43 protein-coding genes and 3 pseudogenes (1 of these 46 running past the window's edge) are annotated in these 57671 nt (G+C 61.7%); 25 read left to right on the top strand and 21 right to left on the bottom strand.

The window, feature by feature from the left end; translation table 11 throughout:
- The 3 genes from ACF8O8_RS18820 to ACF8O8_RS18810 all read left to right on the top strand — a co-directional run.
- Positions 1-1588 carry the 3' portion of an efflux RND transporter permease subunit gene (locus tag ACF8O8_RS18820; protein ID WP_350297943.1) on the top strand. It extends 1505 nt beyond the left edge of the window, so the window shows 1588 of its 3093 coding nt (coding positions 1506-3093); the start codon falls outside the window, past its left edge; it ends in the stop codon at positions 1586-1588.
- Positions 1589-1660: 72 nt separating this feature from the next.
- Positions 1661-2953, top strand: a complete 1293-nt coding sequence (gene fabF, locus ACF8O8_RS18815; protein ID WP_392510244.1) for a beta-ketoacyl-ACP synthase II — start codon at positions 1661-1663, stop codon at positions 2951-2953.
- The gene (locus tag ACF8O8_RS18810) at positions 2950-4188 is read left to right on the top strand and encodes a multidrug effflux MFS transporter (RefSeq protein ID WP_392510240.1); all 1239 of its coding nucleotides are present in this window, start codon (positions 2950-2952) and stop codon (positions 4186-4188) included. The genes fabF and ACF8O8_RS18810 overlap by 4 nt, the downstream gene beginning before the upstream one ends.
- A 152-nt stretch (positions 4189-4340) precedes the next feature.
- Here ACF8O8_RS18810 and ACF8O8_RS18805 read toward each other — a convergent pair whose 3' ends face one another.
- Positions 4341-5324 (bottom strand): TerC family protein, encoded by a 984-nt coding sequence (locus ACF8O8_RS18805; protein ID WP_392510239.1) that lies wholly within the window; start codon positions 5322-5324, stop codon positions 4341-4343.
- A gap of 768 nt (positions 5325-6092) precedes the next feature.
- Between ACF8O8_RS18805 and ACF8O8_RS18800 the strand changes: the two genes are divergently transcribed.
- The 4 genes from ACF8O8_RS18800 (at position 6093) to ACF8O8_RS18785 (ending at position 10323) form a co-directional block, all read left to right on the top strand.
- A complete protein-coding gene (locus ACF8O8_RS18800; RefSeq protein WP_392510238.1) occupies positions 6093-6473 on the top strand; it encodes a termination factor Rho in 381 nt (126 codons plus the stop codon).
- A 111-nt stretch (positions 6474-6584) separates the two neighbouring features.
- Entirely contained in the window at positions 6585-7112 is a 528-nt protein-coding gene (locus tag ACF8O8_RS18795; RefSeq protein ID WP_392510237.1) for a (2Fe-2S)-binding protein, read from the top strand.
- Positions 7109-8110: a xanthine dehydrogenase family protein subunit M gene (locus ACF8O8_RS18790; RefSeq protein ID WP_010954188.1), complete on the top strand. Its 1002-nt coding sequence runs from the start codon at positions 7109-7111 to the stop codon at positions 8108-8110. The genes ACF8O8_RS18795 and ACF8O8_RS18790 overlap by 4 nt, the downstream gene beginning before the upstream one ends.
- Positions 8107-10323 carry a xanthine dehydrogenase family protein molybdopterin-binding subunit gene (locus ACF8O8_RS18785; protein ID WP_392510236.1) on the top strand — a complete coding sequence of 739 codons (2217 nt, stop codon included), beginning with the start codon at positions 8107-8109 and terminating at the stop codon, positions 10321-10323. Before ACF8O8_RS18790 ends, ACF8O8_RS18785 begins: the two co-directional genes overlap by 4 nt.
- A 49-nt stretch (positions 10324-10372) precedes the next feature.
- On the opposite strand, the gene ACF8O8_RS18780 is transcribed toward ACF8O8_RS18785, so the two are convergent.
- The 6 genes from ACF8O8_RS18780 to clpK all read right to left on the bottom strand — a co-directional run bounded on the left by ACF8O8_RS18780 (position 10373) and on the right by clpK (position 17225).
- The gene (locus tag ACF8O8_RS18780) at positions 10373-12154 is read right to left on the bottom strand and encodes a monovalent cation:proton antiporter-2 (CPA2) family protein (protein WP_392510235.1); all 1782 of its coding nucleotides are present in this window, start codon (positions 12152-12154) and stop codon (positions 10373-10375) included.
- Positions 12155-12348: 194 nt separating this feature from the next.
- On the bottom strand, positions 12349-12852 hold the full coding sequence (locus tag ACF8O8_RS18775) for an Hsp20/alpha crystallin family protein (protein ID WP_392510234.1): 504 nt from the start codon (positions 12850-12852) through the stop codon (positions 12349-12351).
- Positions 12853-12878: 26 nt separating this feature from the next.
- A complete protein-coding gene (locus tag ACF8O8_RS18770) occupies positions 12879-13250 on the bottom strand; it encodes an Hsp20/alpha crystallin family protein (protein ID WP_020190681.1) in 372 nt (123 codons plus the stop codon).
- Positions 13251-13277: 27 nt separating this feature from the next.
- Entirely contained in the window at positions 13278-13733 is a 456-nt protein-coding gene (locus ACF8O8_RS18765; protein WP_010954193.1) for an Hsp20/alpha crystallin family protein, read from the bottom strand.
- Positions 13734-13922: 189 nt separating this feature from the next.
- Entirely contained in the window at positions 13923-14393 is a 471-nt protein-coding gene (locus ACF8O8_RS18760; protein ID WP_392510233.1) for a phosphate-starvation-inducible PsiE family protein, read from the bottom strand.
- A gap of 60 nt (positions 14394-14453) precedes the next feature.
- Positions 14454-17225, bottom strand: a complete 2772-nt coding sequence (gene clpK / locus ACF8O8_RS18755) for a heat shock survival AAA family ATPase ClpK (RefSeq protein ID WP_392510232.1) — start codon at positions 17223-17225, stop codon at positions 14454-14456.
- A gap of 728 nt (positions 17226-17953) precedes the next feature.
- Between clpK and ACF8O8_RS18750 the strand changes: the two are divergent.
- A pseudogene (locus ACF8O8_RS18750) lies at positions 17954-19604 on the top strand (diguanylate cyclase domain-containing protein).
- Between the two features lie 187 nt (positions 19605-19791).
- Here the strand turns inward: ACF8O8_RS18750 and ACF8O8_RS18745 are convergent.
- Positions 19792-20004 carry a hypothetical protein gene (locus ACF8O8_RS18745; protein WP_392510231.1) on the bottom strand — a complete coding sequence of 71 codons (213 nt, stop codon included), beginning with the start codon at positions 20002-20004 and terminating at the stop codon, positions 19792-19794.
- 97 nt (positions 20005-20101) lie between these two features.
- On the opposite strand from ACF8O8_RS18745, the gene ACF8O8_RS18740 reads away from it, so the two are divergent.
- The 6 genes and pseudogenes from ACF8O8_RS18740 to ACF8O8_RS18715 all read left to right on the top strand — a co-directional run bounded on the left by ACF8O8_RS18740 (position 20102) and on the right by ACF8O8_RS18715 (position 26325).
- Positions 20102-20536 carry a DUF4440 domain-containing protein gene (locus ACF8O8_RS18740; protein WP_049587855.1) on the top strand — a complete coding sequence of 145 codons (435 nt, stop codon included), beginning with the start codon at positions 20102-20104 and terminating at the stop codon, positions 20534-20536.
- Between the two features lie 5 nt (positions 20537-20541).
- The gene (gene hemB, locus ACF8O8_RS18735) at positions 20542-21534 is read left to right on the top strand and encodes a porphobilinogen synthase (RefSeq protein WP_232014143.1); all 993 of its coding nucleotides are present in this window, start codon (positions 20542-20544) and stop codon (positions 21532-21534) included.
- 46 nt (positions 21535-21580) lie between these two features.
- Positions 21581-22129 (top strand): annotated as a pseudogene (locus tag ACF8O8_RS18730) (GTP-binding protein); the annotation flags it as partial.
- Between the two features lie 113 nt (positions 22130-22242).
- Positions 22243-23187 carry a GTP cyclohydrolase FolE2 gene (gene folE2 / locus ACF8O8_RS18725; protein WP_049587854.1) on the top strand — a complete coding sequence of 315 codons (945 nt, stop codon included), beginning with the start codon at positions 22243-22245 and terminating at the stop codon, positions 23185-23187.
- Between the two features lie 310 nt (positions 23188-23497).
- Entirely contained in the window at positions 23498-25588 is a 2091-nt protein-coding gene (locus tag ACF8O8_RS18720; RefSeq protein ID WP_392510230.1) for a TonB-dependent siderophore receptor, read from the top strand.
- Between the two features lie 14 nt (positions 25589-25602).
- Entirely contained in the window at positions 25603-26325 is a 723-nt protein-coding gene (locus tag ACF8O8_RS18715; protein WP_392510229.1) for a DUF4198 domain-containing protein, read from the top strand.
- 42 nt (positions 26326-26367) lie between these two features.
- Here the strand turns inward: ACF8O8_RS18715 and ACF8O8_RS18710 are convergent, their stop codons facing one another.
- From ACF8O8_RS18710 to ACF8O8_RS18700, 3 genes are all read right to left on the bottom strand, one after another.
- Complete coding sequence (locus tag ACF8O8_RS18710) at positions 26368-26526, bottom strand: hypothetical protein (protein WP_162497224.1); 159 nt, start codon at positions 26524-26526, stop codon at positions 26368-26370.
- 1 nt (position 26527) lies between these two features.
- The gene (locus tag ACF8O8_RS18705) at positions 26528-27844 is read right to left on the bottom strand and encodes a cation:dicarboxylate symporter family transporter (protein ID WP_392510228.1); all 1317 of its coding nucleotides are present in this window, start codon (positions 27842-27844) and stop codon (positions 26528-26530) included.
- A gap of 158 nt (positions 27845-28002) precedes the next feature.
- Entirely contained in the window at positions 28003-28416 is a 414-nt protein-coding gene (locus ACF8O8_RS18700) for a VOC family protein (RefSeq protein ID WP_010954206.1), read from the bottom strand.
- A 101-nt stretch (positions 28417-28517) separates the two neighbouring features.
- Here ACF8O8_RS18700 and ACF8O8_RS18695 point away from each other — a divergent pair, with 101 nt between their 5' ends.
- The 5 genes and pseudogenes from ACF8O8_RS18695 (at position 28518) to ACF8O8_RS18675 (ending at position 35478) form a co-directional block, all read left to right on the top strand.
- Positions 28518-29390, top strand: a complete 873-nt coding sequence (locus ACF8O8_RS18695) for a LysR family transcriptional regulator (RefSeq protein ID WP_392510227.1) — start codon at positions 28518-28520, stop codon at positions 29388-29390.
- A 180-nt stretch (positions 29391-29570) separates the two neighbouring features.
- Positions 29571-31226: pseudogene (locus ACF8O8_RS18690) on the top strand (TonB-dependent receptor); the annotation flags it as partial.
- Positions 31227-31554: 328 nt separating this feature from the next.
- Complete coding sequence (locus ACF8O8_RS18685) at positions 31555-31962, top strand: DUF2946 family protein (protein WP_392510226.1); 408 nt, start codon at positions 31555-31557, stop codon at positions 31960-31962.
- 81 nt (positions 31963-32043) lie between these two features.
- Positions 32044-34095 (top strand): TonB-dependent receptor, encoded by a 2052-nt coding sequence (locus tag ACF8O8_RS18680; protein ID WP_392510225.1) that lies wholly within the window; start codon positions 32044-32046, stop codon positions 34093-34095.
- A gap of 324 nt (positions 34096-34419) precedes the next feature.
- A complete protein-coding gene (locus tag ACF8O8_RS18675; RefSeq protein ID WP_049587927.1) occupies positions 34420-35478 on the top strand; it encodes a diguanylate cyclase in 1059 nt (352 codons plus the stop codon).
- A gap of 15 nt (positions 35479-35493) precedes the next feature.
- Here the strand turns inward: ACF8O8_RS18675 and mhpT are convergent, their stop codons facing one another.
- On the bottom strand, positions 35494-36735 hold the full coding sequence (gene mhpT, locus ACF8O8_RS18670) for a 3-(3-hydroxy-phenyl)propionate transporter MhpT (RefSeq protein ID WP_392510224.1): 1242 nt from the start codon (positions 36733-36735) through the stop codon (positions 35494-35496).
- Positions 36736-36769: 34 nt separating this feature from the next.
- Entirely contained in the window at positions 36770-38161 is a 1392-nt protein-coding gene (locus ACF8O8_RS18665) for an alginate export family protein (protein ID WP_012052237.1), read from the bottom strand.
- Positions 38162-38422: 261 nt separating this feature from the next.
- On the opposite strand from ACF8O8_RS18665, the gene ACF8O8_RS18660 reads away from it, so the two are divergent.
- Both ACF8O8_RS18660 and ACF8O8_RS18655 read left to right on the top strand, forming a co-directional pair.
- On the top strand, positions 38423-40087 hold the full coding sequence (locus tag ACF8O8_RS18660; protein ID WP_392510223.1) for an arylsulfatase: 1665 nt from the start codon (positions 38423-38425) through the stop codon (positions 40085-40087).
- Positions 40084-41109, top strand: a complete 1026-nt coding sequence (locus ACF8O8_RS18655; protein ID WP_392510222.1) for a formylglycine-generating enzyme family protein — start codon at positions 40084-40086, stop codon at positions 41107-41109. The genes ACF8O8_RS18660 and ACF8O8_RS18655 overlap by 4 nt, the downstream gene beginning before the upstream one ends.
- On the opposite strand, the gene ACF8O8_RS18650 is transcribed toward ACF8O8_RS18655, so the two are convergent.
- From ACF8O8_RS18650 to ACF8O8_RS18630, 5 genes are all read right to left on the bottom strand, one after another.
- Positions 41090-42844 carry an acyl-CoA dehydrogenase family protein gene (locus ACF8O8_RS18650; RefSeq protein WP_392510221.1) on the bottom strand — a complete coding sequence of 585 codons (1755 nt, stop codon included), beginning with the start codon at positions 42842-42844 and terminating at the stop codon, positions 41090-41092. The two genes, ACF8O8_RS18655 and ACF8O8_RS18650, sit on opposite strands and share 20 nt — an antisense overlap.
- A 14-nt stretch (positions 42845-42858) precedes the next feature.
- Positions 42859-44100 carry a thiolase family protein gene (locus ACF8O8_RS18645; RefSeq protein WP_392491913.1) on the bottom strand — a complete coding sequence of 414 codons (1242 nt, stop codon included), beginning with the start codon at positions 44098-44100 and terminating at the stop codon, positions 42859-42861.
- Positions 44097-45980, bottom strand: coding sequence for a feruloyl-CoA synthase (locus tag ACF8O8_RS18640; protein WP_392510220.1), 1884 nt, complete (start codon positions 45978-45980; stop codon positions 44097-44099). The genes ACF8O8_RS18645 and ACF8O8_RS18640 overlap by 4 nt, the downstream gene beginning before the upstream one ends.
- A 91-nt stretch (positions 45981-46071) precedes the next feature.
- Positions 46072-47520, bottom strand: a complete 1449-nt coding sequence (locus ACF8O8_RS18635) for an aldehyde dehydrogenase (RefSeq protein ID WP_010954233.1) — start codon at positions 47518-47520, stop codon at positions 46072-46074.
- A gap of 75 nt (positions 47521-47595) precedes the next feature.
- Positions 47596-48426: a p-hydroxycinnamoyl CoA hydratase/lyase gene (locus ACF8O8_RS18630; protein ID WP_392510219.1), complete on the bottom strand. Its 831-nt coding sequence runs from the start codon at positions 48424-48426 to the stop codon at positions 47596-47598.
- Between the two features lie 197 nt (positions 48427-48623).
- Here ACF8O8_RS18630 and ACF8O8_RS18625 point away from each other — a divergent pair, with 197 nt between their 5' ends.
- Together ACF8O8_RS18625 and ACF8O8_RS18620 are read left to right on the top strand one after the other, a co-directional pair.
- Complete coding sequence (locus tag ACF8O8_RS18625; protein ID WP_392510218.1) at positions 48624-49094, top strand: MarR family winged helix-turn-helix transcriptional regulator; 471 nt, start codon at positions 48624-48626, stop codon at positions 49092-49094.
- Between the two features lie 98 nt (positions 49095-49192).
- Positions 49193-50317 carry a mechanosensitive ion channel family protein gene (locus tag ACF8O8_RS18620; RefSeq protein WP_392510217.1) on the top strand — a complete coding sequence of 375 codons (1125 nt, stop codon included), beginning with the start codon at positions 49193-49195 and terminating at the stop codon, positions 50315-50317.
- A gap of 78 nt (positions 50318-50395) precedes the next feature.
- On the opposite strand, the gene ACF8O8_RS18615 is transcribed toward ACF8O8_RS18620, so the two are convergent.
- Positions 50396-53443 carry an aminotransferase class III-fold pyridoxal phosphate-dependent enzyme gene (locus ACF8O8_RS18615; RefSeq protein WP_392510216.1) on the bottom strand — a complete coding sequence of 1016 codons (3048 nt, stop codon included), beginning with the start codon at positions 53441-53443 and terminating at the stop codon, positions 50396-50398.
- 143 nt (positions 53444-53586) lie between these two features.
- On the opposite strand from ACF8O8_RS18615, the gene ACF8O8_RS18610 reads away from it, so the two are divergent.
- Entirely contained in the window at positions 53587-54027 is a 441-nt protein-coding gene (locus ACF8O8_RS18610) for an Lrp/AsnC family transcriptional regulator (RefSeq protein ID WP_392510215.1), read from the top strand.
- A gap of 40 nt (positions 54028-54067) precedes the next feature.
- On the opposite strand, the gene ACF8O8_RS18605 is transcribed toward ACF8O8_RS18610, so the two are convergent.
- Positions 54068-54685: a dTMP kinase gene (locus ACF8O8_RS18605; RefSeq protein ID WP_004577562.1), complete on the bottom strand. Its 618-nt coding sequence runs from the start codon at positions 54683-54685 to the stop codon at positions 54068-54070.
- A 226-nt stretch (positions 54686-54911) separates the two neighbouring features.
- Between ACF8O8_RS18605 and ACF8O8_RS18600 the strand changes: the two genes are divergently transcribed.
- Positions 54912-57455: an HWE histidine kinase domain-containing protein gene (locus tag ACF8O8_RS18600; protein WP_392510214.1), complete on the top strand. Its 2544-nt coding sequence runs from the start codon at positions 54912-54914 to the stop codon at positions 57453-57455.
- Between the two features lie 126 nt (positions 57456-57581).
- Here ACF8O8_RS18600 and ACF8O8_RS18595 read toward each other — a convergent pair.
- Positions 57582-57671, bottom strand: a 90-nt coding sequence (locus tag ACF8O8_RS18595; protein ID WP_232856785.1) for a hypothetical protein, incomplete at its 5' end; no start/stop codon positions are given.

Below are 57671 nucleotides of genomic sequence, written 5' to 3'. Positions count from 1 at the left end.
TGGTCATGCCGCTATTTACAACACCCGTCATTACAACCGATTCCGCGCTTTGTTGGGCTGGGTGATCGCACATAAATGGCTCGTGGCAGGCACCGTGGTTTCGACATTTGTGGCCGCCGTGCTTGGCATGGGATTGGTAAAGAAGCAGTTCTTCCCGACCTCAGACCGGCCCGAAGTGCTTGTGGAGCTGCAGATGCCTTATGGCACCTCCATCGAACAGACAAATGCCACTGCGATCAAGGTAGAGTCCTGGCTACGTCAGCAAGAAGAGGCAAAGATTGTCACCACTTACATCGGCCAAGGCCCGCCCCGCTTCTTCCTGGCAATGGCCCCTGAGTTGCCCGACCCGTCCTTTGCCAAGATTGTCGTCCTGACCGAAAACCAGGGCGCTCGTGAGGCCCTCAAGCATCGTCTTCGGGAGGCAGCCTCCGAAGGTCTGGCGCCCGGCGCTCAAGTGCGGGTAACACAACTGGTATTCGGGCCCTACTCCCCCTACCCGGTCGCCTATCGGGTGATGGGCCCGGATGCCTCGCAACTGCGTCAGATTGCAGCACGCGTCCAAAGCGTGCTGCAGGCGAGCCCCATGATGAAGACCGTCAATACCGACTGGGGCCCGCTTGTTCCCACGCTTCACTTCTCCCTGAATCAAGATCGCCTGCAGTCGGTTGGCCTGACGTCCGCCTCGGTGTCGCAGCAGCTTCAGTTCCTGCTCACCGGTGTGCCGATCACGTCGGTCAGGGAAGATATCCGCTCTGTGCAGGTTGTAGGGCGTGCCGCTGGCCAGATCAGACTCGATCCTGCCCAGATCGAGAATTTCACCCTGGTAGGCTCGAACGGTCAGCGCGTTCCGGTTTCGCAGATCGGTGATGTGAGCATTCGCATGGAGGACCCCATCCTCCGTCGCCGCGACCGAACGCCCACCATGACAGTGCGGGGTGACATCGCGGAAGGGCTGCAGCCGCCTGATGTATCCACGGCGATCTGGAAAGACCTCCAGCCCATCGTCACGCAGCTGCCTGCGGGCTACAAAATCGAAATGGCAGGCTCTATCGAGGAGTCGGCCAAGGCCAGCCAGGCTATCGTCCCTCTCCTGCCTATCATGATCGCCCTGACTTTGTTGATCATCATCCTGCAGGTGCGCTCTATCTCGGCGATGGTCATGGTGTTTCTGACTTCACCGCTGGGGTTGATCGGCGTAGTACCCGTATTACTGCTGTTCGGCCAACCGTTCGGCATCAACGCGTTAGTCGGCTTGATCGCGCTCTCCGGGATTCTGATGCGCAACACCCTCATCCTGATCGGGCAGATTGACCACAACCAGCTTGAAGGACTTGCGCCCTTCGACGCCGTGGTCGAGGCCACAGTGCAACGCGCACGCCCAGTCTTGCTCACGGCATTGGCAGCCATCCTGGCCTTCATCCCCCTCACCCACTCGGTGTTCTGGGGCACCTTGGCCTACACCCTGATCGGAGGCACGTTCGTGGGCACGATCATGACCTTGGTGTTCCTGCCGGCAATGTATTCCATCTGGTTCAAGATCCGCCCCAATAGCCGCATTGCCAAGCCAGAAGCTGCACACCGCGCCTGAGTAGACATTGCCTTCAACCCTTGCGCGCCCGATGCAATTCGAGGCGCGCTCATGATCCAACGAGAGGTCGAAATGACTCACAACGTTAATCAAAAGCGCATCGTGGTGACCGGCACCGGCGTTGTCAGCCCGCTGGGCTGCGGCGTAAAGGAAGTCTGGCGGCGATTGCTGGCTGGGCAGTCCGGGATTCGCGCGCTTGCTGGCGATGTCGTCGAAGGCACTGGCGTGTCAGTGGGCGGCAGCGTGCCCACATTGGCCGAGGATGCAGTGGCAGGCTATCAACCCGAGCGGGTCATCCACGCCAAGGAACGCAAGAAGATGGATCGGTTCATCGAGTTTGCGCTGGTAGCAGCGGATGAAGCATTGCAGCAAGCCGGCTGGCGTCCCGAGCGTCAGGCTGAACGCGCGCGCACCGCCACCATCATCGCATCAGGCGTCGGTGGCTTCGGCGCCATCGCAGAGGCGGTGCGCACCACTGACGCACGTGGCCCTCGCAAGTTGTCGCCCTTCACGGCGCCATCGTTCCTGGCCAATATGGCAGCAGGTCATGTCTCCATACGCTACGGGTTCGAAGGCCCACTTGGGGCACCCGTCACAGCCTGCGCTGCGGGGGTGCAGGCCATTGGCGACGCCGCTCGGCTCATCAGAAGCGGCGAAGCGGATATCGCGATCTGCGGTGGCGCCGAGGCGGCCATCGATCGTGTGACGCTTGGCTGCTTTGCGGCTGCACGAGCGCTCAGCACGGGCTTTTCGGATAGCCCTGAGCAAGCCTCCCGTCCTTTCGATAGCCAACGGGACGGGTTTGTCATGGCTGAAGGGGCTGGCTTGCTGGTGATCGAGTCGCTGGAACATGCGCTGGCCCGTGGCGCCAAGCCGCTGGCCGAGCTGGTCGGCTACGGAACGAGCGCTGATGCCTATCATCTGACCGCTGGCCCCGAAGACGGAAGCGGTGCCAGGCGCGCCATGCAACTCGCGCTGCAACAGGCGTCGATAGCGCCTGGGGACGTGGACCATATCAATGCGCATGCGACTTCGACCCAGGTTGGCGACAAGGGTGAACTTGCAGCAATTCGCGCCGTATTCGGTAGCGGCAGCGGCGTGGCGATTACATCGACCAAATCGGCCACCGGCCACCTCCTGGGGGCGGCAGGCGGTGTCGAAGCCATTTTCACGGTGTTGGCGCTGCAAGATCAGATCGTTCCACCCACGCTCAACCTGACTCAGGTCGATGATGCTGCGCTTGGCCTTGACCTGGTTGCACGAATAGCCCGTGAAATGCCCATCGAATATGCCTTGTCCAATGGTTTCGGATTCGGTGGTGTGAACGCCAGCGTGCTGTTCCGCCGCTGGGAGGCCAACGTATGAACACCCAACTCGAAACACACGCCAACGAAGCTGATGACGATGCTCAGAGGGCCAACGTCCTGACGGCCAAGGTCATCCTGTTACTGGCAGCACTCGCTGCCATCAGCAACTTGTCCACCAATATCATTCTGCCCGCTTTTCCTGAAATGGCTCGACAGCTCAACGTCTCATCCCAGGAACTCGGGCTGACGCTCTCCAGCTTTTTCATTACGTTCGCCTTCGCCCAATTACTGGTAGGGCCGCTTGCCGATCGCTATGGCCGCAAGCGGCTGGTAGTAGGTGGGTTGATGATTTTCGTGGTGGGTACGTTTTGGGCGGCTAACGCCGCCACACTCGACATGCTGATCCTCGGACGGGTAATCCAGGCCATTGGCGTGTGTGCCGCCGCGGTGCTGGCCAGAGCCATCGCTCGCGATCTTTATGAGGGTGAGAACCTGGCACGCGCGTTATCGCTGACGATGATCGCTGCCGCCACAGCGCCAGGCTTCTCACCTTTGATCGGCAGTATGCTGAACACCACTTTGGGGTGGCGCGCACTTTTCATAGCCGTCGGCATGTCGGCAATCCTTATCGCGCTGTTCTACCTCAGAGGGATAGGTGAAACCCTTCCTGCCCATCGTCGGGTGACTCAATCAGTACCTGCGATCCTGATCGCATACGGCAAACTGGCGTCCAACCGCCTCTTCATTTTGCCCGCACTCGCGACCAGCCTGCTGATGAGCGGCTTATTCGCCTCGTTCGCCGCTGCGCCGTCAATCTTGATGGAAGGCATGGGGCTCAGCTCGCTCCAGGTGGGCCTGTATTTCGCGGCAACTGTCTTCGTGGTCTTTGCCGCTGGCTTGGCTGCTCCTCGCCTGGCTCACCGTTGGGGTAGCCGCGCCATCACCTTGTCAGGCCTCGCGACTGCGTGTACGGCAGGTGCATTGCTGCTGGTCGGCCCAAGCAATCCAAGCTTGGGCTGGTACTCATTGTCGATGGTGCTTTTCCTATGGGGTATGGGTATTGCCAATCCGCTGGGAACGGCCTTGACCATGACACCGTTCGGGAAAGAAGCAGGACTGGCGTCAGCCCTTTTGGGCTTCCTGACCATGGCGATCGGAGCAGTGTCGACCTGGATGGTTTCCACGCCGAAGTTCCCCACGATTGCCGTACTGGGTGCCACTCAAACCTCGGTGTGCTTTCTGGCAATGGTGCTTTTCGCTTGGTATGTCAAACGTAAGGCAATTGTCAGGTAGGAGTATCTCTGCATGAGGTTTGCTCCTGCTTCGCCTGGGATGTGCAAAATCAACTGCATGGCCCGAGCAGCAGCGGAGGCGACCGCTTTCACGCCTTGAATCCTAGGCGATCCGGTCATCGCGCTCACGCAGCAGCCAGCGGCCGTAATTATTCAAGAAGCATTAGCGGACGCTCGGGTTTTCCAAAGCGAAAGCAACACGCCGCCAATCAGCAGGCCGATTGTAATGCTCAACGATATTTCGGCTGGCACTTTACCCACAATGTCATGAAGGAAAATTTTCGAGCCGATAAAGACAAGCACCAGAGCCAGCGCATATTTAAGGTAAACAAAGCGACTGATCATGGCAGCCAATGCAAAATAGAGCGCTCGCAAACCGAGAATGGCAAAGATGTTCGACGTATAAACGATGAACGGATCCTGTGTGATAGCAAAAATCGCAGGCACGCTGTCAACAGCAAATACCAAGTCTGCACACTCAATCAAAATAAGTGCAAGGAAGAGCGGTGTCACCCATAGAATTCTTTTTCCTGACGCATCGGGCAAGCGAACCACAAAGCTTTGAGCGTGCAATTCTTTGGTGATGCGTAGGTGTGTGCGCAGGTAGTTGACGAAACGGTTGTTTTCCAAGTCAGGCGCATGATCGACGCGAGCGAATAGCATCTTGACCCCGGTGAAGACCAGGAACGCGCCGAAGCAGTAAAGTATCCAACTGAACTGGGCGATGAGCGCAGCCCCAAGGCCGATCATGATAGCCCTCAGGACGATAACCCCCATGATCCCCCAAAACAATACTCGGTGCTGGAACTCCCGAGGAATGGCCAGAAAACTGAATATCAGGGCAATAACGAAAACGTTATCCATCGACAGGGATTTTTCAATCAAGAAACCCGTCACATAGTCCATGCTGGCATCGCTGCCTTTCTGGAAGTACACCCAGACCGCGAACAGAAGGCCCATACTGATGTAGCCCGCGGACAGCAACAAGCTCTCTTTTACTCCAATCTCCCGATTCCCGCGGTGGAGCACACCTAAGTCAAGCGCCAACAGTGTTAGCACAACAGCGAAAAAGGAAAGCCAAAGCCAGAGGTCAGTACCAAGAACGTCTTGGTAGAGATACGTACTAAGGGCAGACATGAGCCCCTCCTGTATAGTCGTAGTTGAACAACTATGACTCCGACATGGCGGTATAACCGTCAGAGGGGCCCGGCGTCACGAATAAAGAATTTATCGAGCGCGAGTAGGCTGCAAGTAGAAAACATTTACAAATCTTGTCCATGACAAGCTAAAACGCTTGCAGTGAAAAACTAACTACGCACACCTGATTGCACCAGCCTCATGGGTGCCCCGCACGTTATCAACGCCTTCATTGGAGCAAAGCGCCGCTCGCTCGCGTTGATCTGATGCAGCGCCTTCCGTCGGTCAGAAGGCACCCTCCCCCGCACGCCATGCCGAACATAGGGTGAACAATCCAAAAAGGCGTTTCACCATGACACCAGCAAAACCTTTTACGTTACTGCTTGCACTTTGCCTGGGCTGCGCTTCAGCACTAGCTTCGGCCGCCACAGACCTGAACCATCAGCGCGCCCCAGGCATGCAATCGAACGACAATGGACAAATGAACGGCCAAGGCGCAGCGACTGGCTCTGGAACACCCGGCGATGGCATGGGTACGGGTGATGGCGGCACTGACGACAATGGGACGGACAATACCGGGGGTGACGGTACCGACAGCGGCTCGGGAACCGGCAGTCATGGCTCTGGTAGTAGCGGCACAGGCGCGGGCGGTGGTGGCAGTGGCTCAGCCGGAAGTGGATATGGCGCAGGTTCCGGCAGTTAGCTGAAAGGGCCTCAGTTCTGCCCTGGTTTTCAACCGTTCATGCAACCCATGCAGGAGGAAATACCATGCCACGCGGCGACAAAGACAAGTACACGGACAAGCAGAAACGTAAGGCCGAGCACATCGAGCAATCTTACGAGGACAAAGGCGTGGGCAAGGATGAAGCCGAAGCTCGCGCCTGGGCCACCGTCAACAAACAATCCGGTGGCGGTGAAAAACACGCAGGCTCGGGAAGCCGGAAACCGTCGCACGTGAAGAAGACCGCACGCTCGGATTCGGCCAAGCGCGCCGCTGAATCTCGCCAGGGGCATTCGCGGACGTCGCACGCGTCGCTGGAATCGCAAAGCAAGGAAAGCCTTATGAAAGAGGCACGCAGCAAAGACATCAAGGGGCGCTCGACCATGACCAAGGCCCAGTTGATTGAAGCCCTGCAAAAACACGGGTGACGGCCAGATGTGATCGGCAACTTGGCAAGCCGGCTGAACGTTTGCTCAACCGGCCCGGTCGCACAACAGAGACGCAGCCGGCTGCGCGAACCCTGACCGTGAGGACCTACCATGAGCGCGATCTCTCCCAATGGGGCTGAAGAACACCCCATCGGCCTGACCCTGAATGGTCAGCGCCTGACACTGCAGGTGAATCCCTGGACCACCCTCCTCGACCTTTTGCGCGAGCAGTTGAACCTGGTCGGCACCAAGAAGGGTTGCGACCATGGCCAGTGCGGGGCCTGCACAGTGCTGCGCGATGGCAAGCGCGTCAATGCCTGCCTGACCTTGGCCATCATGTGCGACGGGGCCGAACTGGTGACCATCGAAGGGCTGGCCAGCGGCGACGTTCTGCACCCCATGCAGCGTGCATTCATCACCCACGATGCTTTCCAGTGCGGTTACTGCACCCCGGGGCAGATCTGCTCCGCAGTCGGGCTTGCCCGCGAAGGGCGCGCCTACACCCGCGAGGCCATTCGCGAACAGATGAGCGGCAACCTTTGCAGGTGTGGTGCATATAGCAACATCGTCGCTGCGGTGGAAGAAGCCCTACCGTTGATGACGGACCTGGCCCCGCCACAACGAGGGCCGAATCCATGACGCCTTTCAGCTACCACAAGCCCGCATCAATCAGCGAAGCCGTGAGCCTGGCTGACGCCAGCTCACACTTCATTGCCGGCGGCACCAACCTCGTCGACCTGATGAAAGAAAACGTGGTTCGCCCCAAGCGCCTGATCGACATTTCCGGCCTTGGGCTGAACGGCATCCACCCCACGTTGAACGGTGGCTTGTTGATCGGCGCATTGGTGAGCAATGCCGACCTGGCCTGGCACCCGATGATCGAGCAGCACTATCCATTGCTGTCGGACGCCATCCTGGCTGGGGCATCACCGCAGTTGAGGAACATGGCCAGCACCGGTGGCAACTTGCTGCAACGTACCCGTTGCTACTACTTCTACGACACCGGCACCCCCTGCAACAAACGTGAACCCGGCAGCGGATGCCCGGCGCGTACAGGCTCGAACCGTATCCACGCGATTCTCGGCGCCAGTGATGCCTGTGTCGCGACCCATCCCTCGGATATGTGCGTGGCATTGGCTGCGCTCGAAGCCGTGGTGCATGTGCAGGGGCCGCGCGGAGAGCGCCAAATACCTTTTGCGGCATTCCATCGCCTCCCCGAGGACACCCCGGAGCGAGACAATCAGCTGGCAATCGATGAACTGGTGGTCGCCATCGAGCTGCCGCCCCCGGTGTTCGAAAAACATTACCGTTACCTGAAAATTCGCGACCGCGCCTCCTACGCGTTTGCGCTGGTATCGGTCGCCGCAGCCTTGAGCTTCGATGGCCAGGTGATCCGGCAAGCTCGCTTGGCGCTGGGCGGCGTTGCTCACAAGCCGTGGCGAGACCCGGTTGTGGAGCGCATGCTGGCCGGCCAGGCGCCTTGCGAAGCGCTGTTCACCCGGGCCGCAAAAACGTTGCTGCAAGGTGCAAAACCTCTGAGCCACAACGGCTTCAAGGTCACGCTCGCCCAACGTGCAATTGTGCGGGCATTGGATGACGCGGCGCGCGGCGCCGCTGACGGGGGGCCACGACCATGATCAAACCCACACCGGTAGCCGGTACGTCCCTGGACCGCGTAGACGGCGTGGCGAAGGTCACCGGGCAGGCGCGTTACGCGGGCGAATACCCCGAAGTGGGCCTGCTCCATGGCAGCGTCGTGTCCAGTACCATCGCCCGAGGTCGGGTACTCAACATCGACAGTACGCAAGCGATGCGCGTGCCCGGGGTGATCGCCGTGCTTGATCATGGCCATCGTCCACATATTTCCAGTTATGACGACGACTACAGCGACGCCGACGCCGCGCAGGGGGCGCCGTTTAGGCCCTTGTTCGATGATCGAGTGCTCTACAACGGTCAACCGTTGGCGCTGGTGGTTGCCCAAACCCTCGAACTGGCCCGGTATGCAGGTTCGCTGATCAGGATCGAGTATGCCGAGGAGGCCCACCAGACCGACCTTGGCGCATGCCAACAGTCGCATGCAGCACCCGCAGAGACACCGCCGCCGCGTGGTGACTTTGCTGCGCAGTTTGCCCGGGCCCCAGTGCAGGTGGATGCCACCTACCTGACAGCCAACGAGTACCACAACCCGATGGAGCCCCATGCGTCAACCGTACTCTACAAAGGCGACGGCACGCTGGAAATCCACGACAAGACCCAAGGCACACAGAACTGCCAGGACTACCTGCACAAGGTGTTTGGCCTGCCCAAGGCAAATATCCGCGTGCGCGCGGCATTCGTCGGCGGTGCCTTCGGCTCGGGCTTGCGCCCGCAGTACCAATTGCCACTGGCAGTGATGGGGGCGTTGCACCTGAAGCGCTCGGTGCGCGTCACGCTGACTCGCCAGCAGATGTTCACCTTTGGCTACCGGCCCCGCACCGAGCAGCGCCTGCGCCTGGGTGCTGACGCAAACGGGCAGTTGCTGGCGATCGCCCACGATGCGCTCGGCCAGACCTCCCGCTTCGAGGACTTCACCGAGCACGTGGTGGAATGGAGTGGCATGCTCTACCAGTGCGACAACGTTGCCCTCAGCTATCGCCTGGCCTCGCTCGATGTGTACACCCCGCTGGACATGCGTGCGCCTGGCGCCGCGTCGGGGATGATTGCCCTGGAATGCGCCATGGATGAGCTTGCCTGTGCAGCGCAGATTGACCCGCTCGAACTGCGCCGACGCAATTTCGCCGCCAGCAATGCCAACGAGGGCAAGCCCTACTCCAGCAAGGAACTGCTGGCGTGCTACCGGCAAGGTGCCGAACGTTTTGGCTGGCAAAACCGTAATCCGCTACCGCGCAGCATGCGCCATGGCAACCAGCTGGTCGGCTGGGGGATGGCCGGCGGCGTCTGGGAAGCCATGCAGATGAAGGCCAGCGCCAAAGCACGCTTCGATGCCCAAGGCCACCTCACCGTCAGCAGTGCCACCACCGATATCGGGACCGGCACCTATACCGTCATGACGCAGATCGCAGCCGACGCGGCTGGCGCCAGGGTGCAGGATGTCACCTTCGTCCTGGGAGACTCTTCACTGCCCACCGCACCGCTTCAGGGCGGATCGTTTACGGTGTCGTCGGTCGGTTCGGCCGTGCGCCAGGCCTGCCAGGTACTGCGTACCAAAGTGCTGGAACATGCGCGCAGGATGTACCCCCAAGTGGCCAGCACGGCCCGGGAGCAGATCATTTTCGCCGATGGCTACCTGCACGCGGGCAGCCATCGCCTGGCCTTGGCGGACATCATCGCCAGCGCCCCCGAAGGTGAGTTCGAAGTGCAAATCGACGCCGAGCCCGGCGCCAGACGCCAACCGTTCTCCACCGCTACCCATTCGGCAGTATTCGCGGAAGTCCACGTCGACGAGGACCTTGGCACAATCAAGGTAGTACGGGTAGTCAGCGCTGTTGCGGCGGGACGAGTAATCAACCCGAAAACCGCGCGCAGCCAGATTTTGGGAGGCGTGGTGTGGGGGGTGGGTATGGCCCTCCACGAAGCCGCGCTGACCGACCATCGGTTGGGCCGCATCGTCAACCACAACCTCGCGGAATACCACATCCCGGTGAACGCAGACAGCGGGGATATCGAAGTCATCTTCGTTGAAGAGCACGACGACATCGTCAACGAGCTGGGGTCCAAGGGCGTGGGCGAAATCGGCGTCGTCGGGGTGGCAGCCGCGGTGGCCAACGCGGTCTACCATGCCACGGGCAAGCGTGTGAGGGAGTTTCCGATCACGCTCGACAAACTGCTGAAAGACAACAGTCAGGTATGAGTAATATCTGTGCATGAGGTTTGCGCCTGCATCGCCGTCGGATTCCCGCTCACTGGGCGTCGGTGGCTTCAGGCGCAGGCGGATCAATGCGCTCGATATTTCCCAGAACCAACGCTCGCCCGGCAAATAGACCGCCGGATGTTTCCAGGGCAAAACGTGCGGCATCGCGTGTGCGCACCTCGTCGGTCACCGCGTCAGCTTCAACGCTCGAGGCTCCCAAGGTCAGCACGGCCTGGCGGCCAAGCAGCAAGGAGGATTCAAAGGTTTCCCGCACGATGTAGTCGGCATCGTGCTTGACCAGTTCCAGCGCGTGCTCGCGGTCAAAGGCGCGTACCAGCACCTTCACATGCGGGCAATACTGCCGCGTGCTTTCGACGATGCGTGTCGCGGCCTTCTTGTCATTCACGCACACAATGATGGTGCGGGCGTGACGGGCCCCGGCAGCATGCAACAGGTCATGCCGGGCACCATCACCGTAATAGACCTTGAAACCATAAGGCTCCACGGCGCGGATCACCTCGGGGTCCATGTCGATGATTGAAAGCTTGGCGCCATGAGCGAGCGGTGCCTGACAAGCGATCTGGCCGACACGGCCAAACCCTATGATGAGTACATGGCCTTGGAGATTCTGTGCCGGCTCCACACCGTCCATGGAAACCGCCCGGGGCCGCGCGAAACGCTTGAGCAACAGAAGGTTCACCGGCGTGAGGGCCATGGACAGCACCACGATAGCCGTCATGTTGGCGTTGATTTCGGCACTGACGACCTTGAGTTTCAGCGCTTCGGTAAACAGCACAAACGCAAATTCGCCCCCCTGCGCCATCAGCACGGCGCGGTCCAGCGCATCGCCATGCTGGCTTTTCGCTAGGCGCGCGACCCCATAGATGCACAGCGCCTTGACCACCATCAGCGCCAGCACGCCAGAGCTGATGAGCAGCCAGTTCCTGGCCACCACCTGCAGGTCCAGCGCCATGCCGACGCCGAGAAAGAACAGCCCCAGTAACAGTCCGCGAAACGGTTCTATGTCAACCTCCAGCTGGTGGCGGAAGGTGGACTCCGACAGCAGCACACCGGCAACAAAAGCTCCCATCGCCATCGACAGGCCGCCGATTTCCATCAGCAGCGCTGCTCCTAGCACCACCAGCAGCGCCGCAGCAGTCATCACCTCGCGCGCCCTGGCTTGGGCCAGTACCCGAAACAGGGGGTTGAGCAACCACAACCCGATGATTACCAGTGCGCTGAGGGACACGGCTGCGATAGCCATGCGCTGCCACAGGGGTGAGGTGGGTTCGGGCACCGCTGCAGTCGGCGCCAGAAATGCCACCACCGCCAGCAAGGGCACTATCAGCAGATCTTCAAACAGCAGAATGGACACGATGCGTTGGCCCCTCGGCTCGGTCAAGTCACCCCGCTCCGAGAGAACTTGCATGACGATGGCAGTGGATGTGAGTACAAAACCGGCCGCGCAGACGAATGACACCTGCCAAGGGAAACCAAAGGCCTTGCCGACGACGGTGAGCAGAACGGCACAGATCAACACCTGCAGGCTGCCCAGCCCAAAGATCTGCGCCCGCAGCGCCCACAGATGCGAGGGATTGAGCTCCAGGCCAATCACGAAGAGAAACATAACCACGCCCAATTCGCCCACATCGATGATGGTGTGAGGGTCATTGACCAGTTGCAGCCCGAAGGGCCCGATCATCATCCCCGCCAGCAGGTAACCCAGCACCGAGCCGAAACCGATGCGCTTGAGCAGTGGCACGGCCACCACGGCAGCGCTGAGCAACGTGATGACACCCAACAACAGTCCTGCGTTGCCTTCAGCGGCCATGGCTTCGACCCTCAGCCTCTGTCAGGACCGGTTATGGAGAAAGTACCGGACGAATTATCGCTGGGCGTCTCAGTTCGCCTGGGATGTGCAATATCCACTGCATGGGAAGCGGCAGCTTCCGGTGGAGCAACTGAAGAAACACCCGCCCGCAGGTAGGTCGCGGGCGGGTAATACTGGTGACGAGGGGCTGTCCCCTAGCCTTCGCGAACCTCGATGCGCCTGCCACTCGCACGCGCTTGCTTGGGCAATTCGATACGCAGCACACCGTTGTTGCATCTGGCGCTGGCCTGCTCGGCAATGACCTCGGCAGGAAGCCGGAAGGTGCGCCGGAAACTGCCAAAGGTGCATTGCCGGACGCGATAATGCCCATTGCCCTGCTCCTGCTCGATGCGCTTTTCACCGCGAATGATCAGCGTATCGCCCCGCACCTCCAGGTTCAGGTCCTCCTTGACCATTCCAGGTATCTCAAGGCGAACGACGATCCGCTCACCATCCTCGTAAAGATCGCCGGCCAGCAGCCCCCAGTTCGAGGCAAGCGCCGGTGATGAGGTCGCATCCTGCGACTCGCCCCTGCTCCGCTTCACTGGCGTGAAGCGCGTCAAGGCCTCGCTGGTGCGATCGCGAAGCTGACGCCAGCCCTCGCCCAGCGAATGCCAGGTTTCCTCCAGGCCATGTCTGAGTTCAGCTAGTTTGTCCATGGGTCGTCCTCCACACGCTCAAGGCCCTACGCGCTTTTCACGACGATCTTGCGCGGCTGGGCATGTGCATGTTTGGGAACACGCACGTTCAGCACGCCGTCCCGTAGCTCAGCGTCGATTCGGGTCGTATCCAGCTCGGAGCTCAAGGTGAAGGCTCGTCTGAATCGCGACAGCTGGACTTCAGCGTAGACGGCCTCCAGCTGTTCGGACAACTGCGGCATGATCTCCCCTTCCAGCACCAGCGTGTCACCCTCCACATTGACCACGAGATGATCCTTGGGCACCCCGGGAAAGTCGGCAAACAGCTGGATTCCGTTTTCGTCTTCGAAGACATCGACGCGCGGCAGCAGTGTTTGGGTTTCAGTTTCGCCGCGCACGACTGCTTGCTTGTCGTTCATGGTGATTCCTCCTTCAAACCTTTGCTGTTACTGGATGACTATACGCTTGGGCTGCAGCGCTTCCCGCCGCGGCAGGGAAATGCGCAGGACGCCGTCGCGGTAGTGGGCCTCGACCTTGTCGGTATCGACCTGATCATTGAGGCTCACGGTACGCTTGAAGGGACCTGCATAGCGCTCGTTGGCGTACACGGAGCAATTGCCCTCCTGCGTGCTGCGCGCGGGCCGGCGCTCGCCGGAAATCGATAGCAGGCCTCGGTGAATCTGCAGATCGATGTCGCTCGGGTCAACGCCGGGAACGAAGGCGTAGACCTCCATGCTCGATGGCGTGCTCGCGACATTGATGGCAGGAAAAGCACCACTGGCCAAGGCACGAATGCTGCCTGGGCGCCCGAGCCCCGTTCCCAGCACATGTTGCAGTTCGCGCTGGAGCTTCTCGAACTCGGCAATCGGATCGCTCGACAGATTAAGAAGGGACTCGTACATGACAATCCTCCTTCCAGCTGACTGAAATGATCTCGAACAGGAGGCGCGAAGCGCCGGGTTTCGGCCCCTGATGACGGAATTATGTGAGCAATCTGGAGGTTTTCAAGCCCCGGTTTGAACGGATATGGAATTACACATCCGCGCTCTTTTTCCCGTTCAATCTTTGCCTTGGCGCCATTCACACAGGGCCTAGGCAACTCGATCATCTCGCTCACGCAACAGCCAGTAGGTCAGCCCCAGGGCCAGGGTGGCGCCAGCGAGCGCCGCGACTTTGGCCGGGCCGACATCGGGATCAAGGATCACGATCTTGCGCGACAGCGCGATCAACCCGATCAAGAGGACCGTCTTGACCTGAATGATGCTGCCATGGCGCAAGACAACGCGCACGATGGAATGCTTGAATTCCATCGCGATCAGCAGCGTCATGACCATACCGAACACATTCTGGAAGATCCGGTGGTCCAGCGGATTGAACGCATCGATGATCAGCAGGCTGAAGACTATCTGGATCAGCTGTACCAGCGACACCACGATAACCACCGCGATCACCAGCGAAAGAATGTGAGCGACGATCTGCTCGAAACGCTCGTAAAACGTCAACACCGCCCACTCGCGACGCAGTCGCATGCGCGTGGTCTCGGGCTCATCGCTGTCCTTCATGCCTCACCTCTTCAGCAGCAAGATCATTGCAACGAGAAACCGCAGCCTTCGGCCTGCGCTTCACGCATTTTCACTGTCGAGCTCTTTGGCCGGCGCGGCTTGCCGGCGGTCGAACCCGACCCGCTCCGCCTTGTCGTCCCAGCGCACATGGGCGTGATCACCCTTGCCAATGCCGCCGCCGAGCATTTCACGTGCCAGTGCCGTCTCCAGCTCGCTGCGGATCAGTCGCTTGAGCTCGCGGGCACCGAATTCGGGCTTGTAGCCGACTTGCGCCAAGTGATCGACCAGTGTCTCGTCGAACGTCAGCGTCACGCCCTGGCTCGCGGCATTGCGGGCTACGCGCTCGAGTTGCAGGCCAACAATGTGGCGGATCTCCTGCTTGCCCAGCGCATGGAAGACGATGATCTCATCGATTCGGTTGAGGAACTCGGGGCGAAAGTGCCCGCGCAGCACTTCCATCACCTCGACCTTGGTCTTCTCGTACTCCTCACCAGCCGCTCCAGGCGCCTTCAGCCGCCGCTGAATAATGTCGGAGCCCAGGTTGGACGTGGCGATGATAATGGTGTTGGTGAAGTCCACCACGCGCCCCTTGCCATCGGTCAGTCGCCCGTCGTCGAACACCTGCAGCAGGATGTTGTAGACGTCGGGGTGGGCCTTCTCGATTTCGTCGAGCAGCAGCACGCTATAGGGCTTGCGCCGGACCTTTTCGGTAAGCTGGCCGCCTTCGTCATAACCAACGTAACCCGGAGGCGCGCCCACCAGCCGAGCCACGGAATGGCGCTCGCCATACTCTGACATGTCGATACGCAACAGGGCGCTCTCGTCGCCGTAGATGGTTTCGGCCAGCGCCTTGGCCAGCTCGGTCTTGCCGACACCGGTGGAGCCCAGGAACAGGAACGTGGCAACGGGCTTGCTGCCTTCGCGCAGCCCAGCGCGCGACAGCCGAACCGCGTCCGCCACCGCACGCACCGCCTCGTCCTGCCCCACCAGGCGCTCATGCAGCCGCTGCTCCAGGTGCAACAGCTTCTCGCGCTCCTCCACCGTCAGTTCATTGACCGGAATGCCGGTTAGCCGCGAGACGATTTGCGCCACATGTTCCGCCTTGACCTCGGTGCTGCCCGAGCCGCGCTCGCGCTCCCACTCCTCGACCCGCTGCTTGAGTTCGGCCTCCGTGGCTTCGACGCGCTTGCTGATCTGCGCCGCATTGTCATATTGCTTGCGCGAAGCCGCGTAGTCCTGCTCGCGGCGCAACTGGTGCAACTCCGACTCCATTTCCTGCACCGCAACCGGACGCGCAGTCGCCGATAACTTGACGCGGGCGGCGGCCTGATCGAGCAGATCGATGGCCTTGTCCGGCAGAAAGCGCGCGCTGACGTAGCGGTCGGACAGTTCGGCGGCAGCGATGATCGCCTCCTCGGTGATGCTGACCTTGTGGTGCGCTTCGAAGGTGTCGCGCAGGCCGCGCAGGATCATGATGGTCTGCGCCACCGTTGGCTCGGGCACCACGACCGGTTGGAAACGCCGCTCCAGCGCAGCGTCCTGCTCGATGTACTTCTGGTACTCGTTGAGCGTCGTCGCGCCAATCAGGTTCAGCTCACCACGCGCCATCATCGGCTTGAAGACGTTGGCCACGTCCAAGCCGCCTTCTCCACCGCCCTGGCCTGCCCCGACGATGGTGTGCACTTCGTCGATGAAGAGAATCAGCTCGCCCTGATGCTCGGCGATTTCCTTCAGCACCTTCTGCACGCGCTCCTCGAACTCGCCTCGGTACTTCGCGCCAGCCACCAAGGAATTGATGTTCAGTTCGACCAGGCGTTTGTCGCGCAGCGTCTCGGGCACCTCGCCGGCCACCATGCGCTGCGCCAGCCCCTCGACGATAGCCGTCTTGCCCACGCCAGGCTCGCCGATCAACACCGGGTTGTTCTTCTTGCGCCGCGCCAGTACCTCAATGGTGGTTTCGATTTCCTGTGCCCGCCCGATGACCGGGTCCAGCTTGCCATCGCGCGCCATCCTGGTGAGATCGCGCGAGTACTTGTCGAGCTCCGGCGTTTCGGTCGGTGCCTCGGCGCGGCCATCCTCTGCACCCTTGCCAACCACCTTGCTGACGCACTGGCGCAGGGCCTGCGGCATAAGGCCATAGCGGCGCAGCAAGTTGGCGGCCAGCCCTTCGCCCTCTTCGGCCAGCCCGATCAAGAAGTGCTCGGGGCCTACGTATGCGTGCCCCAACTCATTGGAGGCGACGAAGGCGCGACTGAGCGCATCCTTGACCCGAGGCGACACGCCGACTTCGCCTTCAAATGGCTTGTCGCCGCGCTTGGCTTCGGCTTCGATCTGGCGCTTGAGCTCATCAACCTTGATCTTGAACTGGCTAAGGATGGTCTTCACAACGTCGCTGTCGGCCAGCGCCAATAGCAGGTGTTCGGTATCGACTTCGGACCGACCGAACTCCGTGGCACGCTTGGCGGCTTCCTGCAACAGGGCCTCGGAGTGTTCGCTGATGCGGCTGGCCAGCCCGCTGCTGCGGCGGCGTGGCGTGCCGGACGCTGCGCGGCCAGGTTCCCCAGACGACGCTTCAGCCACTTCATCGGCATCCGTGGCAACGGATGCCGAGTCTTCTCCGATGCGCAGCAAATCGCTGCCCATGAACTCTTCGAACAAACCGCTGCGCGAGCCGAAAAGGGCTTCCAGTGGGGAAAGGGTGCGTTTTTGCTGGCGCACCAATTGGCGGTAGTGATCATCACACAACAGCATGATGCTGTGGCGGCCATTGACCTTGGCCTCCACCCGTGTCGTGGCGGGTTGGCCACAGACCTGGCATTGTTTGCTGGCCATGCGGGCGCTCCTTGAGTCATTGAGATGACGAGATGGAGCCTGCCGCAGCACCTCGTCTGCTGGTGGGCCTTCGTGACGACTTCAACGAAATCTCCGAGTCAGCTTCAATTCGGAGTCGAACGGCTGTGCTTCGATGCACCCGCTTCGCGCTCCTCGAGGATGATCGTCAACAGCCCATTGTCGAATGGGCGCTTGATCAAAACCTGATCGGCATCGTCAGGCAGGTTCGAGGGTGGCGGGCAACAGCCGTAGAGCGTTCGGCACGAGGGAAGGCGCACTTCTGCTGCTCTCGCAGCAGTCGGGCGTGATCGGGATGTTCTTTCCTTGAGATGGGGCCATTCGAAGGAAAGCCAGTACTGCATCCGTGATGTCCAGCGCCAGCTTCAGCACGCCTGGTAGGCAAGCGCGGGTTGGCGAGCGACGAAAACAGATGCGCCCAGGCCCAAGGAACTTTCGCAATGCTGGCTAAAGTCTGCGCCTGGTAGTCCGAAAGTCAAGCAGTATCTGCGATCGGTTCAGAAACAGTCAGCGGGCAGGCCGAGGCGAGCCGAGTTTAGGCGCACGCGCTCCATCTGATACGTTCTTTTATCATCCACCTGAGTCTTTTTCGTGGAAGGCCCACTGCTTTATAAGTTTTCGCGATCGGGGTGCGATCGGACTGTACCCGGGCACTCAATTCTCCAGCCGTTCAGGGAACCGGAAGGCCTCGCAAGTACTCAGGAACTCCCATGAACACCTCCTGCACGAGCTATCACAGCATGGCGCTTTCCGAGTCTCAGCGCGACATACTCGGTATGATTGCGACCAATCATCAACTGCACGACATCCTCACCGCCATCTGCTTGATGATCGACGCCCAGGATCCCGGCACGCTGCGTTCGATACTGCTCACCGATGCGCAAGGCAAGCATTTGCTGAAGGGCGCCGCGCCTGGCCTGCCGCCTGCCTACAGCGATGCAATCCATGGCTTGCCCATCGGGCCTCAGGAAGGTACGTGTGGCACAGCTGCATTCCGCCGCGAGCTGGTGGTGACAGCGGATATAGCCCGGGATCCGAGCTGGGAGCGTTTTCGCAGTCTGGCGCTAGGGTACAATCTACGCTCCTGCTGGTCGTTGCCATTACTCTCGCATGAGGGCTCCGTTCTTGGGACATTTGCGCTATACCAGGATCAAGCGATTGCGCCAAGCGAGGTGCAGATCCATCGGCTGACCTGCGCGGCGCAACTGGCTGCCATTGCGATCCGGCATGAGCGTGACGGCCAACGTCTGGAGGAAAGCGAACAACGGTTTCGCTCATTGTTTACCTACAACCCCAACCCGGTTTTCGCCCTTGACAGGGCGGGCAACATCCAGAGTGTGAACCCAGCTGGCCTGAAGCTTAAAGCTGGCGCGGCAACTGATCTTGTCGGCCATCATTTCTCCCACCTCGTGTTCGAAGAAGACCTGCCGAAAGTGAATCAGCATTTTTTCGCGGCCCGCGCCGGTGAGCCGCAGCGATTCGAGGCAAGGGTGCGCGACGAGAGCGACGACAAGCAGTTGATCATGGATATCGCTAACCTGCCAATCATGGTCAATGGCGAGATCGTCGGGGTATTCGGCATCGCGCGGGATATCAGCAAACAGAAGCATTACGAGCGCCAGTTGAGTATCAATGCCAGCCATGACGGGCTGACGGGTTTGCTTAACCGCCTGTCTCTGGAAGACCGGCTTGTCCTGGCGTGTCGCAGCAGCCGTCAACGTAAAGTTCAACTGGCGGTCATGTACATCGACCTGGATGGATTCAAATCCATCAACGACTCCATCGGGCACTACTTCGGCGATCAAGTGCTGATCGAGGTGGCACAGCGCTTGACCCAGCAGGTCCGTCCGGCTGATACCGTCGTGCGTATGGGCGGCGATGAGTTTGTCGTTCTGCTGACGGACCTGCTTCGTGACGAAGACGCTGTCCCGGTGGCCGAGCGACTGCTGGCCAGCATTGGCAAACCCTACTGTATCCACGGTATTGACCTGCACGTGAGTACCAGTATCGGTATTACGGTAAGCGATGGCCACATCGAGCAGCCGATGAAGTTGATCCAGCAGGCTGACATGGCCATGTACAAAGCCAAGCAACAAGGTCGGAACAACTTTCAATGGTACACCAGCGATCTTAATTGACCGCTCCTTTATCCAGGACATCTCGACGAACCCACACGATGCAGCAATCACTCAAGGCATCATTTCGATGGCCCATCATCTCAGCCTGTCAGTAGTCGCTGAAGGTGTGGAAACTGCGCCTCAGGTGAACTTCCTGGAAAGGGAGCGCTGCGATATTCTCCAAGGCTATTACTTTGCGAGACCCATGTCGCATGAGGCGCTCAGGACTTTCTTGGCCGACTAGTCCACCGCCATGGTGATGTCCTCGGCTCGCCGGGTTGATATTTTCGTGCTGCTTTGTAAGCGATGCCCATCGTTGCCGGCGCTGTGACAGGTGGGGGGAGCCCCCACCTGCATGCCCGCGTTATAGGCGTCAGCGTTGGATGCCAGCACAATATGCTGACATTTCCCTCTTCTCCATATCCCGCTCGTCATAACGTAACAAGCGCCCGGAGTTGCTGAGCACCAGCAATGTACTGAAGCAGCGCCTTTTCGTTCATCCAGGCCAGCATCAGGACTTCGCCGCTGTCATGCTGCTGGGTGATGGCGGGGATCAGCCCCAGGGGGTTCCAGGGTATGTGGCGAAGCACATCGGTCAAGGCGAAGCGGCTTCCCGCCTGTGCCTGCTCAAGGGTAAGGAACATGATTTGCAACCTGCGATAGATGTTATGTTATAACACTTACAACTTAGCAGATTACGCCGCTACTGTTCATCTTTTCCACTTGCGCAGGAGAGACGCCATGACCGAAACATGCCAGAACCCGACCATCGAAACCTACGCCGACACCGAACTGGCCTGCCTGGCAGGTGCCAAAGCGGCGCTCTACCGTTGGGCCGCGACCGTGGCCACACGTGATGTGGATCAGGTGCTGGCGTTGTACGCACCAGATGCGATCCTGGTTCCGACCCTGTCCAACCAAGTGCGTGACTGCGACGACAGCCGTCGCAACTATTTCGAGAATTTCCTCGCTAACGACGGGCTGGTCTGTGACATCCAGTTGTTCAAGAAGCGCGTCAGCCGCAAGCTGGGGACCGTGGTCGTTGGAGGCCAGTACACCTTCGTCTTTCGTGACGACGGCGAGCAGCGGGTAGTGCCAGCGCGCTTCCTGTTCACCTTCGAGCGGATCGACCAGCAGTGGTTGATCACTGGCCACCATTCCTCCATCGAGGCATGAGAGGCATGACCTACTTCGCGAGCTCAACGGGCGCGTTCCCGGCCACGCGTTTGCGCCGTAATCGCGCTGACGAATGGACGCGTCGTCTGGTCGCTGAAAACAGCCTGTCTCGCGATGACCTGATCTGGCCGGTTTTTCTCAAGGAAGGCTCAGGTACACGCGAGGCGATCACCGCCATGCCGGGCCAGGTACGCGTCAGCCTGGCCGAACTGCCGGATCACGTAGGCCGGGCGGTCGAACTGGGCATTCCGGCCATTGCCCTGTTTCCCGCCACTCCAGTGCAGCGCAAAGACAGTGAGGGCACCCACGCCCTCGACGCGGACAACCTGATCTGCCGCGCCGCCAGGTTGCTCAAGGCCACGTTCCCCAACCTTGGCTTGATCGGCGACGTCGCACTGGACCCCTACACCGACCATGGCCACGACGGCGTGCTGCGCCAAGGCCGCGTGGCCAATGACGAGACCTTGCAGGTACTGGCGGCCCAGGCTGTGGTCCAGGCCCAGGCCGGCATCGACACCTTGGCACCTTCGGACATGATGGACGGGCGCATCGGCGCGCTCAGGTCCGCGCTGGACCTGGCCGGGTTCAGCGATGTGCGTCTGATGTCCTACGCCGCCAAGTACGCGTCCGGCTTCTACGGCCCGTTCCGCGACGCGCTGGGTTCGGCGGCCGCGCTCAAATGCGACAAGCGCACGTACCAGATGGACCCGGCCAACAGCGACGAAGCCCTGCGCGAAGTAGCGCTGGACCTGCAAGAAGGCGCCGACATGGTGATGGTCAAGCCCGGCATGCCCTATCTGGACATCATTCAAAGGGTCAAGGCAACCTTTGCCGTGCCGACATTCGCCTACCAGGTCAGCGGTGAATACTCGATGCTCAAGGCAGCGATCAATCATGGCTGGCTGGATCCCCGCACGTTTGAACGCCATCAATGCCTCCAGGATGAGCTGCACGGTAAATGCGCCGCCTGTACTCGCCGTGATGCAGGCGAGGACTGAGCAGAGCCGCACGCATGCGCACCACCCTTTATCATGAAGCTTCCCGATGAGCACCCCTGCCCCCCATACCAACGAAGCCGCGCGGCTGCCCGTCACTGTACTTTCCGGCTTCCTCGGAGCCGGCAAGACTACCTTGCTCAACCATATTCTGAACAACCGCGAAGGCCGGCGAGTCGCGGTGATCGTCAACGACATGAGCGATGTGAACATCGATGCCGCACTGATACGCAAGGGTGGCGCCGAGCTGTCACGCACCGACGAAAAGCTGGTGGAGATGAGCAATGGCTGCATTTGCTGCACCTTGCGCGAAGACCTTCTGCTCGAAGTGGACCGTCTAGCCAAAGAGGGTCGTTTCGACCAATTGGTCATCGAATCGACGGGCATCTCCGAGCCACTGCCGGTGGCGGAAACCTTCACCTTCGAAGGCGAGGATGGCCGTAGCCTCAGCGAAGTGGCACGCCTCGACACCATGGTCACCGTGGTCGATGCCTTCAATTTCCTGCGCGACTACAGCTCGCGCGACAGCCTGCAGGCACGCGGTGAATCGCTGGGCGAGGAAGACGTGCGCACCGTGGTCGACCTGCTGACCGATGAGGAAATGGCCCAGGGACCGGAAGGCTGGATAAAGCTGACCAACCCCTTCCCCGGCTGGAACTGATTCATACGCCTTGCTGCCACGTGCAAGGCTCCCACCACTGGATATACATGATGAGCTCAGCATTACCCGACGTTTCCGTCACCGACCTGGCCCCCAGCCTCAGCCCGCTGCAATGGGTCGGCATGCAGGGTATCGACCTGCCGGTAAGGATCCAAGAACCGACCTACCAGCGTGAGCTGCACGCCCGGGCGGATGTCCAGGTCGACCTGCCGGCACCGCATGTCAAAGGCATTCACATGTCCAGGCTGTATCGCCTGCTGGACGCCTGGGGGCAGGCTGCGGCGGTGTCGCCGGCAAGCCTCTTTGCGCTGTTGCAGGAGATGATCGACAGCCATCAGGATTGCGAAAGCCGCAGTGCCAGGGTGCGCCTGGATTTCGACTTGCTGGTTCGCCGCCCTGCACTGGTGACCGAGGGCCTCTCTGGCTGGAAGTCGTACCCGGTTCACGTGCTCGCCACGAAGGTCGGCGGGGCGCTGAACCTGAGTATCGAGGTCAGGATCGGCTACTCCTCGACCTGCCCGTGCTCGGCCGCTCTCTCCCGGCAGTTGATTGAGGACGGCTTCCTGCGAACCTTCAAGGACCAGCCACTGCTCGAAGTCAGCGCCGTCGCGCAGTGGCTGCGCAGCAACGCGTCGCTGGCGACGCCACATAGCCAACGCAGCGAAGCTCGAGTGCGCGTCACGGTACCTGCCGATGCCCCGGATCTCGGGTTGCTGGCCCTGATCGACCACGTCGAAGGCGCCTTGCGCACGCCGGTTCAGACCGCCGTAAAACGGGCTGACGAACAGGCTTTCGCAGCACTCAATGGGCAGAACCTGATGTTCGTCGAAGACGCTGCGCGGCGTATTCAGGCAAGCCTGCACGGTTACCGCGATAGCCAAGTGCACGTTCGCCACCTGGAAAGCCTGCACCCGCACGATGCTTCGGCCTGGTCCGCCCCGCAGGCCGCTGCGCCTGACCAACAAGAATCATTTGCAACCGGTAATGAACGCTAACCACTAGCGTTACGTTATTACATCTAATAACATGCGCATCCCAACACATGAACATTTCCTCATCAGGATTCATTTGTCAGGTCTGACGCAAGGCGGGCCGCTCTACTCGCAAGGGTTTCTTGTCATCTGTGATGCAGCACGGCCCGAAGCAGGGCGCGGCATCGATGTTGGCATCGAGTGCAGCCTGCACAGCCTACACCGTGGAGCCTGATGGTGTACCCGTTGTGATCCCCTTCGAGCTCGTGGACAGTGCCCAAGTCAGGACGTATCCAACAATGCAACGTTATAGCGTGAAAAACGGAGACTTTACGTGAACCCTCGTGCCCCCCTTCTGGCCGGCCTGACGCTGGGCTTGTTCGGCCAGCCGATTTCAGCGGCACAACCCTTGCTGCTGAACGAAACCTCCATCACCGACGCCTACCTCGAAGAGCGCGCCGACGGGCCGGTGCAAGGCTATCGTGCCAATCGCTCTGCCACGGCCACCCGCACCGATACCGACATCCGCGACACGCCGCAGAGTATCGACGTCGTGCCCGCGCAGGTGATCAAGGACCTCAACACCACCCGCATCGACCGCGCCCTGGACTTTGCTGGCGGCGTCTCGCGGCAGAACAACTTCGGCGGCCTGACTTTCCTCAACTACAGTGTGCGCGGCTTCACCACGGGCGAGCTGTACAAGAACGGTTTCGCCATCAACCGCGGCAGCTACAGCTCGCCGGACACCTCCAACATCGAGCGCATCGAAGTGCTCAAAGGCCCGGCTGCCAGCCTGTATGGCCGTGGCGACCCTGGCGGACTGGTCAACATCGTCACCAAGCGCCCCCAGGCCGAAGCCTTCAGTACCCTCACCCTCAGCGCAGGCAGCTGGGATCGCTACCGCACCGCCCTGGACGCCAACTCGCCGCTGGACAGCGAAGGGAATCTGCTGGGCCGGATCAACCTCGCTGTCGAAGACAACGACAGCTTCCGCGATCATGTCGGCAGCGAGCGCCGTATCGTCAGCCCCTCCCTGAGCTGGCAACTGTCACCCGACACCCGACTGATGATCGACACCGAGTTCTCCCGCACCGAGTCGGTGTTCGATCGCGGTATTCCGGCAGTCAACGGCGAAATGGGTTCGGTCAAGCGCTCGACCTTCCTTGGCGAGCCGAATGACGGCGAGATCCGCAACGACAACCAGACCCTCGACGTGGCGCTGGAACACGTGCTCAACGACAACTGGAAGCTGCGCCTGGCCAACCACTACACCCAGGGCACGCTCAAGGGCAACAGCTCCGAGCCCCAGGCCCTGGTGAGCACCACCATCACGCGCTTCTATCGCGAACGCGACTTCGAATGGAACGACAACATCACCCAGGCCGAGCTGCACGGGCAGTTCGAGCTGGGTGGCTGGCAGCATCAGACCCTGATGGGGCTGGAGTACGAAAACTACCGCAACAGCCAGAAGTACCCGCAAAGCGCCACGTCCGCAGCGTATGGGCTGGATATCTACAACCCGGTATACGGCAAGCCGAAGCCAGCCATCACCCGTGCCAACGACTTCTTCGAGCACACTGAAAGCTACGCGATCAACCTGCAAGACCAGATCGCTTTCACCGAGCGCCTGCGCGGGTTGCTGGGCGTACGCCTGGAGCGCTTCGAGCAGACCTCGCAGAACCGCACCACGGGTCTCAGCAACAGCCAGGAAAAGGACGTTGCCACACCGCGCATCGGGGTGTTGTACCAACTGACCCCGCAAGTCGGCGTGTTCGCCAACGCATCCACTTCGTTCAAACCCAACACCATCGGCACCCAGGGCCAGGTGTACAAGCCTGAAAAGGGCTTGGGTTACGAGACCGGAGTCAAGCTCGACCTTCTCGACAGCCGCCTGGGCGCGACCATCGCCCTGTTCCATATCGACAAGGAGAACGTCATCACCACCGACGCCCTTGGCGAGAGCGTGGCGGCGGGCGAAGCGCGCAGCCAAGGCCTGGACCTGCAGTTCAGCGGCCAACTGACCGACGCGTTGCGAGTGATCGGCGCCTACGCCTACATCGACGCCGAGGTCACCAAAGGCGACGCAGCCCTGCCCAAAGGCAGCGACTTGCTCGGCATCCCCCGTAACAGCGGCAGCCTGATGGGCGTGTACGAATTCCAGGACGGTGCCCTGCGCGGCTCGGATGTGGGCGCAGCGGTGAACTACGTCGGCGAACGCTCCGGCCAGGCCGGCAGCGACTTCACCCTGGACGCCTACAGCACGGTCGACCTGCTGGCGCACTACAAGGCCAGCGAACAGGTCACCGTCGGCCTTAACCTCAACAACCTGTTCGACCGCAAGTACTACGAACGCTCGTACAACAGCGCTTGGGTGCTGCCCGGGGAGCCACGCAACTTCAGTGTAAGCCTGACCCTGAGCCTTTGAACCGAGGAACCATCATGCATCCATCGTTGAAAGTCGCTTCCCTGTTGACCCTGATGGTCAGCGTCAACGCAGGCGCCCACGGCCTGTGGACCGAGGAGCGACGTGGCAATATCGAGGCCGTGTACGGCCACGGCGCCGAGGATAACGCCTACAAGGCGGAAAAGATCAAGCGCGCCTGGGCGTTCGACGTGACCGGGAACATGATCCCGGTCACGGTCGAGCGCCTGGCGGATCATGCCGTGCTGCAACCACTTACCCCGCCTGCGGCACTTGCCGTGCTGCTGGACAACGGGCCTTGGTCACAGCGCCCGGACAAGCAATGGGTCAATCAGGATCGCACCCACGTCAAGGATGCGATCGCCTCCACCCACAGCTTGAAATACAGCCTGGCGATCTACCAGAGCGGTGCACGCCTGCCGAAACTGGACATGCTGCGTTTGGCGATCGTTCCCCTGAGCGACCCTCTGCAAGTCGGGCCAGGCAAGACGCTGGAAGTGCAGGTACTGCTCGATGGCAAACCGGCTGCTGATATCCCGCTGCAGGGCGATTACCGGGGCGCCCCTCACCAGGTCAGCGCCACCACCGACAAGCAAGGCCGGGCACTTATTACCGTACGCAATGAAGGACTCAACATCATCGCGGCCCAGGCTACCCTGCCAATGGCAGACGGCAGCCCCGTGGCCCAGCAGAGTCTGTTCAGTTCACTGACGTTCCTGGGTGAGCCGCACCACGAGTAACACAAGCAACGTACCTCGGCCGTGTCGGCCGAGGTATGGCAGTTAGAGACGTTCGGAATGAGTGCCTGCAACCAGCATCCGCACCATGACCATCGGCACAAGCCCGGCTGCGGCCACACGGCAATCGAACACGATGGGCATGTCGATTACCTGCATGATGGGCACTTGCATCACATGCAGGGCGATCATGTCGATGAACACACTAGGTCACGTTTGCCGAGCCCCCAGCGCTAATTGAAGAGGTCAACACTTGCGGGCGCTCCCCGGGCGCTACCACCGGGGCAGCAGGCATCCGGTATTGGTTCTCCCACTTCGCCACCACCAGAGGCGCCAGTGCGTTGCCCAAGACATTCAGCGCCGTGATCGGCATGTCCATCAAGCGATAGACTCCGGCGATGAATGCAATACCTTCCACAGGCAGGCCGGCACTGGTCAGCGTAGCGGTCAAGATCACGAACATGGCCCCCGGGACGCCGGCTGCGCCCTTGGAGGTCAGCACCATGATGATGATCAGCATCGCCTGGTCAGCCAAGCTCAGGGGAATTTCATACAGCTGCGCGATGAACAGCGTGCCGATGCCCACGAACAGCGATGCGCCATCCAGATTGAAGGAATAACCCGTAGGAATCACCAACGTAGCAATCGAACGCGGCGCACCGTAGGCCTCGACCTTTTCAATCAGCTGGGGCATGACAGTCGCCGAGGCGGCAGTACTGAACGCCAGGATCAACTCATCCTTGATCGCCTTGATCAGGTCGAAGATGTTGATCCCGGCAACCTTCGCGATGCCGCCCAGCACGACTACGCCGAACAGAATGACCGCGACGTAGGTGACGGCAATCAGTTTTGCCAGAGGCAGCAACGCGGAAAGCCCGAAGTTGGCGACCGTCACGCCGATCAGGCCAAAGATCCCGATGGGTGAGTAGTGCATCACGATATGCGTCACCTTGAACATCGTCGCGGAAATGGCATTGACTACCGCGATCAACGGCATTTTCTTCTCTTTGTCCAGAGCACTTAGCCCAAAGCCGAACATGACCGAGAAGAACAGGACAGGCAGCAGCTTTCCTTGCGCCATTGCACCGACGATATTGTCCGGGATGATGTTGAGGATGACTTGACCAAACCCAGTGTTCTCCGAGGTAGACGGAAGCGAGAGCGTTTGGGTGTTTGCCAGGGTCGTCAAGTTGGCACCTACGCCTGGCTGCGCAAGATTGCCAACCAGCAGGCCACACACAATTGCGATGCTGGTCACGACGAAGAAGTAGAACAGGGCTTTCACCCCGACCCGCCCTATCGCCTTGCTATCACCATTGCCTGCGATCGCGCCGACCATGCACGCGAATACGAGGGGTGCGACAATCATCTTCATCATCTTGATGAAAATGTCGCCGACGGGTTGTAAAAGGCTGCTGATTATCCAGGCTTTATACTCGGGAAAGAAATTGAGAAGTGCCCCCACTACAACCCCGAGCACAAGACCTGCAATAATTCTAGTCACCAGACTAGTCTTTGCCATACGTCCTCCAGTTATTATAATTTGGACTGTACATTGGCCTGCAAAAATGCCAAACACATCGTTGGAGCCTGTTATTTTTATTGAGTGGCCACTCACCGATACACGCCTCTTATCTCACGCAGACAAAGCGGGAGGCGCGTCCCGAAGGTTTATGCCAATCAGGTGGCAAATACACCTTCAAAGTCCTTGAACCCTTTGATCTCGATCGGGTTGCCACTGGGGTCCAGGAAAAACATCGTTCGCTGCTCCCCAGGTTGGCCCGGGAATCGTACAACCGGCGGTATGTCGAACTGCACGCCATGAAGCGCCAGGCGGTCTGCCATCGCGAACCAGTCATCCAGATGCAGCACCAAGCCGATATGCGGCATCAACACTTCATGGTCGCCGACTTTACCAGTACGGGTAGTTGGAAAAGGAACACCTTTGTGAAGCGAAATCTGGTGACCGAAGAAATCATAATCCACATAAGTTTCACTCGTGCGGCCTTCTTTGCAGCCGAGAATGTTACCGTAGAAGTTACGAGATGCTTCGAGATCTGTAACATGGTATGAAACATGAAATAACGATTTCATAACTGACCTCTTTGGTTTCTGATAGAACTTTCGGGGAGGTTAGCGTAGCCTCGCGCAAGTGCTAAAGCGCATTTTTCCATCTCTCAGCGAAAGGAAATGTTTTGGACACTCGATTTCTCGAAAGCCTGATGGCAGTGATAGAGACTGGCTCGATTGCAGCGGCGGCTCGACGGGAAAACCTGACAGCACCTGCAGTCAGCCAGCGTATACAAGCCCTCGAGAAATCGCTGGCGTGCGAACTCCTGAACCGAAGCGCACATGCTGTCGAACCTACCGAGAAATGTCTGTCGTTGCTGCCGAAGATTCGAGATCTGATCCAGGGGGCAGCAGAGCTGAAAGAGGATCTGGACACCAGTAGCCTGTCGGGGTATCTCAAGATCGGTGCGATCTCTACAGCGTTGACAGGCATATTGCCAGAGGCCATGAATCAGCTATCAAGCATTGCCCCGCAACTGAGGCTACGCATCACGCCAGGGGACTCGCGCAGTCTTTACGAACAAGTAGCCTGCGGAGAGCTCGATGCGGGAGTCATGGTATGTCCGCCCTTCAGCGTCCCCAAAAGCATTCGTATACAGGTTCTTCGAGAAGAACCCCTGATGCTTTTGACCAAAGACCCCGTTGACAAGCGCGACATCCGCTCGACGATTCTTGGTCGAAACCTGATTCGATATGACTCACATGCCTGGGGTGGGCAGATTGCACAGCAGTACTTGAATGACAATGACCTGCAGCCCGATGTCCTCTGTAATCTGGATGCGCTGGATGCTATCTACATCATGGTCGCAAAAGGCATGGGGGTGTCTGTTGTCCCACTCTGGGCGGGATTGAAGACTGACGACGTACAGGCAACGCCAGTGTCGGACGCTGACAGCTACATGCGCCAGGTAGTCCTGCTTCACAAGGCCAACCCCAGAAGGCCCAAGGCGGTGGAGGTTTTGAAGGTACAGCTTATGAATAACTGCAGCTTCCCATAGATCACACACGGTCTGCGTTGACTGCCTCAGCCATCATGCTTGAACTGACTCGGGGCCGGATCTCACCACGCCCATACTGGCAACAACAGGAGTGGCGGCCTACCTCTCCGAGGGTGTCGCCCATCTCTCGTTACCCCTGCGCATTTTAACCCGCCTGCAGCCGGCATGCCGCGCGATTGTTTGCACACGCGGGCAGTGGACACCTTCGAAGGGCGCGTCAGTTATGCACGCTACGACACCATGGAAACGTCGGTTGCCTTCAACAAGGCGCTGAACACGGGCGACGGCCCACGCCACCATGCGCGCCTCGACTACAGCCGCACCAGCACCAACGGCTATATCGATCGCCAGGAGAATGGGGCCGGCAACCTGGCCTTCTCGCTGCTTAGCGACATCAACGATCAGCTCTCACACACGCTGGCCATCGAATACCTGGAAGAGCAAGAGGACAGCCCCTACTGGGGCACACCGGTATTGCAGCCATTGGTCGGTACCTTGCACATTGACAAGCACAACCGTTTCAACAACTACAACGTCGAAGACGGTCGCTACGAGCAGCGCACCCGGTGGCTGCGCTCGATCACCGACTACCGCTTCGACGACAACACCCAACTGCGTAACACCTTCTACCACTACAACGGCCAGCGCGATTACCGCAATCTCGAGGTGTATCGCTACAACGCCGACAACAGCGCCATCGCTCGCTCAGGCGGCTATCGCCAGCGGCACGACCAGGAGGTCAACGGCGACAAGCTGGAGCTGACCCACCAGGGCCAGTTGTTCGGCCTTGCCAGCGACTGGGCGTTCGGCATGGACTACAGCACCAACCAGCAAACCAACTACCCGCTGTCCAAGGGGGCGTTCGACACGGTTGACCCGAACGGCTTCGAACCCGGGCACTTCCTCGATATCCCCGGTATGGACGCGCCCATGACCAAGGGCAGAACCACCACCACCGACACCACCTCGGCCTTCGTCGAGAACCGTACCCGCCTGACCGATCAACTATCATTGATCACCGCGCTGCGCTACGACCATATCGACTTCGACGTGGTCGACCATGTGGCGCGAGCCAGGCTCGACCGACGCTGGGACGCCATCACCGGTCGCCTGGGCCTGGTCTATGAACTGACATCCAACGTCAGCCTGTACACCCAATACAGCACCTCGGCCGAACCACCAGGCGGTACCCTGACCAGCGCCTCGATCAGCCAGGTCGGCGACTTCGACCTGAGCACCGGCCGTCAGGTCGAGGTAGGCAGCAAGTTCGACTTCCTCGACGGCCGCGGCTCGGCGACGGCAGCGGCGTATCGCATCGTGCGCAAGGATATCTCCGTGCCCTCCTCGACCGTGCCCAACACCACCGAGCAGGCGGGCCAGCAGACCTCCACCGGCATCGAGCTGGCAGCCTCCTTCAAGGTCACGCCCAAGCTGCTGGCGGCGGGCAACTTCAGTTGGGTAAATGCCGAATACGATGAATTCAACGAGACCATCGGCGGCGTGGTGTACTCGCGCAAGGGCAAGAACCCGGTCAACTTCCCCGACCGCGTGGCCAACCTCTGGTTGACCTACGACCTGGCGCCTGGCTGGCAGGTCGGGGCCGATGCCCGCTATGTCTCATCGGTGTACGCCAACACTGCCAACACCGCATGGGTACCGTCGTACACCGTCTACGGGCTGTCCATGACCCACGACCTGGACAAGCACGTGCAAGTCAGCGCGCGGCTGCGCAACCTCACCGACGAGGTGTATGCCCGCTTCATCCACCAGACCAACACCCAGTACTACCTGGGTGAACCGCGCAGCCTGGAAGTCGCTGTGCAGTGGCGCTACTGATGACACCGACCGAGCGCATTTCGTGTTTGGCTGCGGCCTAAGCGATTGCCGCTGTTCTCTGAAAAACAAAAGCCGGGACGGTAATACGCCCCGGCTTTTGTTTGGCCCGATGAGAACCCTGCCAAGCATAAAACACCGGAAGGGATAGCCACTCTCTTGGCCTCTGCCTTCCAATAAAAAACCTGAGCCGAACGTTCATGATGGCCGCCTGCATGCGCAGTCGTTGAGCCCTCAGCGTGGTACGCCCGCGACAAAATGGCGCACCACGGAACTTGTACAGCCCGCAACGGATGCGGCTTAATTCGCGCCACGTTCGGTCGGGTGACTCATGCTTTCACGTGCTCGTGCTCATCTTTGTCTGTTCGCCTGCTTCGCCCTGCTGTTCAACCTGCTGGCGATGCCGCTCGACCGTGCCTTGCAATCACCTCGCCTCGACAGCCAGTCGTTGATTCTCGGCAGTTTCTGCAGCCTTCACGGTGCCCAGAGCCTGCCCAAGTCACTGCTGGCCCAGCTCAAGGCAGACCTGCCGCAACTCGACCATTCCCCTGAACCCAAGCACCAGAGTGGTGACTGCTGTTGTGGCCATGCCGGCCATGCCTTGGCAGGCGGTGATTACTACCGCCATCTGTTCCCCCGCTACTGGCCGGCCGACCTTCTACTGGGAGACCGTCATGCCTTGCCGCTGCCGCGAGAACAGTGGCCTCGGCTGAATCCCCGCGCCTCACCCCTGGCCTGAACCGTCGCTGCTGTCTTGTGGTCATGGCGTGCGCTGCACGACGCCTGACCTTGCCCGACCGTTCTTGCCAGGAAACCACACATGCCTGCGTTCCGTTGTACCGCACGCGCCGTACTGCCCGTGCTCGCCTTGTTCGGCCTCAACCCACTGTCACTTGCCATCGCTGAAACACTGCCTGCCGAAAACTCGGTACTCACCCTCGGCGCGGTCAATGTGACCGGCACCGACAGCGGCCCCCTGGCCACAACCAGCGTGCTCAGTTCGGTGGATATTCTGGGCGGCGACATCCTCGAGAAGATGCCTGTTGCCTACAGCTGGGAGCTGTTCCGCCGGGCACCGGGGGTGATGCTCACCGAGTTCAACCAAGGCACCACCTCCGGCAAGCTTTCGTTCCGCGGTTTCAATGGCGAAGGCGAAATCAACGCCGTGAAACTGTTGATCGACGGCATTCCCAGCAACACCAATGACGGCAACATGCCCTTCATCGACTCGGTGTTCCCCATGGACATCGACAGCATCGAGGTGGTGCGCGGCACCAGCGACCCGCGCTATGGCCTGAACAACATTGCGGGCAACGTCAACATCAATACCCGTACCGGCGGCAACTACAACAAAGCGCGCATGCGTTATGGCAGCTTCAACACCCGCGAGGTGCAACTGGCCAAGGGCATCGAGACCAGTAACTGGACGCAGAACTACTTCTTAGCCCGCCAGCAGGTCGACGGCTACCGCGACCATGCCGACACCGAACGCTACAGCTTCGGCGGTAAATGGTTCTACACCCCGGACAATGGCAACTACCGCGTGGGCCTGATCGCCCGCCATTACGAGTCCGAAGCGCAGGAGGCCGGCTACCTGACCGAGGACAACGCCCGCCACCACCCGCGCATGAGCAACGACTACAACGCCACGGACAAGGGCACGCGGCGGATGAACCAGATCAGCCTGCATTTCGATACCGAACTGGCGCAGACCCTGTCCTGGTCCGCCAGGACCTACGTCAACACCTTTGACGACCGGCGCTGGACCCAGTACTGGAGCAGCAGTTCGCAGCAGGAGCGCGACACGTACGAAACCCAGTACGGCGCCATTACCTCGCTCACCTGGCGCCCGCAGGTCGACTGGCTGCATGCCTTCGCCCTGGAAGGCGGCAGCGATATCCAGAAGCAGGAAAACCGCAGCGAACGTTACCGCACGCTCAACCGCGTGCGGCAGGCGCAAACCCGCGACCAGCGTTACGACTTCAACACCGCGGGGGCCTATGTGCAGGCGGAGATCGAACCGGTCGAATCGCTGAAGATTGTCCCGGCGTACCGTGTGGACAGGATCAGCGGTGACTTCACCAACGAGATGACCGGCCTGGATTACGACATCAACGACTACGGCCTGATCAAACAGCCCAAGCTCAGCGTGGTCTATTCACCCTGGAAGGTCGCCAGCGTCTATGCCAATTGGGGCAGAACGTTCCAGGTGGGTACGGGCGCGGCCGCCTACAAAGTACCACCGCGCAACGAAGACCTTTCTCCGTCGATCAACGAAACCTGGGAAACCGGTGTCAAGTTCACGCCAGCCGGTTGGGTCGATGGCCGCTTCGCCTATTGGCGCCAGGACGCCACGGGCGAGGTCAGCCGCCGTCTGAACGACCCCAGCGGCGAGTCGGACAACGTCGGCGAGACACGCCGCTGGGGCTATGACCTGCAGGTTAACCTGCACCCGGACGCACGCACCGAGATGTGGATGTCGTATTCCTGGCAGTACTCGAAAATCCTTGAGCCCAGCAGTGCCTTGCCAGCCAGCAAAGGCAAGGAAATCGATCACGTGCCGCATCACCTGTGGAACACCGGCATCAGCTACCAGGCCACCCCTGCCCTGCAATTGACGGCCTGGATGAATGGCCAGACCCACTACTACCTGGAACGCGAGAATACCCAGGGCCGGTATGGCGGTTACGTGCTCACGAACCTTGGCGCGACCTACAAGGTCAACGAAACGGTGAGTGTCGACCTGCAGTTGAAGAACCTCACCAACCGCTACTACGAGTACGTGTGGTACGACCCGGATGGTGCGGATGCCTCCCTCCACTCCCCGGGTGACGGTCGTGCGCTGTATGCCGGCGTGACGTTCGATTTCTGAAAGCCTGCCCGTTGGTCGGCGCCAGTGGTTCGGGCAACACCCTCAGCTGCCTTGGCTTGCTCGACCACTTGTTGGCCGTGGCGATCGATTGGCTTTCGAATTGCCAGAAAACAGGCTATGTTCGTAATCCAGCAATCAAACATGGCGAAGGGCATCACATGTGAACGCCAGGAGGCTTTTCCAGGGCGCCGTCAAAGTACCGGTATCCACTACCGGTCACGAGTGGCGGCACCAGCCATGACAAACCTTGATCCCCGCGATGAAATAGCGCACTCCGTACGGAGGGATCGGCTCGAACAGCTGTTCGTCCAGTCAGCGCCTGCGGTGCTTGGCAGCTTCCTGGCCGCCGTCATGCTGTGCTGGTTGGGCTGGGAGCGTTTCGACCCGCAAAGGGTCATGGTCTGGATGACGTTATTGGGCGTGTCGACCGGCGTGCGTACCGCCATGTTCTTCGCCTATCTGCGAGCACCCGCCAACCAGCGCACGGCCGAACGCTGGGAGTGGCGTTACTGGGTCACGCTGATGCTGTCGGCGGCTATCTGGGGCTGGGGCGCCTTTGCCGTAATGCCCGCAGACGACGCGCTGGGGCAGACGCTGATCATGCTGTTTGCCGTCGGCATGTCTGTCAGCGCGGTGTCATGCTACTCCTCCTACCGCAACATGACCCTGGTGTCGATGGGCCTGGTCTTGCTGCCTTCTACGGGCTGGCTACTGTTGCAACCTTCCACGCTGCAACAAGGGATAGCATTGGCGGTGCTGGTGTTCGCCTGGTTTGTGGTCAGCGCGACGCAAAGCCTGTCCTCGGCATTGACGACGGCCTGGCGCCTGAAACACGAAATGCAACGCGCGCATCGGCTGGCCATGGTGGCCTCGTGCACGGACGAACTGACCGGCCTGAACAACCGACGTGCTTTTTTCGACAATGCTTCGGCGCAGCACGTCCGGTGCAGGGATGCGGGTACATTCATGGCCGTGTTGATGCTGGACGTCGACCATTTCAAACAGATCAACGACACGTTCGGGCATGCCGCAGGCGACCAGGTGCTGCAGCGCATCGGTGCAGCGATCAGTGCCAGCCTGCGTGACAACGACATTGCCGGCAGGCTGGGCGGCGAGGAGTTCGCCATCCTGCTGCCCAATACGCCGCCAGACACGGCGATTGAGGTTGCCGAGCGCCTGCGGGCCCTGATAGCCAAACTGCGTGTGAATGATGAACACCCGGTCACCGCAAGCATAGGTTTAGCGTTCGCGAAGGCCCCTGCCACTGAGCTCGGCGCCTTGCTCAGCAGTGCAGACAGCGCCATGTACCTATCCAAGGTATCGGGCCGTAACCGGGTCACGGTCGCCGAACCGGAGCAGGAGGCATTGCGCAAGCAGCACTAGCCCCCCAAGGAAGTGCTATGCAGGGTCCTGGGCCGCAGCCTCACCCGGCTCCGGGCGTTGCGTGCGGGTTCGGTGTTTCAGCAGCGCACGTGCCGCCAACGCCGCGAGCACCAGGCCTGGAGCCGCGGCCATCAGCAGCCCCCCCGCACCTGCACCTGCTGCAAGGATCTGCCCGGCCGCCAGAGGACCGGCCATGGAACCCAGGCGCCCCACCGCCACCGAAGCGCCCAAGCCCGTTGCGCGAACCTGGGTCGAATACAGCGTCGGCGCCAGCGCGTACAGCACCAACTGGCCACCAATGGCGCAATACCCTGCAGTGAACCCGGCCAGCAACATCAGCCCGAAACTGCTCGACAGCCCCAGCCCCGCCAACGACGCCAGCATGCCGGCGTAGGCGATCAATACCGCCCGCCCGGCAAACCCGCGGTCCATCATCCGACCGGTCAGGAACGATCCAGCCGCCCCACCCAGGTTGAACAGAATCTGCACGGCGCCCGCCTGCGGCCGGCTGAAGCCTTGGCCGATCAACAGCGACGGCAGCCAGTTGAGCAACATGTACAACACTGTCAGGGTGAAGAAACATGCCACCCACAGCAACAGCGTGCGGCTTGCCTGCTGCGGCCCGAACAGTTGGGCAAGCACACCTTCGCTGCCAGCCTTGGCAACGCCTTGGGCACGGAATGCCTGGGACTCTTTCAGCCAGATCATCAGCACGAAGGCGATCACGATCGGTGCGATGCCGCCGACGTAGAACACCGTACGCCAACCGTCGCCCACGCCGGCCATGCCGATCAGCGACGCAACCGCCCCGCCCAGCGGCACACCACAGTAAGTCAGGCTGACCGCCGTGCTCCGCAGACGCTCAGGCGCCGCCTCGCTGGCCAGGGCGATCAGGATTGGCAACGCCGCCCCCAGCCCGAGCCCTGTCATCAGCCGCGCGATCAACAGCGATTCGTAGGTCTGGGCATGGGCGGTCCCTAGCGAGAAGCCGCCAAACAGCAGCACCGCCACGATCAGGATCGCTTTGCGGCCAAAGCGGTCTGCCAGCCAACCGCCGATCAGCGCGCCGGGCAGCAACCCCAGCAACCCGGCACTGAATACCCAGCCGAGCATGGCAGGGGTCAGGTTGAATGCCTTGGCCATGTGTGGCGCGGCGATGCCGGTGGCCTGCAGGTCCAGCCCTTCCAGCAAGGCAACGAGAAAACACAAGCCGATGGTGAGCACGGCCTTGCCCGATGACGCGGATGAATGATGCATGTGTGGCCCTCTGTTGTTGTTATCGGTCGGGTGGTCAAAGGCGGAACGTGGCGCGTACTGAGACAAACGACGAATCTTCGCCGCCAGCCTCCTTGATGGCCGTGCCCACGTCGTAGTACTTCAGGTCAAGGTCCAGGGTCAGGTTGGGAGTGGCAAGCCAGCGCGTGCTGGCGCGGTAGATGGTACCGACATGGCGACCCGTGCCGCGGGTGTTGGCCAACATGCTCATGCCGGGCATGTACACGCCGTCTTCCTCACGCTGTTTCCACACTTCGAAGATGCCGGGCTCGATGCGCAGCGTGCGCCAGGGCGAGAAGCCGAAGGTCGGCCCCACCACGATGATGTTGCTCAGGGTGGTGAGGCTGGCTTCGCCATAGACACCATTGCGTGGGTAAAGCGGGTCGAAGGTGCCGACTTTTCCGTCGCCCAGGTCACTGTCGCCGCTTGCGGCATCGATGCGCATGGCCAGGCGCGGTTGCCAGGGGTGGGTGAAGGTGAAGCCGCTGTCGCTCGACAGCGCCCAGGCGCGGATCGACGCGTTGCCCAGGTGGCCGGTCTGCCCGACAAGGTTCCAGCTCCAGTCCAGTGCCTGATGGCGGCCGAACAGCCGCGTGCCGAAGGTGTAGCGCTGCTCGTCACCCGACTCGCCGGCCAGGCTGCGGTCGTCGGTTTCCAGGCCAAAGGCTAGCAGGTCCATGTTCCACGACGCCGACAGCGGCAAGGTGCCGTAAAGGCCGTAGAATTTGATGTTGTTGTTGCTGCCATCGTCCCAACTGTCTTCACCGGTTTTCAGCGGGCGCACAGCGAATGCATCCAGCTTGCGTCCGTCCTTGAGGTTGAGGCTGGCGCGCACGCCGTCGAAGCTCAGGCGGATGTTCGGCGCGTCGCGGTAGGTGACCAACACCTGGTCGCCGAAGCCCATCTCCTGGCGACCTACGCGTGTGGTATAGCGCCCGGCGGCGAAATCGTGGTTGAAATCGACGAAGGCCTGTCGCACTTCATTGCGGCTTTCATCATTGGGCGAGTACAAGTCCTTGCCAAAGGCACGGGTATTCTCGACCTGGACGAAGGTACGCACGGCATCGTCGAACAGGTGCAGGTCGGCATGGGCCTGCAGCCGTTGCTGCAGATAGGAATCGTCGTTCAGCCCGCGCAGGCCAAAGAAGGGTTTGTCCGAAGCATCGGCCCGGTAGCGGGCCTCAGCCCCGAGTTGCAGCCAGGCCGACTCTGACAGCCGATGGTAGCGCAGGCCATCGAAAGGGGCAGTGGCCTTGGCGGGGTCGTCGAGAAAGCGGTAGTCCTCGATCCAGCGAGGGGCCCCTGGCCTCCCCGGCCGGCTCTCTTCAAGCGGGCTGGCCGCGTAGGCGGACTGGCACAGCGAAAGCACCATGAGGGGCAGGCATACCCCGTTCAACGGCTTGATCATCAGAATTTCCCTTCACTTGTTTTTATAATTGTTCTTACAAACTGGATAACTCTGTTAACGATTATTTTTGTTAACCATATGCGCCGTCAATAGCGTTTTGCCGTGTACAAGGAATGATCAGCATCAAGCGTTCGCTAATCGCACACTTCTGCAGCGAGCGGCTGCGGCATTCATTCATCCGTCGCTAGAATCCAGTGGCGTGCTGTCTATTCAGAGGCCATGCGCAAAATTCGAGTCCATTACAAAAACAAGAGCCCCCCCATGAATTGCCTCCACCCCCTTGCCGCCCTCGGCGTGCTCATGCTCGGTGCCAGCCACGCCATGGCCGCACCAACCGTTAAACAACCAAACATTCTGCTGGTGGTCGCTGATGACCTCGGCTTCTCCGACCTGTCGGCCCTGGGCAGCGAAATCCAGACGCCCAACCTGGACAAACTGTTGGCCGACGGCCGCCTGATGCTCGATTTCCACGCCGCGCCCAGTTGCTCGCCGACGCGGGCGATGCTGATGTCCGGCAACGATCCACACCTGGTCGGGCTGGGCATGATGTCGGAGACACGCAAGCGCCTGCCGGCCGGCGCAGAGGTACGCGCCGGCTACGAAGGCGTGCTCGGTGCCAATGTCGCGACCCTCGCCGAACTGCTGCACGACGCCGGCTACCGCACCTACATCGCCGGCAAATGGCACCTGGGCATGCAACCGGCCCAACAGCCACACAACCGCGGCTTCGACCAGGCCTACGTGCTGCTCGAAGGCGGCGCGGCGCACTTCAAGCAGGCCAACATGGACCTGCAGTCGAACTACAGCGCCACCTATCGCCACAACGGCGAGCCGATCGCGCTGCCCGACGACTTCTATTCCACCACCTGGTACACCGACCGCCTGATCGACGCGATCGACCAAGGCAAGGCCAGCAACAAACCGTTCTTCGCCTTTGCCGCCTACACCGCGCCGCACTGGCCGCTGCAGGCGCCGGATGCGTACCTGGCGCAGTACCGAGGCCGCTACGACCAAGGCTACGAAGTCATCGCCCACGAACGCCTGAAGCGCCAGCGCGAAGCCGGCCTGGTGCCCGCCGACTTCCCCCTGCAAGCACAACTGGAAGGCGTGCCGAGTTGGGCATCGCTGAGCGATGAACAAAAAAGCCAGTCCGCACGCACCATGGAGGTGTATGCCGCCATGGTCACGGCGCTGGACGCCGAGGTGGGGCGCCTGGTGGAACACCTGCGCAAGACCGGCGAGCTGGAAAACACGATGATCCTGTTCATGTCCGACAACGGTCCGGAGAACGCCACCCGTGTCGACCCCGAGTGGATCAAGGCAAACTTCGATAACCGCCTGGACAACTACGGCCGCCGCGATTCGTTCCTGATGATCGGCTCGGCCTGGGCCCAGGTCAGCGCCCTGCCCAGCCGTCGCTACAAGATGACCACCTACCAGGGCGGCATCCGCGTACCGGCCTTCGTCTACTACCCGGCCACCATCAAGGCCGGCCGCAGCGAAGAGCTGGCCAGCGTCCGCGACATCATGCCGACACTGCTGCAACTGGCCGGTGCGCCGATGCCCGGCGTCAAGTACCGCGACCGCGATATCGTGCCGCCGCAAGGCACATCGGCGCTGAACTACCTGCAAGGCAAGGACAGCCAGATCCACGCCCATGACGAAGCTCTGGGGTGGGAAATCAACGGCAGCGCCTCGTTGCGCAAGGGCCCGCTGAAGCTGGTGTGGGATGCCACCGACAGCAAGCCGAGCTGGCACTTGTATGACCTGGGCAAGGACCCTGGCGAGCACCACGACATCGGCGCAGGGCACCCCGAGCAGGTGGCGCTGATGCTGCGCGACTGGAAGGCTTATGCCCAACGCGGCAACATCGCGGTCGATGCCGACGGCCGTCCGGCCAGCCCGATCCTGGTCAAGCCGCAATGATCGCCCGGGCAGCCGGCTGCGCAGCACTCGCCGCCGGCCTGCTCGCCGCCGCCTATGCCGTGTGGCCGCAAGCCCCGGCGCCGGCGCTGCTGTGCACGGGCTACAGTGGCCTGCCCGCGCAGCGCCAAGGCCCTTGGCGGGACGGCATGGTGCACGTGCCGGGCGGCGAGTTCAGCTTTGGTTCAAGCCGCTTTTACGACGAAGAAGGCCCGCCTCACCCCGCCAAGGTGTCCGGCTTCTGGATTGACGTGCATCCGGTCACCAACGCCCAGTTCGCGCGCTTCGTCAAGGCCACCGGGTATGTCACCCATGCCGAGCGCGGTACCCGTGTCGAGGACGACCCTGCCCTGCCCGACGCGCTGCGGGTACCGGGTGCGATGGTGTTTCATCAGGGTGCGGACGTGCTCAGCCCCGGCTGGCAGTTCGTGCCCGGCGCCAACTGGCGACACCCGCAAGGGCCGGGCAGCAGCCTGGCCGGGCTGGACAATCATCCGGTGGTGCAGATCGCCCTGGAAGATGCCCAGGCCTATGCCCGCTGGGCAGGCCGCGAACTGCCCAGCGAGGCGCAGCTGGAATACGCCATGCGCGGCGGCCTGACCGATGCCGACTTCAGCTGGGGTACCACCGAGCTGCCCAAGGGCAAGCTCATGGCCAATACCTGGCAGGGTCAGTTCCCTTATCGCAATGCGGCGAAGGATGGTTTTACCGGTACATCACCCGTGGGCTGCTTCCCGGCCAACGGCTTTGGCCTGTTCGATGCCGGCGGCAATGTCTGGGAGCTGACTCGCACGGGCTATCGGCCAGGCCATGACGCACAGCGCGACGCCAAGCTCGACCCCTCAGGCCCGGCCCTGAGTGACAGCTTCGACCCGGCAGACCCCGGCGTGCCGGTGGCGGTAATCAAAGGCGGCTCGCACCTGTGTTCGGCGGACCGCTGCATGCGCTACCGCCCCTCGGCACGCCAGCCGCAGCCGGTGTTCATGACGACCTCGCACGTGGGTTTCAGAACGATTCGGCAATGAATGGCAACGGCGTGGCGGCCGCGTCGATGGCCGCCACCTGCCGGTCGAGGTCGGGCAGCAGGTAGCCGAGGAAGAACCCAACGCTTTCCTGCTTTTCCCGGCGCTGCGCCGCCCCCACTGGCAACGCCTGGATGCAGCGCGCGCTGCGGGCCCAGGCGAAGGCCTGCAGCACCGTTGCGCACAACTGCAGGAAGTCGCCTGCGGCGCGGTACGGAAATTCGGGATCGCCCGCGGTCATCGACAGCACCTTGGCCAGCGCTGCCTCCAGCGTGTCGCACGCACTGCCCAACGCGGTGGCAGCTGCGCCAGCGTCCGCAGCGGCCTCGGTACGCAACTCACTCAACAGCAGGGCGAAACCTTCCCCCCCATCGCCCAATACCTTGCGCAGCATCAGGTCGTTGGCCTGTATTTCGTTGGTGCCTTCGTAGATCATCGCGATGCGGCTGTCGCGCAAGGTCTGCTCGATGGCAAACTCCTGGGTGTAGCCATAGCCACCCAACACCTGCAAGGCCTTGCTTGCCAGGCTGAACCCCTGCTCGGTGAAGGCCGCCTTGACGATGGGGGTCAACAGCGCCGCCAATGTCGCAGCCTTCGCCCGTTGTGCAGGCTCGACGGCGGCGTCGGCGATATCCAGCCACTGGGCCGTCCAGTAGGCCAGCGCGCGCATCCCCTCGGTACGCACCCGCAACTCCAGCAAGACCCGACGCATGGCCGGGTGCAGGTGGATCGGGTCGGCGCCCTGGGCGCCCCCCTTGGCCCGCCCCGGGGCACTCATCTGGCGCCGCTCCAGGGCATAGTCGCGGGCCTGTTGCCAGGCGGCCTCAGCATGCCCCAGCCCTTGCAGGCCAACATGCAGACGCGCGGAATTCATCATCACGAACATCGCCGCCAGGCCGCCATGGGGCTGGCCTATCAACCAGCCCCGGGCCCCCTCCAGGCGTAGTGCACAGGTGGCGCTGCCCCGGATGCCCAGCTTATGTTCCAGGCCGTCGCAGTACAGTGTATTGCGCTGGCCATCCTCCAGCCATTTCGGCACCAGCAACAGCGAGAGCCCGCGGTTGCCGGGCGGCGCATCCGGCAACCGGGCCAACACCAGGTGGAGTATGTCGCGGGTCAGGTCGTGTTCGCCGCCAGAGATGAACAGCTTGTTGCCACTGACCGCGTAGCCACCGTCGCCACCGTCGCCCAGGGGCACGGCGCGGCAGCGCAACAGGCTGAGATCGCTGCCGGCCTGGGGTTCGGTCAGGCACATGGTAGGCAGGGTGGCACCACTGACGATGCCCGGCAGATAGCGCGCCTGCAGCTCGGCGGATGCATGGGCTTTCAGGCACAGGTAGGCACCGTGGGCGATGCCGGTGTACATGGCCCAGCCGTGGTTGCTGCCGAACAGCATCTCTTGCAAGGCCGCCTCCAGCACTAACGGCAGCCCTTGGCCGCCAAGCGCCGGGGCGCATGCCAGCGACGGCCAGCCACCGTCGACATAGGCGCGATAAGCCGCCGGGAATCCGTCCGGGGTGCGTACCTCCCCGCCCTCCATCTGGCAGCCCTGGCGATCGCCCGAACTGTTCAAAGGGGCCAGCACCTGCTCGCAGAAACGGGCCGCCTCTTCCAGTACCTGGGCCGCCAGGTCGAGGTCGACGTCGGCATATGCCGGTAATTGCGCCCAGGCCTGATCGGCCCGCAGCCAGTGTTGCAGGACGAACTGCATGTCGCGCAGGGGCGCCTTCCAGGTCATCGGATACCTCCGGGTCAGGCAACGAAATGAGGGTTTTCGATCAGCAGCGCCATGCCTTGGCCACCGCCGATGCATGCCGCTGCGATGCCATAGCGCAAGTTGCCGTCGCGCAATTGACGGGCCAAGGTGTGGACCAGGCGCAGGCCTGTAGCGGCCAATGGGTGACCAAGGGCGATAGCGCCGCCATGGACATTGAGCTTGTCCACATCGAGTTCGAGCGCCTGGGCCACCGCCAGCACTTGGGCGGCCTGGGCCTCGTTGATTTCCAGGCGGTCGATCTGCTCCAGGCGCAGGCCGCTGCGCTCGAGCAGCAAGGTAATGGCCGGCGCCGGCCCGATGCCCATGAGGCCGGGCGGCACGCCAACAGCCGTGGCCATCAGCAAGCGCGCCAAAGGCGGATGAGTGCAATCGGAGTAGCGCGTGACCAAGGCTGCCGCCGCGCCATCGACCACCGCGCAACTGTTGCCAGCCGTCTGCACGCCACCGGCGTGCACCGGGCGCAGTCGGGCCAGTGCGGCCGCGTCGGTAGGCCGTGGGTGGCTGTCCTGGCTGACCTCACTCACGCCACGCGGCAATGCAATGCCGCGTGGCTGGCAGCCTTCTGCCTCTAGTGCCTGCGCGGTGACGCTGACGATTTCCTCGTCGAACCAGCCCTGCGCCTGGGCTTGCAGGGCCCGCTGATGGCTGCGCAGGGCCCACGCGTCCACCGTTTCACGCGCCAGGCCATAGGCACGGGCCAGGTTTTCCGCAGTACCGATCATGTCCACGCCGGCAGCCGGGTCGTACAGGGCTTCCCAGAGAAAGTCCTTGAACCCGACCGGTGCCCCCAGGCGAAAACCGCCCCGGTGTTCATAGGCCGCGATCGGGTTGCGCGACATCGACTCCGCACCCACGCACAGCACCTGGCGGGCGCCACTGCGCAGCTGTTCACCGGCCTGACGCAACAGTTCAAGGCCCGTGCCACAGATGCGCTGCACCGCCAGTGCCGGTACCGACTGCGGCACGCCACAGTAGAGGCCGACATGGCGTGGCAGCATGTAGGCGTCGAAGCTGGCCTGAGCCATGCTGCCGGCGAGCACACTGTCTACCGCCTGAGGGGCGGCAGCTGCACGTGCCAGCACCGCGCGGCCGGCCTGAATGCCCAGGTCGATGGGCGAGATCGCGGCCAATGCGCCACCCAGGTCGACCCAGGGCGTGCGCACCATCTGGACGATGGCCGTGTCCTCGAAGACGGTGCACAGCCCGGCCGCACTCAAGGCCGCACCTTGGCGTGCAATGCGTCGGGGTCTTCGCCACGGTACAGCGCCTCGACCTGAGCGGCGCGCCGCTGCAGCACGGCGCGCTGATTGATCGAGCCCTTGTCGGTGATTTCACCGGCGTCGATCGACGGCGGCTCGGCCAGCAGCGACAGCCATTCGATACGGCTGGCGTTGCCCTGGGCATCGCGGTTCAAGCGCTCCAGCCAGTCAGCGAACCAACTGCGCACGGTGTCGTTGGCCAGCACCCGCGCATCGCTGGCATCCTCTGCCAGCCCGGCCAGGCGCCGACACTCGGGCAGACGCGGGAACACCAGCAGGCCCAGGCATTCACGGTCCGGCGCGGTGACCACGATGTCCTGTACGTAAGGCGAGCCCTCCAGCACTGCGCGGTTGCGCAGCGGCCCGACACTGACGAATACCCCGGACGAAAGTTTGAAGTCCTCAGCGATACGGCCATCGAACATCAGGCCAAGCTCGGGCTGCCTGGCATCGGCCAGCTTCAACGCGTCGCCCGAACAGTAGAAACCCTCCTCGTCGAACGCCTCGGCGGTCTGCTGCGGCGAGCGCCAGTAGCCCGGCATGATATGCGGGCCACGGAAGCGCGCCTCGAGCTTGTCACCCACCGGCACCAGCTTCACTTCGCAGCCAGGTGCCGGCAGCCCGACATAGCCGGCCATCGACAACGGCCCGGTGGTGAAGGTGCACGATGGCGAGGCTTCGGTCATGCCAAGGCCGGCCATCATGCGGATGCGTTCGCCGCAGTGTTGCTCGGCTATGCGGTCCAGCCGGTCCCAGACGCTTTGCGACAGGCCTGCGGCGGCAAAGAAGAACAGCTTGATGCGGGCAAAGAACACCTCGCGCAGCGCGGGGTCCTGCTCCAGTGCCTTGACCAGTTCCTCCCAGCCCTTGGGTACGGTGAGGTAGGCCGTGGGGGAAATCTCGCGCAGATTGCGCAAGGTCTCGGCAAAGCCTTGCGGGGTCGGCTTGCCGGCGTCGAGGTAGAAACTGCCCCCGTTGTAAAGCACGATGCCGAGGTTGTGGCTACCGCCGAACGTGTGGTTCCACGGCAGCCAGTCCACCAGCACCGGCGGCTCCTCGGCGAACGTCGGAAAAGTCTGCAGAAGCATCTGCTGATTTGCGCACAGCATGCGCTGGGTGGTGATCACCGCCTTGGGCAGCTTGGTCGAGCCCGAGGTGAAGAGGAATTTGGCGATGGTGTCCGGCCCGGTGGCGGCGAAAGCCGCATCGGCCGCCGCCAGGTCACCCGGTTGCAACAGGCTGTCGAAGCTTATATGGGGGCGACCTGCGACCTGGCCACGCACGCTGATCACGCCGACCGAATCGTCCAGCACCGCCTCGAAGGCGCGCTGGAACGGCTGGCTGTCGCTGACGAAGATCACTCCGGGGGTGAGCACCTCGCAGACATGGCGCAACTTGGCGAAGTCTTGCGACAACAGCGCGTAGGCCGGCGACACCGGGCAATAGGCAATACCGGCATACATGGCGCCGAGGGCGATTTGCAGGTGTTCGATGTCGTTGCCGGAAAGCAGCGCCAGCGGGCGCTCGGCACTGAGGCCCAGTCCTAGCAAGTTGGCGGCGATGGTGCGCACATCGGCGAGCATCTGCACGTAGCTGATCGAACGCCAGGCACCGTCTGCCTGGCGTGCCGCGATGAAAGTGGTGTCCGGGCGCACCTGGGCCCAATGCACCAGGCGCTCGAGCAGGCGCGCCGGCAGCGGCGCCAGTGGCTCGACAGGTTGCATGCGCAGCACGTCGTCGACGTGACTGACCTGCACCTGGGGATGCCCGATGGCCACCTGGCGGTAGCGCGGACGTTGGCCAGGGTCGGTCGACCCTGAGCGGGCTTCGTTATTCACGCAGGTTGCTCCTTGTTCTTGTTGTACATCCTGCCGCCGCCCGATATGACGGGGCGGCGGTCATCTTGCCGGAGGTCTGGGCCTGCCGCGGCTAGATGGGATAGTGACGCGGGCCGTGCTGGAGGGTGACCCAGCGCAACTGGGTGAACTGATCGATGGCCGTGCGGCTGCCGAAGCTGCCATAACCGCTGGACTTGACCCCGCCAAACGGCATCTGCGCTTCATCGTGAACGGTCGGGCCGTTGATATGGCAGATACCCGACTCCACCCGTTGGGCCAAGGCCAGGGCGCGGCTGGTGTCGCGGCTGAAAATGGCCGATGACAGACCGAACTCCGAGTCGTTGGCCAGCTGCAGCAAGGCTTCGTCGCCTTCGGCGCGCAGTACCACCGCCACCGGGCCGAAGGACTCCTCGCGGTACAGGCGCATGCTGGCATCGACGTTGTCGAGCAAGGTCGGTTGCAGTATGCTGCCTTCGAGCTGGCCGCCGCTGACCAGGCGCGCGCCCTTGGCCACGGCATCGTCGATCAGTGCCTTGATGCGCTCGCCGGCCGCTGCGCTGACCAGCGAGCCGAGCACCGAGGTGCTGGCTTGCGGATCACCTGCACGCAGCCCGGCGATCTTCACCGCCAGCTTGTCGACGAAAGCGTCGGCAATACAGCTGTCCACCACAAGGCGCTCGGTGGACATGCAGATCTGCCCCTGGTTGAAGTAGGCACCGAAGGCCGCCGCTTCGACCGTGGCGTCCAGGTCGGCATCGTCGAGCACCAGCAAAGGTGCCTTGCCGCCCAGTTCGAGCAGGGCCGGCTTGAGATGGCGGGCCGCCAGTTCGCCGACGATGCGCCCGACGTGCGTCGAACCGGTGAAGTTGACCCGGCGTACCGCAGGGTTGGCGATCAGCCGCTCGACGATGGCCGGGGCATCCTGCGGCGCATTGCTGATGACATTGACCACGCCGTCGCCGATGCCTGCATCGTGCAGCACCTGGCCGATCAGCCGATGCACCGCCGGGCTCAGCTCCGAGGCCTTGAGCACCACGGTGTTGCCGCAGGCCAGCGGCATGGCAATGGCACGCGTGGCCAGTATCACCGGGGCGTTCCACGGTGCGATGCCCAACACCACGCCGCAGGGCGCGCGCAGGGCCATTGCGAAGCTGCCGGGAACGTCCGAGGGGATCACTTCACCGGTGATCTGCGTGGTCATGGCTGCAGCCTCGCGCAGCATGTTGGCGGCCAACTTCACGTTGAAGCCATACCAGTTGGCCATGGCCCCGGTTTCACCGGCGGCGGCGATGAACTCGGCGGCCCTCGCCTGCAACAGATCAGCGCCTGCCAGCAAGCGGCTGCGCCGCTCGCCCGGTGCCAGGGCGGCCCAGGCCGGAAACGCCGCGCTGGCAGCAGCCACCGCGGCATCGGCATCGGCCAGTGTGGCGGCGGCAGCCTGCGACACCACCTCGCCAGTCACCGGGTTACAGCGCTCGAAGGTTCGTCCATCGCTGGCGGGGCGCGACTGCCCGCCAATCAGCAAAGGCACCTGCAACATGCTCATTCCTCTTGTTGTCGTTATAGAGAAATACCCGCGGGCTTTGGCGCGGCACACCGCCGCCCGCGGTGCGACTCAGCGCTTGTAGGCCTGCAGGCCTGGCTTGATGCTCTTGTCGTCGAGGAACTGCTTCATGCCCTGCTCGCGGCCGCCGGTAGTGTCCAGCAGGCGCGACTGGTCGAGCTTGGCGTAGAGGTAGTCCTCGTTCTGTTCCCAGGTCAGCTCGCGGCAACGCTTGAAGCCATTCTTCGCGGCACGCAGCACCACCGGGTTCTTTTCCAGCAGGTTCAGCGCCAACTCGCGGGTGGTTTCACGCAGCTCGGCCAGCGGCACACTGTCGTTCACCAGGCCCATCTCGGCAGCCTTGCGACCATCGAAGGTCTTGCCGGTCATGATGTAGTACAGCGACTGACGATGGCCAACGGTATCGGCCATGGCCTTGCTGACCAGGTTACCAGGCGGGATGCCCCAGTTGATTTCCGACAGGCCGAAGGTCGCTTCGTTGGCGCAGATCGCCAGGTCGCATGCCACCAGTGGGCTGAAGCCGCCGCCGAAGCACCAGCCGTTGACCATGGCGATGGTCGGTTTGGCATACAGACGCAGCAACTTCCATTGCCATTGCGAGGCTTCGCGACGAATCTTTTCCTGGAGGATTTCCGGGCCGGCGTCCACCTCGCGGAAGTACTCCTTCAGGTCCATGCCGGCGGTCCAGGACTCGCCGGCACCGGTCAATACCAGCACGCCAGCGTCAGCGTCCTGCTCGAGGGTTTCCAGCACGTCGACCATTTCCCGGTTCAGGGTGGGGCTCATGGCATTGCGTTTTTCCGGGCGATTGAGGGTCACCCAGGCGATGCCCGTTTCCAGTTCGACCTTCACGGTGGTCCAGCGGCCTTCGTATTTGCTCATGGTTCTGCACTCTTGTTGTTCGAGGTGATGGGGCCACGCTAACGGGTCAAAATAGTTATGTCAATTAACCATTAACAATTTTATCTTTGTCCTGGGGTTAGGCGCGCTGCCTTTTTCCAGAACCTCTCTAGCCGAATCGCATAAGGACAGGCAAAATAGGTAACTTTATTACCCATGATCGAGGAGCATGAACCCTGATGGCTAGGTCTGCCCGTAGTACCGAAGACGCTTGCGTGGCTGCTCCTGTGGGAGAAGGGGTGCTTGAAGACTTGATCGGCTACGCCTTGCGACGCGCGCAATTGAAGCTGTTTCAGAACCTTATTGCCCGGCTCTCGGCCCATGACCTGCGCCCGGCCCAATTTTCCGCCCTGGCGATCATCGACCAGAACCCCGGGCTGATGCAGGCCGACCTGGCGCGTGCGTTGGCAATCGAACCCCCGCAAGTCGTGCCAATGCTGAACAAACTGGAAGAGCGCGCGCTGGCCGTGCGCGTGCGGTGCAAACCGGACAAGCGCTCGTATGGGATTTTCCTGAGCAAATCGGGCGAGGCCCTGTTGAAGGAGTTGAAGCACATCGCCGCCGACAGCGATCACCAGGCGACATCCAACCTCTCGGATGACGAAAGGACTGAACTGTTGAGGTTATTGAAGAAAATCTACCGGGACTGACTCAGTCAACCCAGCGTGGTGAAATCCGATCGACCTGTTGCGCCTCTTTGACGTCCCAAGAAAGCACCTTGGCAAATCAACCCAGAGGCGAGGTACTCATGAACGACCGCATCATCGCGTTTTTCACCGAAACCACCGTATTCGGCATCTCCATTCTCAATCTGCTGGTGGCGCTGACAGTCGCCACCTTGGTCTTCCTGGTCGCCCGTGCCGCCATCAGTTTCCTGATGCGCCGGCTACGGCGCTGGTCCGAACACGAAGGCCCACTGAGCCAGATAATGGCCAAGGTGCTTTCCGGCACCAGCAACTTTCTGTTGTTGCTGGCCTCCTTGCTGGTGGGCCTGAGCATGCTCGACCTGCCCGAGCGCTGGCTGACCAGGGTCAGCAGCCTGTGGTTCGTGGTCGCGGCCTTGCAGATTGGCCTGTGGGCCAACCGCGCGATCGGCCTGGGCCTGAGTCGCTACTTCGCCCGCCACCGTACCGATGGCCTGAACCAGGGCAGCGCACTGGCAACCCTTTCAGCCTGGGGCGCGCGGGTCCTGTTGTGGTCAGTCGTAGTGCTGGCGATGCTGTCGAACCTGGGGGTAAACATCACCGCCTTCGTCGCCAGCCTTGGCGTGGGCGGCATCGCGGTGGCGCTGGCTGTGCAGAATATCCTTGGCGACCTGTTCGCTTCGTTGTCGATCGCCGTGGACAAGCCGTTCGAGATCGGTGACTTCATCGTCATCGGGCCCCTGGCGGGCACCGTTGAGCACGTCGGCCTCAAAACCACACGCATCCGCAGCCTCGGCGGCGAACAGATCGTCATGGCCAACGCCAGCATGATCAGCAGCACCATCCAGAATTACAAGCGCCTGCAAGAGCGTCGCATCGTGTTCGAGTTCGGGCTTTCCTACGACACGCCCACCGAGGCCGTGAAGAAAGCGCCAGCCATCGTAGAAGACGCCATCAAGGCCCAGGAGCAGGCGCGTTTCGATCGCGCTCACCTGCGCGGCTTCGGCAAAGAGGCGCTGGAGTTCGAGTGTGTCTACATCGTCCAGGACCCAGGCTACAACCTTTACATGGACATTCAGCAGGCGATCAACTTCAGGCTGCTGGAGCGGTTCTCGCAAATCGGCGCCAAGTTCGCCGTGCCGGTGCGCGCGATCAAGGTCACGGCATTGCCAGAGGCCTCCGGCCCGCATGGCCAGGCTCGCGAAGGCCTGAGCATCAGGGGCGCTTGATGCTGGCAACCTGCCCGGCTCGCCAGATAGGTGCACCGCAGGGCGTGCACATGCGCACGCCCTGCCCGCGCTGAAACGCTATTTCAGCGCCGCGGTGAAGCTGTCTTTCAGCACCTCGAGAAGGAAGTCCGCATTGGCCCGGCTGAAAATCATCGAAGGGCGCATTTTCAGCACGTTGTCATGCGGGCCTTCGGTGCCGATCAACACGCCGCGCTCCCGGGCACCATCAGCCACTTTTCTGGCCAGGGCCGTGGCTGGCGCCTTCGACTTGCGGTCGGTGACCAGCACGATGCCGAGGAACAGGCCCAACCCGCGCACATCGCCAATCACGTCGAATTGCTGCTGAAGCTTGCGCAAACCCTCGAGCAGGTAATGGCCGACACTCAAGGCGTTTTCTTTCAACTGGTCGCGCTCGATTGCATCGAGTACCGCCAGGCCTACCGCGCAGGACACCGGGTTACCGGCGAAGGTATTGAAATACTCCATGCCGTTGTTAAAAGCATCGGCGACCTCGCGCGTGGTCACTACCGCCGACATCGGGTGGCCGTTACCAATGGGTTTGCCCATGCTGACGGCATCCGGGACCACGCCCTGGGTCTCGAATGCCCACCAGTGGCTGCCGACCCGGCCAAACCCGACCTGAACCTCATCGGCCAGGCACAGCCCACCTTCGGCTCGCACCATGGCATACACCTCCTCGAGGTAGTGTTCGGGCAAAAACACCTGCCCCGCCACGCTCGGGATCGACTCGGCAATGAAAAACCCGGGGCGCTTGCCTGCCTTGCGCATGGCATCCAGCTGCTCTGCCACCGACTCGGCAAAGCGCTTGCCGTGCGCTTCCACGGGCCAGTGCTCGGGGGCGTAGTAGCTGTCCGGAACCACGGCCTCGTAAACATGCGCCGCCCTGCCCTTGCCCGCCTTGCGCTTGTACTTGTAAGGGCTCAGATCGATCAGTTCCTGAGTGGTGCCGTGGTAGGCCCAGTCCAGCACGATCGCCTGATCACTGCCTGTGTAGTTGCGCGCCATACGCAGCATCAGGCTGTTGGCCTCACTCCCCGAGCAGCCAAAGGACGCTACGCAAAGGCCCTTTGGCAAAGTGCCGGTCAGGCGTTCGGCGTATTCGACGATGTTGTCGTGCAGGTAGCGGGTATTGGTGTTGAGCAGCGCAGCCTGGCGGGTCAAGGCTTCGACCACGTCGGGATGACTGTGGCCCAGGTGGCACACGTTGTTGAAGCAGTCCAGGTAGGCCCGCCCGAAGTTGTCGATCAGCCATACGCCATCACCGCGCACGAACTTGATCGCATCGGTGTACGAAATGGACAGGTTAGGGAGCAGCAGTTCCTTGCGCCTGGTAATGATCTGGGCCTTGGTCATCCCCTGCTGGCTGTAGGTCTCTGGCGGGATACCGGCCAGGGCCGAGGCATCGGGGAACAGGTCGGCCCACGCTTCGCGGTACGCTGGCTCACCCACGCCAATGACCTCGCACGCGCGCAACTGGGTATCGGTGACCAACTGCAGATGCAGGTGGGGGACCCAGCCGCCGTTCTCGTGATCGCTGCCCATGTAACCGACCAGGTCGCCGGCTTCGAGCTGGTCACCGGCCTTCAAACGGCTGAGCGCCTCGTGGGCCATGTGCCCCCACAGTGTCAGAAATGGCGGGCAACCGGGCGGGGTGTGCTCAAGCATCACCAGGCCGCCATAACCCAGCGAGTCTGGCTCGACCTCGACGCTTCTGACGGTGCCGGCAATCGGTGCGTACAGCGGCGTACCTGCTGGCATCAGCAAATCTACTCCCACATGCAGGGTCCGGTGCTGCCCCTTGATGAAGCGAGACTCAAAGGCGCTGTCGGTATAGACGGCACGTACCTCGCCCCATGGCCCGATGCCCAGCGGGGCCTTGTGCGCGGCAGAGAATTCATTCCACCACCGCGTCGCATCTGCAGGGCGCTGCTGGGCCGAGGCAATGGTCATCTCATGGCTGGCATCGCCAAACGGCGCGATGACCTTGTCGAGAATGGCGGCTGACGGGCGCACCAGGTCGGCAAACGACTTGTGGTTGTCGGCAATCCAGCGGCGGACTTCCCCCGCACCTTCGATGGCATCGAAACCACAGGCCTTGCGCAAAATGCCGGTGGCCAACCGTGGGTTCATCGAATCGAGCTGTTCCAGTAGACGCCAGGCAGGCGCTTCACTGATCGCCAGGTAGGGGTTGTCGTCTGTCTGATCCTGCCGGGAAGCGGAGAACGTCACGCTGATGACCAAGCGCATGGCAATCAGGTTGAACAACACATCAAGTTCTTGCGCTTGCAACGGGTACTTTTCGTGGAAGCCGGCCACCAGCGCAGCAGCAGCACCGATCGGGTCGTCCATGTCGAGAATGGCGTACGCGCTGGCGATCGCGACCTCGGCAATCAGAACGGTGTGCACGGCATCGCCAAAATCGATGAAGCCAGTCACGCTATGGGGCGTTTCGGCATCGACCAGGATGTTCCAGTCGTTGGCATCGTTGTGGATCACCTGGGCCCGAAGGGAAGCCAGCTTAGGCTGTACAGTCTGTTCGAACCGGGCGATGAAGCGCTCGGCAACGGCCCGGCGATCAGGGTCCTTGATGCAGTGCAGCCGCGAACGGGAGCGCGCAGCATGGCGTAAGTCCCAGTCCAGGTCGCGGACTGCGCCCGGGTGCATGAAGCCCTGCAGGGCACGGTCAAGTTCACCGAGTGCCTGGCCGAAGTTTCTCATCAGCGCCAGGGAGCGTCTGGCCTTGGCAAGTGGCGTGCCGGCCAGCCAGCTGACCAGGCGCACAGCGTGCTGTTCACCGGTGCTGCTGGCCACAGACGGCAGGTAGTCGCCCGTCACGCTGGCCCGCAGGTGTGGCACGCCCAAATGCGCGCCATGCACGGCCAGGTGGTCGAGTAGCGCGGTTTGAAACTCGCTTTCTACCCTGGGCTCGCTGGCATTGACGATTTTCAGTATCCAGCCTGCATCTACGCCAGTCTCCAGGCGATAATTGCGATCACGCTCCCCATCCAGGGGCGTTACAGTGCCGGTGACATTGAAGAAATCTTTTGCAAGGCCCTCTGCATCGCTTGCCGAAAACCGAGGTGCCGGGTGGGAAAGGTCTGTCATATCATCAGGTTCCGAGCGCGCTGATTGTTTTTCAATAGCTTGTCATGCGCCGCCGAAACGGACACCCTGCATACGGTCGGGCGCAACAGGCATTATGCCGGTTCCGGCCGGCATAATGACGGCAAGCTTATCAAGGGGCTGCAATGCGTGACCTGGACGCTAAAGATCGCGAGATTCTTGAGGTACTTTCGAAGGACGCGCGTATTGCGCTCAAGGCGTTAGCCGGCCGCATAGGCCTTTCCCGAAGTGCCACCACCGAGCGTGTCGCCAACCTTGAACACAGCGGGGTCATTCGCGGTTATCGCGCTGACATCGGCGAAATAGACGCCAACGTGATACGCGCGATCTTGCTGGTGACGTTGCAGCGCACGCCTGCCATGGGGCTGCTCGACCAGTTGGCAACGGACGCGCGCGTACGGCGGGTTTCGTCGGTGAGCGGTCAGCTCGACCTGGTGGTTGAAGTGGAGACCCGAACGATCGACGACCTCAACCAGGTACGTGACAACGTGGCACGTCACGAATCAGTGGATGACATTACCACGTCGGTAGTCCTGCGCCGTGATATCGACCGCCAGGGCGCCTGATACCTGCAGAGGCAGTAGACAGGCCGTACTCACCCAGGCCTCACAGGTGTCGAAGCACGCCCTGAATCTCGCCTACGACCTGTCGCGTTGCCTCGTCGACGGTCCCTTCATTACGGCACAGCACCCAGCCTTGTTCTGCAACCGCACGCTCGAACGCCTCGGTACAGGCAACCTGTTCATCCAGGTTATGGATCACCGTACTGCCCAACCCACGCGTGCGCGCCGCGGCCCTCGCCCATGAGGTTTCAGGCGTTGTGACAACCCCGACATGCAAATCGGGCACTTGCACGTTTCGTTCGAGGTTCAGGCGCAGGATCTTGTCAAACGGCACTGTGCGGCGAAACGCAGCGTCAGAGGGGTACCAGCGATCAATCAGGATGATGCTGTCAGCGGGCTGCCTGGGCAGTACATGTCGGGAAATCCAGGCGCGGCTTTCAGCGAAGCGCTCGCAAACCTTGAACTCAAGGTCCTGGCAAGGGCTTCTGGAAAGCTGGTTGACCAGGGCCATGGTCTCGCCCCGATGAGGATCATTCTTTCTTTCGCAAAGGCGGATCACCTTGTTCCCGTCCAGCCGTAACGCTTGAGTGACGGCCTCCAGCAGCGTGGTCTTGCCGGTACCCTTGGGCCCATCGATGGAAATAAACAGCGGGCGGTTCATCTTGCAATACCAGTTGGCTCAAGCGCGGGATAAGACCATTGATCGTAGCTGCCTTCAAGCGATTCTCGACGGGAGTACATCCGTACTCCACGCTGTGATCAAAGCATTGCCTTGGGAATGGACCGGCATTGCCCGACCCGCCATCCCCAAGGCGTGCAATGCCTGCTAGGCTGACGGACGATGGCGGACCTGCAGCCCGCCTCCCCTTACCCACAGGCACGGGCCAATGACCTACAACCCCCACGTTAACCTGACCAACTGCGACCGGGAGCCCATCCAGATTCCCGGGAGCATCCAGCCCCATGGCTGCCTGCTGGCCTGTGATGCCTCGGCGACCGTGGTGCTGCGCCATTCGGTCAACGCCCCACAGATGCTGGGTGTAGCAAACGATATCAATGGTCAGAAACTGCACGCGGTGCTGGGTGACGAGGTCACGCATACGCTTCGCAACGCACTTGCCCGTACCCGGGATGCCTCGCGTCCCGCGCTCAGTTTCGGCGTGACGCTGCCCAACGGCGCGGCCGTCGACATCGCTGTCCACTTGTACAAAGGCACGGCAATCCTCGAATTCGAGCCCGCCGGGGCGAGCATCGCCGAACCGATCGAGCTGGCCCGCACACTGATTGCCCAACTGCGCGAAATCGACCAGACCCACAAGCTGTTCCGCGACGCCGCCCGCTTTGTCAGGGCGGTGCTCGGTTACGACCGGGTGATGATCTACCAGCTAGGAGCCGACGGTGCCGGCAAGGTGGTTGCCGAGTCCAAGCGTAGCGACCTCGAAAGCTTCATGGGCCAGTACTTCCCTGCCTCCGATATCCCCCAGCAGGCCCGCGCGCTCTACCTGCGCAACCCGATCCGGGTAATCTCCGACGCCCAGTTCAATACGGTCGCCATCAACCCGGTGCTCGACCCCTCGGGCGAACCGCTCGACCTGTCCTACGCGCACCTGCGCAGCGTCTCGCCGATCCATTGCGAATACCTGTGCAACATGGGCGTGGGCGCCTCGATGTCGATTTCCGTCATCGTCAATGGCGAGCTGTGGGGAATGATTGCCTGCCATCACTACGCACCGCGCACGCTGGCCATGGGGCAACGTGTGGCCGCCGAGATGTTCGGTGAGTTCTTCTCCCTGCATATCGAGACCCTGCGTAGCCGGCAAAAACTCGAAGCCGCCGTGCGCATCCACAAAGCCCTGGACAGCCTGCTGCGCGACGCCAACCAGGCGGCGGACATTGATGGGTTCTTCCACGCACGCCTGCCCCGGTTGATGTCGCTGATTCCCTGCGACGGCATCGGCATGTCGCTGCTAGGCCGCTGGTCGTGCGCAGGGCTGGCGCCGCCCCAAACGGCCGTGCCTGATCTGCTGCGCCTGGCAGACATGGTCAGCGAAGGCCGAATCTGGGCGTCCAATCGCCTGTCGACGGTGCTTCCGTCGGCCCAGGCGTATTTTAATGATGTGTCTGGTGTGCTGATTATTCCGATGTCGCAACACCCAAGGGATTACTTGATCTTCTTCCGCAAGGAGGTGGTCGAGACACTCGATTGGGCCGGGGACCCGAACAAGACCTATGACAGCGGCGCGTTGGGCGACCGCCTGACGCCCCGCAAGAGCTTCGCCATCTGGAAAGAAACCGTTCACCAGCAGTCGCTACCCTGGACCGAGCAGGACCGCCAGTTTGGCGATGCCATCCGCACCGCTATCGTCGAGGTGGTGCTGCACAACAGCGAACTGCTCGCCAGTGAACGCGCCAAAGCCGACGTGCGCCAGCGCATGCTCAACGAAGAGCTCAACCACAGGGTCAAGAACATCCTGTCGCTGATTGGTGCACTGGTTGCCCATCCGACCCCGGAGAGCCAGACGCTGCAGGACTATGTGGCAACGCTCAAAGGGCGTATCCAGGCCTTGTCGTTGGCCCATGACCAGGTGGTGCGCGGTGACGGTGGCGGGCGCCTGGCGAAGCTGCTGGAGGCCGAGCTTTCTCCCTATCGCACGGCTGCCGACGTGATCGAGTTGCAGGGCCCGAACGTCATCCTCGATGCGCGCGCGTACTCGGTCATGGCCCTGGTGCTGCATGAACTGGCCACCAACGCGGCCAAGTATGGTGCGCTATCGCGGGCTGGCGGCAAGCTTTCGGTGAGCTGGGCAATCGACGCCAGCAACGCCTGTGCCATCAGTTGGCGGGAAATGGGTGGGCCAACGGTACGCCCGCCCAGCCGCAGCGGCTTCGGCACGGTGCTGATCGACCGCAGCATCCCGTTCGACCTGGGTGGCACCAGCGCGGTGGAATATCACCCCGAAGGCCTGCAAGGCTTTTTCAGAATCCCGGCCAAGCACCTTTCCGTAGCCGAAGCGGCAGAAACCGCTCTCCCGGCCACGCCTCTGGCCCGTGCGAACGGTGCGTTTGCAGCGCGCTCGGGCTTGTGTGTGCTGATACTCGAGGATCAACTGGTGATTGCGGTAGGCCTGGAGCAAATTCTCAACGATGCGCAAATCAAGGACGTGATCACCGCCAGCTCCGAGGACCAAGCCATGCAACTGCTTGGCAGCCACAAGCCGGACGCGGCAATACTGGATGTCAACCTGGGCACCGGAACCTCCATTTCCGTAGCGGATGAGCTGGTTCGCCGGCAGGTTCCGTTCCTCTTTGCCACCGGCTATGGCGACGGCATCAGCATTCCCGAGCACTTGCAGCATGTGCCCGTCGCGCGCAAGCCTTATGACGCCAATGCCATTCTGGCCAGCCTGCAAAGCCTGCTTGAGCTGGGGTGAATGGGATACTGAAGCAGCCTTGTATTGCGAAAAGGCCCGTAAAGCCGACACATTACCGTCAGCTATACGGGCCTCTTTGCAGCACCAGGCCGCGCCGGCAAAAAGACGGCGCCGGCCTGTCAGGGCTTACACCGCCAGGGCGCGCTCACGCAGCTCGCTGTTGAGGATGCGGTCGTTCTCGCTGTAATCGACCGGGCAGTCGATCACGTGCACACC

The sequence above is a fragment of the Pseudomonas sp. TYF_14 genome (assembly GCF_043105275.1).
GTDB classification, from domain to species: Bacteria; Pseudomonadota; Gammaproteobacteria; order Pseudomonadales; family Pseudomonadaceae; genus Aquipseudomonas; species Aquipseudomonas alloputida.
This window is presented reverse-complemented; position numbering and strand designations above follow the sequence as displayed.

Bases quoted from the DNA above. Each gene is read 5' to 3' on its own strand.
- ACF8O8_RS18770 (WP_020190681.1), bottom strand. From the start codon at position 13,250: ATGAACGACAAGCAAGCAGTCGTGCGCGGCGAAACTGAAACCCAAACA.
- ACF8O8_RS18700 (WP_010954206.1), bottom strand. From the start codon at position 28,416: ATGAAATCGTTATTTCATGTTTCATACCATGTTACAGATCTCGAAGCA.
- ACF8O8_RS18785 (WP_392510236.1), top strand. From the start codon at position 8,107: ATGATCAAACCCACACCGGTAGCCGGTACGTCCCTGGACCGCGTAGAC.
- ACF8O8_RS18600 (WP_392510214.1), top strand. From the start codon at position 54,912: ATGACCTACAACCCCCACGTTAACCTGACCAACTGCGACCGGGAGCCC.
- ACF8O8_RS18790 (WP_010954188.1), top strand. From the start codon at position 7,109: ATGACGCCTTTCAGCTACCACAAGCCCGCATCAATCAGCGAAGCCGTG.
- folE2 (WP_049587854.1), top strand. From the start codon at position 22,243: ATGAGCTCAGCATTACCCGACGTTTCCGTCACCGACCTGGCCCCCAGC.
- clpK (WP_392510232.1), bottom strand. From the start codon at position 17,225: ATGGCCAGCAAACAATGCCAGGTCTGTGGCCAACCCGCCACGACACGG.
- ACF8O8_RS18655 (WP_392510222.1), top strand. From the start codon at position 40,084: ATGATCGCCCGGGCAGCCGGCTGCGCAGCACTCGCCGCCGGCCTGCTC.
- ACF8O8_RS18765 (WP_010954193.1), bottom strand. From the start codon at position 13,733: ATGTACGAGTCCCTTCTTAATCTGTCGAGCGATCCGATTGCCGAGTTC.
- ACF8O8_RS18620 (WP_392510217.1), top strand. From the start codon at position 49,193: ATGAACGACCGCATCATCGCGTTTTTCACCGAAACCACCGTATTCGGC.
- ACF8O8_RS18635 (WP_010954233.1), bottom strand. From the start codon at position 47,520: ATGTTGCAGGTGCCTTTGCTGATTGGCGGGCAGTCGCGCCCCGCCAGC.
- ACF8O8_RS18660 (WP_392510223.1), top strand. From the start codon at position 38,423: ATGAATTGCCTCCACCCCCTTGCCGCCCTCGGCGTGCTCATGCTCGGT.
- ACF8O8_RS18760 (WP_392510233.1), bottom strand. From the start codon at position 14,393: ATGAAGGACAGCGATGAGCCCGAGACCACGCGCATGCGACTGCGTCGC.
- ACF8O8_RS18650 (WP_392510221.1), bottom strand. From the start codon at position 42,844: ATGACCTGGAAGGCGCCCCTGCGCGACATGCAGTTCGTCCTGCAACAC.
- mhpT (WP_392510224.1), bottom strand. From the start codon at position 36,735: ATGCATCATTCATCCGCGTCATCGGGCAAGGCCGTGCTCACCATCGGC.
- ACF8O8_RS18705 (WP_392510228.1), bottom strand. From the start codon at position 27,844: ATGGCAAAGACTAGTCTGGTGACTAGAATTATTGCAGGTCTTGTGCTC.
- hemB (WP_232014143.1), top strand. From the start codon at position 20,542: ATGACCTACTTCGCGAGCTCAACGGGCGCGTTCCCGGCCACGCGTTTG.
- ACF8O8_RS18715 (WP_392510229.1), top strand. From the start codon at position 25,603: ATGCATCCATCGTTGAAAGTCGCTTCCCTGTTGACCCTGATGGTCAGC.
- ACF8O8_RS18745 (WP_392510231.1), bottom strand. From the start codon at position 20,004: ATGTTCCTTACCCTTGAGCAGGCACAGGCGGGAAGCCGCTTCGCCTTG.
- ACF8O8_RS18780 (WP_392510235.1), bottom strand. From the start codon at position 12,154: ATGGCCGCTGAAGGCAACGCAGGACTGTTGTTGGGTGTCATCACGTTG.
- ACF8O8_RS18605 (WP_004577562.1), bottom strand. From the start codon at position 54,685: ATGAACCGCCCGCTGTTTATTTCCATCGATGGGCCCAAGGGTACCGGC.
- ACF8O8_RS18630 (WP_392510219.1), bottom strand. From the start codon at position 48,426: ATGAGCAAATACGAAGGCCGCTGGACCACCGTGAAGGTCGAACTGGAA.
- ACF8O8_RS18805 (WP_392510239.1), bottom strand. From the start codon at position 5,324: ATGTCTGCCCTTAGTACGTATCTCTACCAAGACGTTCTTGGTACTGAC.
- ACF8O8_RS18610 (WP_392510215.1), top strand. From the start codon at position 53,587: ATGCGTGACCTGGACGCTAAAGATCGCGAGATTCTTGAGGTACTTTCG.
- ACF8O8_RS18665 (WP_012052237.1), bottom strand. From the start codon at position 38,161: ATGATCAAGCCGTTGAACGGGGTATGCCTGCCCCTCATGGTGCTTTCG.
- ACF8O8_RS18795 (WP_392510237.1), top strand. From the start codon at position 6,585: ATGAGCGCGATCTCTCCCAATGGGGCTGAAGAACACCCCATCGGCCTG.
- ACF8O8_RS18685 (WP_392510226.1), top strand. From the start codon at position 31,555: ATGCTTTCACGTGCTCGTGCTCATCTTTGTCTGTTCGCCTGCTTCGCC.
- ACF8O8_RS18740 (WP_049587855.1), top strand. From the start codon at position 20,102: ATGACCGAAACATGCCAGAACCCGACCATCGAAACCTACGCCGACACC.
- ACF8O8_RS18615 (WP_392510216.1), bottom strand. From the start codon at position 53,443: ATGACAGACCTTTCCCACCCGGCACCTCGGTTTTCGGCAAGCGATGCA.
- ACF8O8_RS18680 (WP_392510225.1), top strand. From the start codon at position 32,044: ATGCCTGCGTTCCGTTGTACCGCACGCGCCGTACTGCCCGTGCTCGCC.
- ACF8O8_RS18775 (WP_392510234.1), bottom strand. From the start codon at position 12,852: ATGGACAAACTAGCTGAACTCAGACATGGCCTGGAGGAAACCTGGCAT.
- fabF (WP_392510244.1), top strand. From the start codon at position 1,661: ATGACTCACAACGTTAATCAAAAGCGCATCGTGGTGACCGGCACCGGC.
- ACF8O8_RS18810 (WP_392510240.1), top strand. From the start codon at position 2,950: ATGAACACCCAACTCGAAACACACGCCAACGAAGCTGATGACGATGCT.
- ACF8O8_RS18625 (WP_392510218.1), top strand. From the start codon at position 48,624: ATGGCTAGGTCTGCCCGTAGTACCGAAGACGCTTGCGTGGCTGCTCCT.
- ACF8O8_RS18800 (WP_392510238.1), top strand. From the start codon at position 6,093: ATGCCACGCGGCGACAAAGACAAGTACACGGACAAGCAGAAACGTAAG.